Source organism: Streptomyces sp. NPDC023481, assembly GCF_055560195.1.
The window spans coordinates 453,313-503,607 of the sequence record NZ_JBVHJE010000004.1 but is presented as its reverse complement, the minus strand read 5'-3'; the positions used below and the strand labels follow the sequence as shown (position 1 = coordinate 503,607).

General features: G+C 74.7%; 39 protein-coding genes and 1 pseudogene (1 of these 40 only partly in view). 12 read left to right on the top strand and 28 right to left on the bottom strand.

What is annotated here, in order from left to right; genetic code table 11:
- From ACZ3ZD_RS12370 to ACZ3ZD_RS12340, 7 genes are all read right to left on the bottom strand, one after another.
- On the bottom strand, positions 1 to 4,586 hold a 4,586-nt coding region (locus tag ACZ3ZD_RS12370), incomplete at its 3' end, for a beta-ketoacyl synthase N-terminal-like domain-containing protein (protein ID WP_467395787.1).
- A 357-nt stretch (positions 4,587 to 4,943) separates the two neighbouring features.
- Positions 4,944 to 6,137 carry a cytochrome P450 gene (locus ACZ3ZD_RS12365; protein ID WP_467395785.1) on the bottom strand — a complete coding sequence of 398 codons (1,194 nt, stop codon included), beginning with the start codon at positions 6,135 to 6,137 and terminating at the stop codon, positions 4,944 to 4,946.
- A gap of 115 nt (positions 6,138 to 6,252) precedes the next feature.
- Complete coding sequence (locus tag ACZ3ZD_RS12360) at positions 6,253 to 6,888, bottom strand: FMN-dependent NADH-azoreductase (RefSeq protein WP_467395784.1); 636 nt, start codon at positions 6,886 to 6,888, stop codon at positions 6,253 to 6,255.
- A 234-nt stretch (positions 6,889 to 7,122) separates the two neighbouring features.
- Positions 7,123 to 8,379, bottom strand: a complete 1,257-nt coding sequence (locus ACZ3ZD_RS12355; protein WP_467395782.1) for a helix-turn-helix transcriptional regulator — start codon at positions 8,377 to 8,379, stop codon at positions 7,123 to 7,125.
- Between the two features lie 802 nt (positions 8,380 to 9,181).
- Positions 9,182 to 10,027 carry a LytR/AlgR family response regulator transcription factor gene (locus tag ACZ3ZD_RS12350; protein WP_467395780.1) on the bottom strand — a complete coding sequence of 282 codons (846 nt, stop codon included), beginning with the start codon at positions 10,025 to 10,027 and terminating at the stop codon, positions 9,182 to 9,184.
- 149 nt (positions 10,028 to 10,176) lie between these two features.
- Positions 10,177 to 10,884, bottom strand: a complete 708-nt coding sequence (locus ACZ3ZD_RS12345; protein WP_467395838.1) for a B3/B4 domain-containing protein — start codon at positions 10,882 to 10,884, stop codon at positions 10,177 to 10,179.
- A gap of 430 nt (positions 10,885 to 11,314) precedes the next feature.
- Positions 11,315 to 12,151: an EamA family transporter gene (locus tag ACZ3ZD_RS12340; RefSeq protein ID WP_467395778.1), complete on the bottom strand. Its 837-nt coding sequence runs from the start codon at positions 12,149 to 12,151 to the stop codon at positions 11,315 to 11,317.
- A gap of 125 nt (positions 12,152 to 12,276) precedes the next feature.
- On the opposite strand from ACZ3ZD_RS12340, the gene ACZ3ZD_RS12335 reads away from it, so the two are divergent.
- Positions 12,277 to 12,852 carry a helix-turn-helix domain-containing protein gene (locus tag ACZ3ZD_RS12335; protein WP_467395776.1) on the top strand — a complete coding sequence of 192 codons (576 nt, stop codon included), beginning with the start codon at positions 12,277 to 12,279 and terminating at the stop codon, positions 12,850 to 12,852.
- A 147-nt stretch (positions 12,853 to 12,999) separates the two neighbouring features.
- On the opposite strand, the gene ACZ3ZD_RS12330 is transcribed toward ACZ3ZD_RS12335, so the two are convergent.
- The 6 genes from ACZ3ZD_RS12330 to ACZ3ZD_RS12305 form a co-directional block, all read right to left on the bottom strand.
- Positions 13,000 to 15,369 (bottom strand): glycoside hydrolase family 65 protein, encoded by a 2,370-nt coding sequence (locus tag ACZ3ZD_RS12330; RefSeq protein WP_467395774.1) that lies wholly within the window; start codon positions 15,367 to 15,369, stop codon positions 13,000 to 13,002.
- Between the two features lie 2 nt (positions 15,370 to 15,371).
- Complete coding sequence (locus ACZ3ZD_RS12325) at positions 15,372 to 17,486, bottom strand: xanthine dehydrogenase family protein molybdopterin-binding subunit (RefSeq protein ID WP_467395772.1); 2,115 nt, start codon at positions 17,484 to 17,486, stop codon at positions 15,372 to 15,374.
- Between the two features lie 29 nt (positions 17,487 to 17,515).
- Positions 17,516 to 18,511: an FAD binding domain-containing protein gene (locus ACZ3ZD_RS12320; protein WP_467395771.1), complete on the bottom strand. Its 996-nt coding sequence runs from the start codon at positions 18,509 to 18,511 to the stop codon at positions 17,516 to 17,518.
- Positions 18,512 to 19,039: a 2Fe-2S iron-sulfur cluster-binding protein gene (locus tag ACZ3ZD_RS12315; RefSeq protein WP_467395769.1), complete on the bottom strand. Its 528-nt coding sequence runs from the start codon at positions 19,037 to 19,039 to the stop codon at positions 18,512 to 18,514.
- 65 nt (positions 19,040 to 19,104) lie between these two features.
- A complete protein-coding gene (locus ACZ3ZD_RS12310; RefSeq protein WP_467395767.1) occupies positions 19,105 to 19,266 on the bottom strand; it encodes a hypothetical protein in 162 nt (53 codons plus the stop codon).
- 48 nt (positions 19,267 to 19,314) lie between these two features.
- On the bottom strand, positions 19,315 to 21,204 hold the full coding sequence (locus tag ACZ3ZD_RS12305; protein WP_467395836.1) for an ABC transporter ATP-binding protein: 1,890 nt from the start codon (positions 21,202 to 21,204) through the stop codon (positions 19,315 to 19,317).
- A 96-nt stretch (positions 21,205 to 21,300) separates the two neighbouring features.
- Here ACZ3ZD_RS12305 and ACZ3ZD_RS12300 point away from each other — a divergent pair.
- Positions 21,301 to 22,159: pseudogene (locus tag ACZ3ZD_RS12300) on the top strand (lysylphosphatidylglycerol synthase domain-containing protein).
- Between the two features lie 46 nt (positions 22,160 to 22,205).
- Positions 22,206 to 22,970 carry a crotonase/enoyl-CoA hydratase family protein gene (locus ACZ3ZD_RS12295; RefSeq protein WP_467395765.1) on the top strand — a complete coding sequence of 255 codons (765 nt, stop codon included), beginning with the start codon at positions 22,206 to 22,208 and terminating at the stop codon, positions 22,968 to 22,970.
- A 26-nt stretch (positions 22,971 to 22,996) separates the two neighbouring features.
- Here the strand turns inward: ACZ3ZD_RS12295 and ACZ3ZD_RS12290 are convergent, their stop codons facing one another.
- Genes ACZ3ZD_RS12290 through ACZ3ZD_RS12275 form a run of 4 tightly spaced genes read right to left on the bottom strand, consistent with a single transcriptional unit; the run spans position 22,997 to position 27,298 of the window.
- Positions 22,997 to 24,217 carry an FAD-dependent oxidoreductase gene (locus ACZ3ZD_RS12290; protein ID WP_467395763.1) on the bottom strand — a complete coding sequence of 407 codons (1,221 nt, stop codon included), beginning with the start codon at positions 24,215 to 24,217 and terminating at the stop codon, positions 22,997 to 22,999.
- Positions 24,214 to 25,614, bottom strand: coding sequence for an FAD-dependent oxidoreductase (locus ACZ3ZD_RS12285; RefSeq protein WP_467395762.1), 1,401 nt, complete (start codon positions 25,612 to 25,614; stop codon positions 24,214 to 24,216). The genes ACZ3ZD_RS12290 and ACZ3ZD_RS12285 overlap by 4 nt, the downstream gene beginning before the upstream one ends.
- A complete protein-coding gene (locus ACZ3ZD_RS12280) occupies positions 25,611 to 25,871 on the bottom strand; it encodes a hypothetical protein (RefSeq protein WP_467395760.1) in 261 nt (86 codons plus the stop codon). The genes ACZ3ZD_RS12285 and ACZ3ZD_RS12280 overlap by 4 nt, the downstream gene beginning before the upstream one ends.
- Positions 25,868 to 27,298 carry an FGGY family carbohydrate kinase gene (locus ACZ3ZD_RS12275; protein ID WP_467395758.1) on the bottom strand — a complete coding sequence of 477 codons (1,431 nt, stop codon included), beginning with the start codon at positions 27,296 to 27,298 and terminating at the stop codon, positions 25,868 to 25,870. The genes ACZ3ZD_RS12280 and ACZ3ZD_RS12275 overlap by 4 nt, the downstream gene beginning before the upstream one ends.
- Before the next feature lie 248 nt (positions 27,299 to 27,546).
- Between ACZ3ZD_RS12275 and ACZ3ZD_RS12270 the strand changes: the two genes are divergently transcribed.
- The 7 genes from ACZ3ZD_RS12270 (at position 27,547) to ACZ3ZD_RS12240 (ending at position 36,231) form a co-directional block, all read left to right on the top strand.
- Entirely contained in the window at positions 27,547 to 28,530 is a 984-nt protein-coding gene (locus ACZ3ZD_RS12270; protein WP_467395756.1) for a hypothetical protein, read from the top strand.
- Between the two features lie 147 nt (positions 28,531 to 28,677).
- A complete protein-coding gene (locus ACZ3ZD_RS12265) occupies positions 28,678 to 30,222 on the top strand; it encodes an amino acid permease (RefSeq protein WP_467395754.1) in 1,545 nt (514 codons plus the stop codon).
- A gap of 186 nt (positions 30,223 to 30,408) precedes the next feature.
- The gene (locus ACZ3ZD_RS12260; protein WP_467395753.1) at positions 30,409 to 31,500 is read left to right on the top strand and encodes a mechanosensitive ion channel family protein; all 1,092 of its coding nucleotides are present in this window, start codon (positions 30,409 to 30,411) and stop codon (positions 31,498 to 31,500) included.
- Positions 31,501 to 31,604: 104 nt separating this feature from the next.
- Positions 31,605 to 32,429, top strand: a complete 825-nt coding sequence (locus ACZ3ZD_RS12255) for a restriction endonuclease (protein WP_467395751.1) — start codon at positions 31,605 to 31,607, stop codon at positions 32,427 to 32,429.
- Positions 32,430 to 32,602: 173 nt separating this feature from the next.
- Positions 32,603 to 33,031 carry a DUF4186 domain-containing protein gene (locus ACZ3ZD_RS12250; RefSeq protein ID WP_467395749.1) on the top strand — a complete coding sequence of 143 codons (429 nt, stop codon included), beginning with the start codon at positions 32,603 to 32,605 and terminating at the stop codon, positions 33,029 to 33,031.
- 37 nt (positions 33,032 to 33,068) lie between these two features.
- Positions 33,069 to 35,288: an NADP-dependent isocitrate dehydrogenase gene (locus ACZ3ZD_RS12245; protein WP_467395747.1), complete on the top strand. Its 2,220-nt coding sequence runs from the start codon at positions 33,069 to 33,071 to the stop codon at positions 35,286 to 35,288.
- A gap of 130 nt (positions 35,289 to 35,418) precedes the next feature.
- Positions 35,419 to 36,231, top strand: a complete 813-nt coding sequence (locus ACZ3ZD_RS12240) for an N-formylglutamate amidohydrolase (protein ID WP_467395834.1) — start codon at positions 35,419 to 35,421, stop codon at positions 36,229 to 36,231.
- On the opposite strand, the gene ACZ3ZD_RS12235 is transcribed toward ACZ3ZD_RS12240, so the two are convergent.
- The 3 genes from ACZ3ZD_RS12235 to ACZ3ZD_RS12225 are packed head-to-tail and all read right to left on the bottom strand — an operon-like array spanning position 36,228 to position 38,784.
- Positions 36,228 to 36,728, bottom strand: coding sequence for a hypothetical protein (locus ACZ3ZD_RS12235; protein ID WP_467395745.1), 501 nt, complete (start codon positions 36,726 to 36,728; stop codon positions 36,228 to 36,230). The two genes, ACZ3ZD_RS12240 and ACZ3ZD_RS12235, sit on opposite strands and share 4 nt — an antisense overlap.
- Positions 36,725 to 37,363: an RNA polymerase sigma factor gene (locus tag ACZ3ZD_RS12230; RefSeq protein ID WP_467395743.1), complete on the bottom strand. Its 639-nt coding sequence runs from the start codon at positions 37,361 to 37,363 to the stop codon at positions 36,725 to 36,727. Before ACZ3ZD_RS12230 ends, ACZ3ZD_RS12235 begins: the two co-directional genes overlap by 4 nt.
- Positions 37,360 to 38,784, bottom strand: coding sequence for a S8/S53 family peptidase (locus ACZ3ZD_RS12225; protein ID WP_467395741.1), 1,425 nt, complete (start codon positions 38,782 to 38,784; stop codon positions 37,360 to 37,362). Before ACZ3ZD_RS12225 ends, ACZ3ZD_RS12230 begins: the two co-directional genes overlap by 4 nt.
- A gap of 85 nt (positions 38,785 to 38,869) precedes the next feature.
- On the opposite strand from ACZ3ZD_RS12225, the gene ACZ3ZD_RS12220 reads away from it, so the two are divergent.
- A complete protein-coding gene (locus ACZ3ZD_RS12220; RefSeq protein WP_467395739.1) occupies positions 38,870 to 41,473 on the top strand; it encodes a CHAT domain-containing protein in 2,604 nt (867 codons plus the stop codon).
- Between the two features lie 78 nt (positions 41,474 to 41,551).
- Here ACZ3ZD_RS12220 and ACZ3ZD_RS12215 read toward each other — a convergent pair whose 3' ends face one another.
- Positions 41,552 to 43,270, bottom strand: a complete 1,719-nt coding sequence (locus tag ACZ3ZD_RS12215; RefSeq protein ID WP_467395737.1) for a LuxR family transcriptional regulator AbsR2 — start codon at positions 43,268 to 43,270, stop codon at positions 41,552 to 41,554.
- A gap of 94 nt (positions 43,271 to 43,364) precedes the next feature.
- On the opposite strand from ACZ3ZD_RS12215, the gene absR1 reads away from it, so the two are divergent.
- Positions 43,365 to 44,450 carry a beta-glucuronidase AbsR1 gene (gene absR1 / locus ACZ3ZD_RS12210; protein ID WP_467395735.1) on the top strand — a complete coding sequence of 362 codons (1,086 nt, stop codon included), beginning with the start codon at positions 43,365 to 43,367 and terminating at the stop codon, positions 44,448 to 44,450.
- A gap of 189 nt (positions 44,451 to 44,639) precedes the next feature.
- On the opposite strand, the gene ACZ3ZD_RS12205 is transcribed toward absR1, so the two are convergent.
- The 7 genes from ACZ3ZD_RS12205 to ACZ3ZD_RS12175 form a co-directional block, all read right to left on the bottom strand.
- Entirely contained in the window at positions 44,640 to 46,016 is a 1,377-nt protein-coding gene (locus ACZ3ZD_RS12205) for an NtaA/DmoA family FMN-dependent monooxygenase (protein ID WP_467395732.1), read from the bottom strand.
- A 25-nt stretch (positions 46,017 to 46,041) separates the two neighbouring features.
- On the bottom strand, positions 46,042 to 47,244 hold the full coding sequence (locus ACZ3ZD_RS12200) for an LLM class flavin-dependent oxidoreductase (protein WP_467395731.1): 1,203 nt from the start codon (positions 47,242 to 47,244) through the stop codon (positions 46,042 to 46,044).
- A 130-nt stretch (positions 47,245 to 47,374) separates the two neighbouring features.
- Complete coding sequence (locus tag ACZ3ZD_RS12195; protein WP_467395832.1) at positions 47,375 to 47,488, bottom strand: putative leader peptide; 114 nt, start codon at positions 47,486 to 47,488, stop codon at positions 47,375 to 47,377.
- 14 nt (positions 47,489 to 47,502) lie between these two features.
- Positions 47,503 to 48,321 carry a GNAT family N-acetyltransferase gene (locus tag ACZ3ZD_RS12190; RefSeq protein ID WP_467395729.1) on the bottom strand — a complete coding sequence of 273 codons (819 nt, stop codon included), beginning with the start codon at positions 48,319 to 48,321 and terminating at the stop codon, positions 47,503 to 47,505.
- A gap of 55 nt (positions 48,322 to 48,376) precedes the next feature.
- Positions 48,377 to 49,396 carry an ABC transporter substrate-binding protein gene (locus ACZ3ZD_RS12185; protein WP_467395727.1) on the bottom strand — a complete coding sequence of 340 codons (1,020 nt, stop codon included), beginning with the start codon at positions 49,394 to 49,396 and terminating at the stop codon, positions 48,377 to 48,379.
- Positions 49,397 to 49,465: 69 nt separating this feature from the next.
- Positions 49,466 to 50,257 (bottom strand): amino acid ABC transporter ATP-binding protein, encoded by a 792-nt coding sequence (locus tag ACZ3ZD_RS12180; RefSeq protein WP_467395725.1) that lies wholly within the window; start codon positions 50,255 to 50,257, stop codon positions 49,466 to 49,468.
- Positions 50,254 to 50,295 carry the 3' end of an amino acid ABC transporter permease gene (locus ACZ3ZD_RS12175; protein ID WP_467395723.1) on the bottom strand. It continues 942 nt past the right edge of the window, so 42 of the gene's 984 nt are visible here — the last part of the coding sequence; its start codon lies beyond the right edge, outside the window; its stop codon occupies positions 50,254 to 50,256. The genes ACZ3ZD_RS12180 and ACZ3ZD_RS12175 overlap by 4 nt, the downstream gene beginning before the upstream one ends.

The window sequence follows — 50,295 nt, the reverse complement described above, 5'->3', positions numbered from 1 at the left end:
CGCGCCGCCTGGGCCGACAGCGAGCCCGGCGACGCCGCCGACACCACCAGCGGCACCACACCGTCGTACTCCTCGGACGCGGTGACCGGCTCCTCCGGCACCTGTTCCAGGATCACGTGGGCGTTGGTGCCGCTCAGACCGAAGGAGGAGACGCCGGCGCGGCGCGGGCGGCCGGTGTCGGGCCAGCCCCGGGACTCCGTGAGCAGTTCGACGGCGCCCACGGACCAGTCGACCTGGGAGGAGGGGGCGTCGACGTGGAGGGTGGCGGGCAGGGCGCCGTACCGCATCGCCTGCACCATCTTGATGACACCGGCGACCCCGGCGGCCGCCTGCGTGTGTCCGATGTTGGACTTCACCGAGCCCAGCCACAGCGGCCGTTCGCGGTCGCGGCCGTAGGTGGCCAGCAGGGCCTGCGCCTCGATCGGGTCGCCGAGGACCGTGCCCGTGCCGTGGCCCTCGACCGCGTCCACGTCCGCCGGGGTCAGCCCGGCGTCGGACAGCGCCTTGCGGATGACCCGCTGTTGGGAGGGGCCGCTCGGGGCGGTGAGGCCGTTGGAGGCGCCGTCCTGGTTCACCGCGCTGCCCCGGACGACCGCCAGCACCCGGTGGCCGTGGCGCCGGGCGTCGGACAGGCGTTCCAGGACGAGTACGCCCGCGCCCTCGGCCCAGCCGGTGCCGTCGGCCGCGTCGGCGTACGACTTGCAGCGGCCGTCGGCGGCCAGCGCCCGCTGCCGGGAGAACTCCACGAACGTGCCCGGGGTGGCCATGACGGTGGCGCCGCCGGCCAGGGCCATCGAGCACTCGCCGCGCCGCAGCGCCTGCGCGGCCAGATGGAGTGCGACCAGGGAGGAGGAGCAGGCGGTGTCCACGGTCACCGCGGGGCCTTCGAGGCCGAAGACGTAGGAGATCCGCCCGGAGGCCACGCTGGAGGCGGTGCCCGTGGTGACGAAACCTTCGAGTTCCGCGGGAAGCCGGCCTCCGGTGCCGTAGCCCTGTCCCATGACTCCGGCGAAGACGCCGACGTCCGTGCCCTTCAGCGCATGGGGGTCGACGCCCGCGCGCTCCAGGGCCTCCCAGGAGGTTTCGAGGAGCAGTCGCTGCTGCGGGTCCATGGCCAGCGCCTCGCGGGGCGCGATGCCGAAGAAGCCGGCGTCGAAGCGGCCCGCGTCCGGCAGGAATCCGCCCTGGTCGACGTAGGAGGTGCCGGGCTTCTCCGGGTCCGGGTCGAACAGGCCGTCGAGGTCCCAGCCCCGGTCGGTCGGGAACACCGAGACGGCGTCACGGCCCGCTGCCAGCAACTGCCACAGCTCGTCCGGTGTGTTGACACCGCCGGGGAGTCGGCAGGCCATGCCGACGATGGCGATGGGCTCCTGCGGGTCCGTGTCGACGGCCCGTTCGGGGACGGCGTCGGTGCCGGTCAGGCCGAGGACGGCGTGGCGCAGGTGGGCGGCCAGTTCCCGTGGGGTCGGGTGGTCGAAGGTCACGGTCGTGGGCAGGCGCAGCCCGGTGTGCTCGGTCAGCCGGTCGCGCAGGGCGACGACGGCGACCGAGGTCAGGCCCAGGTCGCGGAAGGCGCGGTCGGCCGGCAGGTGGGCCGGGCCCGGGCCGGGCAGGACGGCGGCGGCCTGTTCGCCGACCAGCCGTTCGAGCAGCGCCAGTTGGGCGCGTACGTCCAGGTCGGCGAGGCGGGCGCGCAGGGCGGCGGTGACGGTGGCGTCGGGGCGTGCCTGCCGGGCCGGTGGTTCGGCCAGGGCGCGGAGGAGCGCGGGGACCGGCCGGGAGGGGCCGGGCAGGGCCGGGCGGGGGGCGAAGAGGGCCGGGGCCCGGTCGGCGAGGAGCACGTCGAACGCGGCAAGCAGGTCGGGTAGTCGGGGCTCGTCTTCTTCGGGGGCCCAGGTCAGGGTGGCGGCGGCCTGACCGCGCAGTCGGCGGCCGTGGGTGACGGCCTCGGTGAGGGCGCCGCGCACCGCCCGGTCCGGGTCGCCGGGCGCGCCCAGGGTCGCGGAGCCGTCGGTGACGGTGATGAACACGCCGGTGTCACCGAGGAGTTCGGTCAGGGAGCGGGCCAGTTCCGGGTCGTCGGCGGTGTGCACCACGGCGCCGATCGGATGGGCGTCGGCCAGGGCGGGCGCGTCGGCGGCGACGCTGCGGGGCGCTGTGCCGGGGGGCCAGGCGTCCGGGTCGGTGCGGTCGGTCGTACCGGGCGCGTGGACGAGGACCAGGCGGGTGGCCCCGTGCACGTCGGCGAGGTGGTGGGCGAGCGCGGCGCCGGCGGGCGTGTCCGTGCCGGTGACGACGACGGTTCCGGTCCCGGTGAAGGCGGCGGCGGGGCGGGGCCGGCCGTCCACGGGAGTGCGCAGCAACCGGGGCACCAGCAGTTGGCCGTGCCGGACCGCGAGTTGGGGTTCACCGGAGGCGACGGCGGCGAGCAGGGGCTGCGGGTCCGGGCCGTCGGTGTCGAGGTCGACGACGGTCAGGTCCTGGTGTCCGTCCGCCTGGAGCGACCGTACGACCGCCCACAGCGCGGCACCGGCGGGTTCGGGCGCGGTGTCACCGGCGGGTGTGGCGTGCCGGGTGAGGACCACCAGCGGTCCGGGCGCGTGCCCGCCGGTCATCTGCTCGGTGAGGAGGCGGGTCGGGGCGAGGGGGTCGGCGGAAGCGGGCGGCGGCATCAGGACGGTGAGCCCGGGGGCCGTAGCGGCGGCCGACGCCAGGTCGGGGTGAGGCTCGGCCGGCACCCCGACGGCACGCAGCGCGGCGACGAGCCCGCCGGCGCCCTCACCGGCCACGGCCCACACGCGCGGTCCGGCACCGTCACCCGCAGCCGCACCGGCCCGCATGTCGGAGCGGGCATCCTCACCGGCCACGGCCCGCGCACCCGGTCCGGCACCGTCACCCGCCACGGCCCGCGCAGCCGGGCGGGCAGCAGCCTCCTCTCCCCCACCCTCCCCCGCCGCCCCGGGCGCGGCGGCCGCGCCCGTGCCGCCCGCTGCCGGGACCCACGCGGACGTCAGCACAGCGTCCTGGTGCCCGTCCGCCGTATGGCGCGGCCAGTACGGCTGGGCCGCGAGCAGGCGGCGGACGATCTTGCCGGAGGCCGTGCGCGGGACGGTGGCGACCTCGTGGATCCGCTCGGGGATCTTGTAGGCGGAGAGCCGGGCGCGGCAGTGGGCGAGGACGGCGGTGACGTCGAGGCCGTCCGGTCCGGGGACCAGCCAGGCCACCGGCACCTCGCCCAGGCTGTCGTGGGCCGCCCCGGCCACACCGGCGTCGGCGACGCCGGGTGCGCTGCGCAGGACCGCCTCGACCTCGTCGGGGTGGATGTTCTCGCCGCCGCGGATGATCAGGTCCTTGAGCCGGCCGCAGACGGTGAAGTAGCCGGCCTCGTCCCGGCGGGCCAGGTCTCCGGTGCGGAACCAGCCGTCGAGCAGCGCGGCCCGGGTCTCCTCGGGGCTGTTGTGGTAGCCGACCATGACGTTGGGGCCGCTGACCCAGACCTCGCCCTCCTGCCCGGCGGGCACGTCGCGTCCGGTGCCGGGGTCCACGATCCGGACGTCGACGCCGGGTACGGGCAGTCCGCAGGAGCCGTCGACGCGGGCGCCGTCGGGCGGGTTCATGGTGATCGCGCCGCAGGTCTCGGTGGAGCCGTAGGCGTCGACCAGCGGGACGCCGAAGGTCTCCTCGAAGGAGCGGCGCAGCTCGGAGCCGGTGACGGCGCCGCCGACGAGTCCGATGCGCAGGTCGGGCAGGGACAGGCCGGTGCGGCGGGCGGTGGCGACGAGGTGGTGGTAGGTGGTGGGGACGCCGGCGAGGAAGGTGGCGCGCTCGGTGCGCAGCAGGTCGAGGACGTCGTCGGCGGAACTGCCGTCCGTGAGGCGGGCGGTGGCGCCGACGGAGGTCACGGACAGCACGCAGGCGATGTGGGAGAGGCTGTGGAACAGCGGCAGCGGCCACAGCACCCGGTCGTCCGGGCGCAGGTCCGGGATGGGGACGTAGCTGGCGGCGACCGACCAGAGGCAGTTGCGCTGGGTGGACAGCACGCCCTTGGGCCGCCCGGTGGTGCCGGAGGTGTAGAACATCCAGGCCACCTCGTCCAGGCCGAGGTCGTCGGGGGCGGGGGTGGCGGGGTCGGTGGTCGCGAGATCGTCGTAGGCATGGGCGCCCGGCGGCACGTCGGTGGTGCCGGCCACCAGGACGGTGGTGTCCGGGGCGGTGTCCGACACCACCTGAAGAAACGTCACTGCACTGCTTGCCCCGGCGAGGACGAACCGCGCCCCGCTGTCGGCCAGGAGGTACTCCAGTTCGGCGGCCGCGGACCGCGGGTTCACCGGTACGCCGACGCCGCCGGCCCGTACGACCGCCAGATACCCCTCCACCATGGCGACGGAGTTGCCGAGGCAGAGCGCCACTCGGTCACCGCGGCGCAGCCCGAGGCGGACGAGGTGTCCGGCGAGCCGCCGCGTGCGCGCTTCGAGACCGGCGTAGGTGACCGCGCGCCGGCCGTCGGCGAAGGCGACCTTCTCCGGGATGCGGAGAGCGTGCTCGTGCAGCGTGACCGCAAGCGGTGTGACCAGGTCGGAACGCAACGCTCGACTCCTTCCACAGGGCGGCAGCGGGTACCGGGAGCAGCAGGTCGGGGTGGTCTCCGGGGACGGACGGCCGTACGGCGCTGTACGGCCGGCCGTCGTCCGGAACGACGGAAGCAGACATCCCTGCGCCGGCGGGGCGGTGCCCGCGGCGGTCAGGCGCCCGGAAGGGGCGGGAGCGGCCGGTCCCGCCGCCGGGGCGGGCGGGGGCCGTTCCCACCGCCGCGGACGGCCGGGGGGCCGCCCGGGGCGGGCGGAGCGGGCGGTCGGGGCCGGCCCGCGCGGGCTCGCGCGGAGGACCCGCCGTACCGCCGGTGTGGCCGGAGGGGCGGACGTACGGTCAGGGCACCGGGAGGCTCACCAGGTGACCGGGAGGCTCTTCAGGCCGAACACGGACCCGCGGGTGCGCAGCGGGACTTCGTCGGCCGGCGTGGCCGCCCGCAGGTCGGGGAAGGCCCGCAGCAACGCGCGCAGGCCGGTGCGGAGTTCGAGGCGGGCCAGGTTCTGGCCGACGCACTGGTGGATGCCGTGGCCGAACGCCAGGTGTCCGGCGGTGTCCCGGTCGAGGTCGAGGTGGGCGGGGCAGCCGTACTTGGCGGGGTCGCGGTTGGCGGCCGGCAGGGACACCGTGACGGTCTCCCCCTTCTTCACCAGCTGCCCGTCCAGTTCGACGTCCTCCAGCGCGGTGCGGAAGATCTCGTACTGGTTGACGGTGACATAGCGCAGGATCTCCTCCACCGCCGCGTCGACGCGGGACGGGTCGGCGCGCAGCGCGGCGAGTTGCTCGGGGTGGTGGAGCAGCGCCATGACGCCGACGGTGAGAGCGCTCTCGGTGGTCTCGTAGCCCGCGAAGAGCAACAGGGCGACGATGTTGCCGAGTTCCTCGTCGGTCAGCTCGCCGGCGGCCAGCAGCCGGCTGATGATGTCGTCGCCGGGCTGCTCGCGCTTGCGGGCGATGGTCTCCCCGATGAGCGCGCCGACCTGCTGGAAGACCGCCATCGACTCCTCGGCGTCGCCGTCGGGGTCGTGGGTGATGGCGGGCGCGTCGGCGTACCGGTCGCGCTCCTCGTAGGGCAGGCCGACCAGGTCGGACAGGATCCGCAGCACGAACGGCTTGGCGAAGGCGGTGAGCAGGTCGGCGGGGGCGCCGTGTTCGCGCATGGCCTCGATCTGCTCGACGGCCACCGACTCGACGTGCGGGGCGAGTTCGGCGATGCGCCGCACGGTGAACTCGCGTGCCAGCATCCGGCGGAACCGGGTGTGGTCGGGCGGGTCCATGTGGATGAACATGCCGGGCATCGCCGGGAACTGCGGTACGGGGGCACCGTACTTGGTGACGGGGAAGTGCCCGATCTCCAGGCTGTGGCTGAACCGGGGGTCGCTCAGCACCTCCCGGACGATCCGGTGGCTGGTGGCGAACCAGCCGATGTGGCCGTCCGGGTAGGCCATCCGCGCGAGCGGGCGTTCCTCCCGCAGCTTGTCGAAGATCGCGGGAGGGTCGAAGTGATGGGTGCGTGACCAGACGTCTTCGTAGGACAGCATCTCGCTCATGAAGCACCTTCCCCACAGTGTGTGCGAACGTATCCGTCCGGGAAAACCCGCACCCGCGCCCTGGGTGCGCCCGCCCGCGTCGGTGGTGCCGTCGGACCCTCTCGCAGGGCCCGGGTCAGACGGCCAGCTTGCGCAGGGTCTCGCGGGCGTCGGCGAGGGACTTCTCGCCCAGCGGCTTCAGCTGCTCCATGGCGGGCACGATCGCCGCGAAGGTCAGCTCGGCGTGGACGAACCTGAGGTTGTCGGCGAGGCCGATGGCGCTCAGCACGGCCCGCAGGTACGGCTCCTGGTAGTCCCAGCCCTCGCGCGGGGTGCCGGGGGCGTAGGAGCCGCCGCGTGCGGTGACGACGATGACGTTCTTGCCGCTCAGCGCGCCGGACTCGGCTCCCGGGGGCACCATGTGGGCCGGGGTGACCAGCCGGTCGATCCAGGCCTTGATGGAGGAGGGGATCGTGTAGTTGTACATCGGGACGCCGAGGACGATCGTGGTCGCCTCGCGGACCTCGGCGTGCAGCGCCTCGGTGAGGGCCTGGTCCTCGGGGCCGACGCCGTGCAGGTCGCCGGTCGGGTCGAAGAGCCACTCCCGGACCTCGTGCGTGATGTGCGGGATCGGTTCCGCGCCGAGGTCGCGGTAGGTGTAGCCGGCGTCCGGGTGGTTCTGCCGCCACTGGGTGACGAACTCGGCGGTGAGCCGGCGCGTCACGGACTCGCCGGAGCGGATGCTCGCGTCGATGTGCAGAAGATGGGTCATCGCATGACTCCTGGCCAGTCGGTACGGCTGTTGGGCAACCCGCCCGGTCCCACCCGGCCGGCGCACGCCGGCGGGACGGCACAACACGGTGAGGAAAGGCTCTACTTGCTGGAGGCTACGCGGGGGGACCGCGCCGGCGGCATCCCTCAGGTTGGTAGGGCAGGTGGGTGGGGCGGGGTGGTGGTCGCGGCGCGAAGCCGTCACCTGCGCCGACGGTCCCGCGCCGGCCGCCGGCTACCCGGCCTGCCGGGCGGCGACGGCGGGGCGGCCCACGAACTCGGGCCCCGACTCGCGGGGATGGTCGCCGCGTTCCTCCACCAGGATCCGGTTCCAGGAGCGGGCCAGTTCCACCCGGGAGGTCACGTCGAGCTTGCGGAAGATCTTCTTCAGGTGGAACGCCACCGTGTGCGGGGAGATGTAGAGCTGGCTGCCCACCCTGCCGTTGGTGAGCCCCTGGCTGACCAGTTCGGCCACCGCGAACTCGGTGTCGGTGAGCCGGCTGACCCGCGTCCGGCTCCGGGCGGTCCGGCCGCCGTGGTCGTCGAGTTCGCGCAGTCTGCTCTGCACCCGCGCGAGGTCCCGGGACGCCCCGGCGCCCAGGTAGGCGTCCGCCGAGCGGCGCAACAGGCCCACCGCCCGGTCGCGTTCCGCGACGCGCGTGGAGCGCACCCGGCTCGCGTCCTCCAGCGCGGACGCGCGCGCCCAGGGGTCCAGGTGCCGCTCCGAGGCGGCCTCCAGGGCGTCCGCGTCGCGGGCGTACAGCCCCGTGGCGTGCTCGGCGGCCGCCTGTACGCTGCGGAAGCTGCGGTTCATCAGGGCGAGCCGGCCCATCGTGCGGACGGTGCGCTCGGCGAGGTCGGCGTCGCCGAGGCGCTGGCCGGCCCGGACCAGCCAGGGGGCCGCCGCCGGCTGGGAGACCAGCAGGTCGCGGATGAGCACCTCGTCGTGGACGATGCCCTTCAGCAGGTGCGCGACGCTCTCCATGCCGTCGCGCGCCTCCAGGGCCTGGGCGGCGGCCCACACGCACTGTCCCGGCATGAGGTTCTCCTGCCCGAGCAGCGCCGCGTCCCGCAGCCGGTTGGCGTAGAGGAGGCCGGTCGTCAGGTCCAGGCAGCGCACGGAGCACAGGGCCATGACCACGTGACCCCGTGGGGGGAGTCCGCGGTTCCCGGCCTGGGCGGCGAGCCGGAGTCCGGCTTCGGCCGCCGCCGTGGCCTCGGTCAGCCTGCCCCCGGCGAGATGGATCTCCGCCTCGCACAGCCGCAGCGCGGCCTGCGCCTCGGGGCGGTGCGGTCCGTGGTCGCAGGGGCGCGCGCCGGGCTCCGGACAGGGCTCCGCGCAGGGCCCCTCGGCGGCGAGGAGGCGTTCGGCCGGTCCCAGGCCGCGGACACGGGTCAGCAGCGTGGCGTACCAGATGCGCGCCTCCAGCGGCGCCTCGCGGACGGGGCGGTCCGCCCCGGCCGGCTGCGACGCGGCGGCGGCTAACTCCATGCTTTTGCCAAGTCGTCCGTCGAGCCAGAAGAGCGCTGATTGTGCGACGGAACGGCCTGGCTCGGAAGAAGATTGCAGAAGAGTTTGCTCGGTGATGACTGAATATCGCGGGGGCACTACAAACCTCTGACGTGTAATCGGGTGGCGTTCTGAACTCGTGGGGTGTCGCTCTGACCCGTGGACCGTTTCCTCCGGAATCGCACGCACGCTGCTCCCGTCGTCCCGCCCGTCGCGCATGCGGTCCGGCCGCTGCCGGATGCCGGTGGTGACCTGCCCTTTGGCACGACTGCGCGCCTCACCGCTCGTGCGGCCTGGCACAGCCCGATGTGTTGAAGGACATCAACTACCCCCCTGGCCTGTGACCCGGTTGTCCGTGTTGCCTACACCTGTGGTGAAACGCAGTCGTGCACGAACGTCACAAGGCTGGCGGGAAATTACGCTCCCGCCACCTACTCGTCGATCCCTTCGCACAACGATACGTATTCGTTCGGTGAAGCACCACGAATCGCTGTGACGCTGCCGTTAACGCTCCTCGACGACTGACCCCGGGCGCGCACGGCCACAGCCCGCGTTCACCATTCCCCCACACAAGTACCGTCGCTGCCCGCGCGGCAAGGCGGCTCGCCGCCCGGCGCGTCCCGGGGACTAGCCCTGCCCCTTCCGGCGGCTTCGTGAACGTGACCAACGCCACGGAGAACAGGGGCGGTTGGCCCGGTGGCGGTGCGTGCGAGTTCGGCCACCGTGGCCGAAGGACGCCGCCGGTGCCGCGGTCGCACCCCGTCCGTCGGCCGAGCGGGGCCGCTCAGCGCACCCGGCCGGCCGCGCGGCCGGCCAGCAGGTCCCGCAGTTCCCGGGCGTTGCGCCGGCTCACGGCGAGCACCCGGTCGCCGATGCGGACGGTCAGGTTACCGCCGTCGACCCGGAGTTCCTCGATCCGGCCGAGGGCGACGAGCCGGCTGCGGTGGATGCGCACGAAGCCGCGCGAGCGCCACTGCTCCTCCAGGGTGGACAGCGGGATCCGCACCAGATGGCTGCCCCGGCCGGTGTGCAGCCGTGCGTAGTCGCCCTGCGCCTCCACGTCGGTGATGTCGGCGAGGGGCACGAACCGGGTCACCCCGCCCAGCTCCACGGGCACCTGGTCGCCGAGGGCCGGTGCGGCCGGCCCGGGCGCCGCGGGGGCCGCCGGGCGGGGGCCCTGCCCGGCCCGGACCAGTTCGGCGACCCGCCGTACCGCCTCGGCGAAGCGCTCCTTGCGGAGCGGCTTGAGCAGGTAGTCGACGGCCTTGAGGTCGAAGGCGCGCACGGCGAAGTCCTCGTACGCGGTGACGAAGACGATCAGCGGCGGGGCAGCCGACGCGCCCAGCAGCCGGGCCAGTTCGAGTCCGCTCAGGCCGGGCATGCCGATGTCGAGGAAGACGACGTCGAACGCCTCGGCACCGCGCACCCCGCCGGAGCCGTAAGACCCGCCCGGGCCACCGGAGTCCGCCGCCCGCACCCCGCCCAGCCGGCGCAGCGCCTCGTCGGCCGTGAGGGCGGGGACGACGGCACCGACCCGGGGGTCCTCCCCCAGCAGGTACACCAGCTCCGCGAGCGCGGGTTCCTCGTCGTCCACGGCCAGGACGCGCAAGGGCACGTCGGTCACCCCCATGTCCGGCAGCTCCCTCCGCTCTCGGCCGCTCCCCCATGGTGGTCCGGCAGGCCGGGCGGCGTCGAGATCACCGAGGACGGTGTGTCCGTGCCGTGACCCGGCCGCGAGGTCGGTGGGCTCGCCGTCCGAAGGGCGCTTCGGGGTGGCGTTCAGACGGTGGCGTGGGGCTGTGACGGGCTGAGGTAGCTCACGGCTGTGTGCCCGGCGTGCGGGGTGAGCAGTGCGTCGAGCTCTTCGGCCGCGGTCTCGAGGAGGTGGCCGTCGCGCGTGGCCCGGACGGTTTCGAGGAGGAAGGCGACGCGGGTGGAGTCCTCGGTGACGCGGGTGCGGTTTGCGTCGCGGTGGTTCCAGTGGCGGGTCAGGACGTCGGTGGTGTCGACGTAGACGATCTCGCCGGGTGCGGGGTGTTCGACGGTGCCGGGTGCGCCGAGCGGGGTGAAGGACTCCGTGCCGTCCGCCGGGCGGATCTCGACGTCGCCGGTGACGTGATCCAGGTCGAAGGCGCCGGCGGGCAGGGCGTGCCGGACGGAGACGGCGTTGTAGGAGTCGACGGCGGGGTTGATGCGGGGCAGGGCGCCCTTCTTGGTGAGGCGGCGGCCGAGCGCGTCGACGCTGGGGCGGACGCGCCGGGGGTTGGTGCCGAAGGAACGGTAGACGCTGTGCCAGGCGTCGACGCGCGGGTCGGTCTCGTCGGCGGGGCGCCAGGTGCCGTCGGCGAGTCGCCGTTCGAGTTCCTCGACGGCGGCGGCGGTGCCGGGCCAGGGTGCGCGGCCGCGCAGGCCGGTTGCGGTGACGACGGCGATGAGGGTGTCGGGGAAGGCGTCCGCGACGGCGGGGGTGAGGTGGAAGCCGGTCATGGGGGTCTCCGTTGCTGCGTGCGGGCCGGTTCGGGGTTTCCAGGGGCCGGTGCGGTCCAGGCGGCGGCGCTGCTGCCGCGCGGTGGGCAGGTCGAGGCCCTGACCGCGGTGCGTGAGGTGGTCGACGCCCGCGGTGCGGTGTTGGACGGGCTTGTGGTCGTCGTACGTGAACCTCGCCCGCACCTCGGTGAGGTCCGGGCGCAGGCCGCCTTCCGGGCGGGGTGGGGGCGGGCCGGGTGGACGAGGAGGGTGTCGCCGTCGGCGGTGAAACGGGTGGGCACGGTGATCGGCGGCCGGCCGGGGGGCCGTTGACGCCGAGGATGCCGACGTCGTGTCCGTCGAGATCCAGGTCCGCCATCCTGTGTCGTCCAGGGCGGCATCCCAGGGCTGGATGAACAGGTGCGGGTTGCCTCCCGGAGGGCGCGGGCGGTCAGGCGAGGGCGAGCAGGCCGACGGCGACGGCCGCGGTGCCCAGGCCGATCAGCTGGCCGCGGTGGATGCGCTCGGCGAGGACGCCGCGGGCGAGCAGGACGGTGCCGGCCGGGTACAGGGCGGTGATCACGGCGACGACGGCCAGGTCGCCGCTGCGGGCGGCGAGCAGGAACAGCAGGTTGGCCACCGAGTCCAGCACGCCGGCCGTCGCCGAGCCCGCGTACGCGGGCTTCTCGGGGCCGAGCCGGCGGTGCATGAGCCCGGCGGCGGCCAGGGTGACGGCGGAGGAGACGGCGCGGCCGACGATGAGCGGGCCCACGCCGCTGCCGGAGGGGGCCTGGTGCAGGAAGACGAGCTGGAGGGCGATGGCGGCTCCGGCCCCGAGGGCGAGGAGCAGCGCGGTGCGCGACGGGCGGGCCGACTTCGCGCCGTGTCCGGCGCTGACCAGCACGACCGCCGCCAGCGCCAGCGGCAGGCCGGTCAGGCCCTGCCACCCCAGGTCCTCGCCCTGCACCAGGCCGACGCCGACCGGCAGCATCGCCGAGACCACCGCGGTGACCGGGGACAGGACGTTCATGGGGCCGATCGCGAGCGTGCGGTAGAGCAGGGCGAACGCGGCCGCCGACGCCACACCGGACGCGGCGCCCCACGCGAGGGTGGCGGGGGCGAAGGAGGCGCCGAGGACGGGCCACAGCAGCAGCTCGACGGTGAGCGAGGCGGGGGCGGCGATCATGACGGTGCGCAGGACGTGGGCCCTGCGGGCGCCGAGGCCGCCCAGGAAGTCTGCGCATCCGTAGGCCAAGGAGCTGCTCAGGGCCAGCAGCAGAGCGATCACGGGCGATTCCTTACCTATCCCGTACTATCAATGGAACGACTACACCGTACAGCGCATCGACCGACACGGGTACAACAGAATGACCGTGAGACACATTTCACTGAACCGCCCGGGAGGGTGAAGCGATGACGGAGACCGAGGCGGCCCTGCGGACGCTGGCGCAGAACGTCCGGGCGGCCCGCACGCGTGCCGGACTGTCCCTGGACGAACTCGGCCGCCGGGCCAAGGTCAGCAAGGGTGCGCTGGTGGGACTGGAGAAGGCCCAGGGCAATCCGAACTTCGCCACGCTGGTCCGTCTCGCCGACACCCTCGGCGTCTCCGTCTCGGCGCTGCTGGAAGGGCGCGGCGGGGAAAGCGTCCGGGTGGTGAGCGCCGACGGCGTCATGCCCCTGTGGAAGGGCGAGCGCGGCGGCGAGGCCCGGCTCATGCTGACCACCGCCGGCCCGGCGGCCACCGAGGTCTGGCGCTGGACGCTGGAGCCCGGCGAGGAGTACCCCAGCCACCCGCACCAGGCGGGCGTGACCGAGACCGTCAGCGTCACCGTCGGCCGGATGACGCTCGTCGTCGACGGCACCGAGCACGCCGTCGAAGCCGGCCAGACCGCCGCGTTCGAGGCCCACGTCCCCCACACCTACCGCGGTGCGGGCACCGAGACCTGCCACCTGATCATGACCGTCCACCTGCCGCCCGGCCCGGCGTGACCCCCTGCCGCACCCGCGCCCGACGGGACCACGGTGACCCGGGCGCGGGTGAGGCCGTAGCGGTCGGCACCCGGCTCCCCCCGCAGCCCCGACCACCGCCGACCCGAAGGAGCCCACCCCCGGCCACGGCCCCCGAGGGGTGCGGGCTCAGTCGGGGAGGACCAGGCGGGCCGTCTCGCCCGGGCCGACCGGGACCACCCGGTCGTGCAGGCGGATGTCGATGGGCGACTGGTCGGACTCCGGTACGGCGATCTCCAGCAGACCGCTGCGCAGTTTCAGCCGTACGCCCCAGTGGCCGTGGTAGCGGAGGGCGAAGCCGTAGGAGGACAGCTCGGGCAGCGGGACGGGGTCGAGGGACAGGCCGCCGGCGCGGGTCTCCAGGCCGGTCAGGCCGCGTTGCACGAGGTCGAGGGTGCCGGCCATGGCGCCGAGGTGGATACCCTCGCCGGTGGTGCCGCCCTGGAGGTCGGCGATGTCGCCGCGCAGCGCCTCCTGGACGAAGGTCCAGGCATCGGCGCGGCGGGCGCGGGCCAGGATCCAGCCGTGGACCAGGCCGCTCAGGGTCGAGCCGTGGCTGGTGCGGTGCAGGTAGTGGTCGACGGTGGCGAGCCAGCCGCGCTCGTCCAGGTGACAGCCCAACTGCTGGAAGAGGGAGCGGAGTTCGGGCGGTGAGAAGAGGTAGCCGAGCATCAGCACGTCGGCCTGCTTGGACGCCTTGTAGCGGTTGACGGTGTCGCCCTCCGCCTCCAGGATCCGGTCCAGCCGCCGGATGTCGTGGTACCGCCCGCGGTAGCCGTCCCAGTCCAGTTCGGCGAGGTCGCCGTAGCCGTCGAACTGGCTGATCACCCCGTCGTGGAAGGGGATGTGCAGCCCGCGGGAGAGCTCGCTCCAGCGGGCGGGTTCGTCCGCGGCCAGCCCGATGTGCTCGGTGAGTTCCCGTCGGCGCGGCTCGGGCAGACCGTCCAGCAGCTCCAGGGCGCGGGTGAGCACCCAGGCGGCGGTGACGTTGGTGTACGTGTTGTCGTCCAGGCCGGGCCCGTCCGCGCCGGGGTAGGCGTCGTGGTACTCGTCGGGGCCGACCACCCCCCGGATGCGGTACCGGCCGAGGTGGTCGTCCCAGTCGGCCGACCGCGCCCAGAAGCGGGCGATCTGCAGGAGCATCTCGGCGCCCTCGCCGTGCCGGAACTCGCTGTCGCCGGTGGCCTCGCAGTACTGCCAGATGTTGTAGGCCACGGCGGAGCCGACGTGGTGCTGGAGCCGGGAGTGGTCCGGCAGCCAGCGGCCCGAGCGCGGGTTGAGGTGCAGCTGCTGGGTCTCCTCGCGGCCGTCGCTGCCGCTCTGCCACGGGTACAGGGCGCCGCACCGGCCCAGCTCGCGGGCCGCGCGGCAGGCCGCGTCCAGGCGGCGGTGGCGGTAGCGCAGCAGGGCGCGGGAGACCTCGGGCAGGTGGAGGTTGAGGTAGGGCAGGACGAAGAGTTCGTCCCAGAAGACGTGTCCGCGGTAGGCCTCGCCGTGCAGTCCGCGGGCGGGCACGCCGACGTCCAGGTCCGCGGTGTGCGGGGAGAGGGTCTGCAGCACGTGGAACAGGTGCAGGCGCAGGATGCTGCCGGCCTCGCCGGGCACGTCGAGCGCGGTGCGCCGCCACAGCTGCTCCCACGCCTGGCGGTGCGACTCGCGCAGTTCGTCGAAGCCGGGCGCGGCACCGACGCGGTCGACGGCCGCGCGCAGCGGGTCGCTGATCGCCGGGTCGTGGGAGGTGTGCAGGGCGACGGTCTTGTCGACGGTGGCGGTCCGGCCGGGCGGCAGCCGCAACCGCAGCCGCTGTACCGCGCGGTGGGCCTCGTTGGCGTGGGTGACCGGGGCCCGGACGGTCAGCCGGGCGGCCAGTCCGAAGCCGGTGTCGGAGGTGCGGGTACGGCAGCGCAGCCAGACCGTGCCGGGGGCCGCGGTGCCCACGGTGACGTGGCTGAGGTGCCGGCCGTCCAGTTCCCGGTAGCGGGCGACCCCGGAGTTGGTGACGCCGCCGTCCAGCGCGGCCTCGACGTCCAGTTCGACGGTGCGGCCCTCGGCGGTGAACTCGGTGCGCAGCGCGGCGAGATGGGGGTCGGCGAGGTGGACCAGACGTTCCTGGCGGACCACGAGGCTCGCGTCGGCGCCGAGCGGGTAGCGGGTACGGCGTTCCAGCAGGCCGGGGTCGAGGACGAGCATCTGGTGGTGTTCGGCGACGGGGATGGTGTCCGGGGTGAGCCAGTCCCCGCCGGCCGGCCGGAACCGCAGCGGCAGCCAGTTGGGCAGGTTGACCATGTCCTCGTTCTCGACGCGGCGCCCGGCGATCTCGGAGGTGAGCCGGTTGTAGCAGCCGGCCGCGTAGGTGCCGGGGTAGTGGACGTCGTCGGCGGTGCACTCGGGCAGGGCGCCGCGCGTGGCGAAGTAGCCGTTCCCCAGGGTGCACAGCGATTCCCGCAGGCGTTCCTCCGCGGGCCGATAGCCCTCGTACTCCCAGGTGGGGCCGTCCACCGTCACCCCTCGGACAGCAGGCCGGCCAGGATCCGGTCGGGAGTGAGGGGGAGTTCGCGGAAGCGGATGCCGGTGGCGTGGTGGACGGCGTTGCCGATGGCGGCCGCGGTGCCGACGATGCCGATCTCGCCGATGCCCTTGCTGCCCATGGGGTTGAGGTGGGGGTCGTCCTCGTCGATCCAGTGTGCCTCGACGTCGCCGATGTCGGCGTGCACGGGCACGTGGTAGGAGGCGAGGTCGGCCTCGGGGAAGTCGCCGAACACCGGGTCCAGGGTGCTGTGTTCGGTGAGGGCCATGCCGAGGCCCATGATCATGCCGCCGATGAACTGGGAACGCCCGGTGCGGGCGTTGAGGATCCGTCCGGCGGCGAAGACGCCGAGCAGCCGGCGTACCCGCAGCTCGCCGGTGACGGTGTCGACGGCGGCCTCGGCGAAGTGCGCGCCGAACGCGTGCCGCGCCCAGGGGCTGTCGGCATCGGCCTTCCCGGTGGTGTCCGCGCGGGTCTCGATCCCCTCGGCGGGCAGGGGCCCGGGGTGCGCGGCCAGCCGGGCCGCGAGTGCGGTGCAGGCCTCGTGGACGGCCCAGCCCCAGGAGGCGGTGCCCATGGAGCCGCCGGCCAGCGGGGCCGGGGGCAGGTCGCTGTGGCCGACCTCGGTGCGCACCCGGTCCAGGGGCACGCCGAGGGCGTCGGCGGCGACCTGGGCGAGGACGGTACGGGCCCCGGTGCCGATGTCGGCGGCGTTGACGCGGACGAGGAAGGTGCCGTCGGGCCGGGCGAGGGCGGCGGCGGTGGACGGGGACGCCTGGGCGGGGTAGGTGGCGGCGGCGACGCCGGTGCCGAGCAGGAAGGGGCCCTCGCGGCGGACGCCGGGGCGCGGGTCGCGGCCGGCCCAGCCGAAGCGTCGGGCGCCCTCGCGCAGGCAGTCCACGAGGTGGCGGCTGCTGAACGGGTCGCCGCTGCCGGGCTCGCGGTCCGGTTCGTTGCGGACGCGCAGCTCCACCGGGTCCAGGCCGAGCACGTCGGCGAGTTCGTCGACGGCGGACTCCAGGGCGTACATGCCGGGTGCCTCGCCGGGTGCGCGCATCCAGGACGGGCTGGGCATGTCGAGCGGGACCACCCGGTGCGCGCTGAGCAGGGCGGGGGTGGCGTACATGACGCGGGAGGGGACGGCGGCGTATTCCACGAACTCCTTCACCCGGGAGGTGGGGCTGGTGGTCTCGTGCAGCAGCGCGGTGAGCCGGCCGTCCCGGCCGGCGCCGAGCCGCAGCCGTTGCACCGTGGGGGCCCGGTGACCGACGACGGTCGGCAGGTGCCGGCGGGGGTAGGCGAGGGTGACGGGCCGGCCGGTGTGCCGGGCGGCCATGGCGGCGAGGACGACGTCCGGGCGCGGGGTGCCCTTGGAGCCGAAGCCGCCGCCGACGTGTTCGGCGACGACGGTGATCCGTTCCTCGGGCAGCCGGAACAGCCCGGCGAGCACGGACCGCGCGGTCGTACCGCCCTGGCTGGAGGTGTACACGGTGAGCCGGTCGCCGTCCCAGTGGGCGGTGGTGGCGTGCGGCTCCATGGGGTGGTTGTGCAGGGGCGGCACCCGGTAGGTGACGTCGACGCGGACCTCGGCCCGGGCGAAGGCGGCCTCGGGGTCGCCGTGCTCGACCCGGCCGGGCTCGCCGCCGGCCTCCTGCGGTGGGTAGCCGTCCCGGTGGGTCTCGGTGAATCCGGCGTCGTGGGACGCGATGTCGTAGGTGACCCGGACGGCCCGGGCGGCGGCGCGGGCGGCCTCGAGGGTCTCGGCGACGGCCAGGGCGACGCACCAGCCGCGGTGCGGCACGTCCGGGCTCTGCAGCACGGCGAGGGTGTGGTCGTCGGGCTCGGCGAGCCGGGGCGCGTTGCCGGGGGTGAGGACGGCGAGGACGCCGGGCAGGGCGAGAGCGGCCGAGGTGTCGACGGCGCGGACCCGGCCGCGGGCCACCACGGCGGGCACGGGCCAGGCGTGGGCGCGGCCGGGCAGAGGGTACTCGGCGGCGTAGCGGGCGGCGCCGGTGACCTTCTGGCGTCCCTCGCGCCGCTCGGCGGGGGCGCCCAGGGCGGTGCCGGTCGTACCGGTCGTGCCGGTCATGGGGGTCCTCCTGCTTCTGCGGGGGCGGCTCAGGCCGGGGCGGGCGCCGGGGCGAGACGGTTCAGGACGTCCATGGCGAGGTTGTGGGCGAGGGGCACCTTGTAGGCGTTGTCGCGCAGCGGCTCGGCGTGGGCGAGTTCGAGGCTCACGGCGCCCTCGAAGGCGGCGGGGGTGGCGGGGGCGCCCAGCAGGGCCAGCTCTGTGTGCCGGGCCCGCCAGGGCCGGTGGGCGAGCCCGCCGAAGGCGATGCCCACCTGGTCGACGACGCCGTCCGTGACCCGCAGCAGGACGGCCACGGAGGCGAGTGCGAAGGCGTACGACGCCCGGTCCCGGGCCTTGCGGTAGGCGGACGGGACGCCGGCGGTGGCGGCCGGGAGGACGATGCCGGTGATCAGTTCGCCGGGACGGATCCAGGTGTCCCGCTCGGGGTGCTCGCCGGGCAGCCGGTGGAAGTCGGCCACGGGCAGGCGCCGGGGGCCGTCGGTGCCGTACAGCTCGATTCCGGCGTCCAGGGCGGCGAGGGCGACGGACATGTCGGAGGGGTTCGTGGCGATGCAGTGCGCGGAGTGGCCGAGGACGGCGTGGTCGCGGTGGACTCCGTCCCGGGCGCCGCAGCCGGTGCCCGGCTCCCGTTTGTTGCAGGGTTTGTCCAGGTCCTGGAAGTAGGGGCAGCGGGTGCGCTGGAGCAGGTTGCCGCCGGTGGTGGCGGCGTTGCGCAGTTGCGCGGAGGCGCCGGCGAGGAGGGCCTGGGACAGGGCGGGCCAGCGTTCGCGGACCCGCGGGTCGGCGGCCAGGTCGCTGTTGCGGACGGTGGCGCCGACCCGGAGGGAGCCGTCGGGCAGCTCCTCGATGCCGCCCAGGGGGAGCCGGCCGACGTCGATGAGGGCGGTGGGCCGTTCCACGCCGAGTTTCATCAGGTCGACCAGGTTGGTGCCGCCGGCGAGGTAGCGGGCGCCGGGGTGGGCGGCGTACGCCTCGACGGCCTCCTGGACGCTGCGGGGCCTGACGTATCCGAGGCCGTCCACTCAGATCACGTCCTCGATGGCCTCGACGATGCGCGGGTAGGCGCCGCAGCGGCACAGGTTGCCGCTCATCCGCTCGCGGATCTCGGTCCGGTCCAGCGGTACGGGCCGGCCGGCGGGGGTGTCGGGGCCGGTGACGTGGGAGGGGTGGCCGGCGGCGGCCTCGGCGAGCATGCCCACGGCGGAGCAGAGCTGGCCGGGGGTGCAGTAGCCGCACTGGAAGGCGTCGCGGTCCAGGAAGGCCTGTTGCAGCGGGTGCGGCTCCTCGCCGTCGCCGCCCAGGCCCTCGACGGTGGTGATCTCGCTGCCGTCGAGGGTCACGGCGAGCAGCAGACAGCTGGTGAGGCGGCGGCCGTCGACCAGCACGGTGCAGGCACCGCACTGGCCGTGGTCGCAGCCCTTCTTGGAGCCGGTGAGGTCGAGGTCCTCGCGCAGCAGGTCGAGCAGGACGCGCCGGTGGTCGACGCGCAGGGTGTGGGGTTTGCCGTTGACCCGGAGTGTGACATCGGAGTGGTGGGATGTGCTGGTCATGGCGGGGAGTGACCTTCCGGACGGTCGGTGCTGCCGTGCAGACCGCGTATCCAGGTCACGCCGGGTCACACGTGCCGGAGGGCATCGCCTGGGGTCCGGTAGCCGAGGAGGCCGGCGCCGTCGGCCGTCGCGTGGGAGGGTCCTCCGGTGCTGTTGACGACGTGGCCGATGGTGCCGGTGCCGACCGGGGAGACGGTGAAGCGCCGGGCGGCGGTGCCGTCGTCCATCGTCCGAGAACGTCGAGCGGCCGGGCGGGAACCCGGACGCACACCCCGTCAGACCACCGGCGCCGTCGCGTCCGTGACGCCACGGCGGCGGGTGGACTGGGCGTGGTGGAGTTCCGCGTAGCGGCCCTTCGCCGCCAAGAGGTCCTCGTGTGTGCCTCGTTCCACGATGTGGCCGGACTCCACGACCAGGATCTGGTCGGCGGTGCGGATCGTGGACAGGCGGTGGGCGATGATCACGGCGGTGCGGCCGGACAGGGCCTCGGTGAGGGCCTCCTGGACGGCCGCCTCGGAGGTGTTGTCCAGGTGGGCGGTGGCCTCGTCCAGGATGACCACGCGCTGGCGGGCGAGCAGCAGCCGGGCGATGGTCATGCGCTGGCGCTCGCCGCCGGAGAGCCGGTAGCCGCGCTCGCCGACGACCGTGTCCAGGCCGTCGGGCAGGGACCGTACGACCTCGGCGAGGCGGGCGCGGCCGAGGGCGTCCCACAGCTCGTCGTCCCCCGCGTCCGGCCGGGCGAGCAGCAGGTTGGCGCGGACGGTGTCGTGGAAGAGGTGGCCGTCCTGGGTGACCATGCCGAGGGTTGCCCGCAGGGACGCGGCGGTCAGGTCCCGTACGTCGACCCCGCCGATGCGCACCGCGCCCGAGTCGACGTCGTACAGGCGCGGCAGCAGCTGGGCGACGGTCGACTTGCCGGCGCCGGAGGAGCCGACCAGCGCGACGGTCTGTCCGGGCTCGGCGCGGAAGGAGATCCCGTGGAGCACCTCCGCGCCGCCGCGGGTGTCGAGCGCGGCGACCTCCTCCAGGGACGCGAGGGAGACCTGGTCGGCGGACGGGTACGAGAAGCGGACGTCCTCGAACTCGACGGCGACCGGTCCCTCGGGGACCTCTCGGGCGTCCGGCTTCTCCGCGATGAGCGGCTTCAGGTCCAGCACCTCGAAGACCCGCTCGAAGCTGACCAGGGCGCTCATCACCTCCACCCGGGCCCCGGCGAGCGCGGTCAGCGGGGCGTACAGCCGGGTCAGCAGCAGGGCTAGGGAGACCACCGCCCCGGGCTCCAGGGTGCCGCGCAGCGCGAACCAGCCGCCGAGGCCGTAGACGAGGGCCAGGGCGAGCGCGGAGACGAGGGTGAGGGAGGTGATGAAGACCGACTGGGCCGTGGCCGTGCGCACCCCGATGTCCCGGACCCGCGCGGCCCGCGCCGCGAACTGCACGGACTCCTCCTCCGGGCGCCCGAACAGCTTGACCAGGGTGGCGCCGGGCGCGGAGAACCGTTCCGTCATCCGGGTGCCCATGGCCGCGTTCAGCGCCGCCGCCTCCCGCTGCATCAGCGCCATCCGGCGGCCCATGCGGCGCGCGGGCAGCACGAACACCGGCAGCAGCACCAGCGCGAGCAGGGTGATCTGCCAGGACAGGGTGAGCATGACCGCCAGCGTGAGCAGCAGGGTGACGAGGTTGCTGACGACGCCGGAGAGGGTGTTGGCGAAGGCCCGCTGGGCGCCGATGACGTCGTTGTTGAGACGGCTGACCAGCGCGCCCGTACGCGTACGTGTGAAGAACGCGACAGGCATGCGCTGCACATGATCGAACACAGCCGTCCGGAGGTCGAGGATGAGTCCCTCCCCGAGCGTCGCCGACAGCCGGCGGCCGAGGATGCCGAGCCCCGCCTCCGCGAGCGCGACGAGCGCGATGAGCAGGGCGAGCCTGACCACCGTGCCGGAGTCGTGCCGCGCCACGATCGCGTCGACGACACGGCCGGCGAGCACGGGCGTCGCCACGGCGAGCAGGGCCGTCACCACTCCGAGCAGGACGAAGCGGACGATGCCGGCACGGTGCGGGCGGGCGAAGGCGGCGATGCGGCGCAGCGTGGCGCGGGCGAAGGGGCGGCGTTCGGACTGCGCGTTCATCACGCTGTGCAGTTGCGTCCAGGCCGTGGTTTCCATGCTCATGGGAGAGAAGGTAGGACCTCAAGCGTCGTTGAGGTCAATGTCCCGGGTTCTTCACCCGCTGTTCGGGCGGCCCGGACACCCTGTGCGGATGTGACCGCCGTTCCGTACTCCCGGGGGCGACTCCCCCGGCGCGTCCCCGTCCGCCAGGCACTGTGCCTGGTGCCGCTCGCGCTCGTCGCCGTGGCCGCCGCCCGGCACCGCTCGGTGCTCGCCGAGGGCTTCGGGCACCTGCGGACCGCCTCCTGGCCGTGGCTGCTCGCGGCGGCCGCGGCCACCTGCCTGTCCTGGGTGGCCGCCGCCCTCACCCGGCAGGCCTGCGCTTCATGACGGTGTGCGGGGTGCCCCTGGCCCGTTCCTCGGCGGCGCTCGCCCTGTACCTGCTGGCCGAGAGCGTGGGCCGGCTCGGTCTGCTGGCCGCACTGCTGCTGGCGTTCCCGGACGCGCTGCGGCCCGGCGCCCTGCTGCCGCACGGCGCGGGGCTCCCGCTGCTGCTGGGCGCCGCGGGCCTGCTGCTGGTCGCGGGGGCCGCCCTGGCGTGCGTACGACCGTTGCGCACGCGTGTGTGCGCGTTCGCGCGGGACGCCCTCGGCGAGGCGCGGTCGGTGCACGCCCGGCCGGTCCGCGCGCTGGCGCTGTGGGACGGCTCGCCGGCCTTCCCCGCGCTCCAGGCGGCCGGGCCGGCCGCGGTCGGGCAGGCGCTGCGGCCGCCGGTGCCGGCGCGCACATGGCGCCGGCCCACCTGGCCGCGACGGTCGCGGTGGCCCCGGTGCCCCCGCCCGGCGGGCTGGGCTCCGTGGAGGCGGCGCTGATCGTGGCGCTGGTCGCGGTGGGCGGTCCGGCGGCGGTGGCCACGGCGGTGGTGCCGGCCTACCGGATCATCACGGTGTGGCTGCCGCTGCTGCCGGGCGCGCTGACGCTGGGGGCACTGGTGCGGCTGAAGGTCATCTGAGGCACAGTGGGGCCTTCGAACCGCCCGCCGAGAAGGAGCACCCATCGTGCCGGTCCGCGTGGAACGCGAGGAGTACGTCACCACGGTCGTCCTGTCCCGGCCGGCGGCCCGCAACGCGGTGGACGGTCCCACGGCCGCGGAACTCGCCGCCGCCTTCCGTGCGTTCGAGGCGGACGACGCGGCCCGGGTGGCGGTGCTGTGGGGTGAGGGCGGCACCTTCTGCGCGGGCGCGGACCTGAAGGCGATCGGCACCGGGCGCGGCAACCGGGTCGCGGAGGACGGCGACGGGCCGATGGGGCCGACCCGGATGCGGCTGTCCAAGCCGGTGATCGCTGCGGTGTCCGGGCACGCGGTCGCGGGCGGCCTCGAACTCGCCCTGTGGTGCGACCTCAGGGTGGCGGAGGAGGACGCGGTGTTCGGGGTGTTCTGCCGGCGCTGGGGCGTACCGCTGATCGACGGCGGCACGGTACGGCTGCCCCGGCTGATCGGCACCGGCCGGGCCCTGGACCTGATCCTGACCGGCCGTCCGGTGCCGGCCCGTGAGGCCTGGGAGATGGGGCTCGTGAACCGCCTGGTCCCGGCCGGACGCGCCCGCGCCGAGGCCGAGGCCCTCGCGGCGGCCATCGCCCGCTTCCCGCAGGCCTGTCTGCGCGCCGACCGCGCCTCGGTCCTGGACCAGGAGGGCCTGGACGAGCGGACGGCGATGCTCGGCGAACTCCGGCACGGCAGGGGCGTGCTGGCCGAGAGCGCGGAGGGAGCCGCCCGGTTCGCCTCGGGTGCCGGCCGGCACGGCGCGTTCGACACGCCCTGAGCCGCCGTCCCCGGCATGGGGAACGCTCAGCCGGCGCTCACCCGTACCGGCCCCCCGTCCGGGTCGACGCGGTCGTGCCAGCGGGCGGTGAGGGTCAGGGTGCGGTCGGGCAGCGCGGTGCCGAGCGTGGGCCGCCCGCGATGGAGGAGGCGGCCGTCCTGGTGGACGGACAGGACCGGCCGGGGCAGCGGGACGCCGGTGCGCAGGATGTGGCGGTCGGGTGCGGTGCCCGGGGTGACGAGGTTCGGCGCGATCCAGCGCAGCGGCGCCTCGACGGTCACCGGGACGCCCGGGTCCGGCCAGGGCGCGCCCGCCAGGAAGTCCAGGACGGCGCCGGCGGCGCGGGCGCCCTCGCGGGCCGCGGTGCCGGCGGGCTCCACGGCGTGCAGCAGGTTGCCGGCGGCGAACACACCGGGGCGGGAGGTGTGCGGGCCGGCGCCGACGGCGGGGCCACGGGTGCCGGGGTCCAGGGTGAGGCCGCCGCGCCGGGCCAGTTCGTGCTCGGGCACGAAGTCGCCGGTGAACACCACGATGTCGCAGGGCAGTACGGCGGTACGGCCGTCGAGGTGGCGGACGCGGACGCCGGACAGCCGTCCCCGGCCGAGGAGTTCGGTGATCGTGGTGCCGGTCGCCAGCGGGATGCCGTGGCCCAGCCGGGCGACCCGGGCGCGGGCCCGGCCGGTCTGGGCGCGCGGGTGCCCGGTGACCAGGGCGACGACCTCGGCGCCCGCCGCGCGGACGGTGGCCGCCGCCGCGTAGGAGACGTCCGTCGCGCCGCAGATGACCGCACGGGTGCCGATGTGCTGCCCGAACAGGTGGACGGCCTGCTGGAGTTCGCCGGTGGTGTAGACACCGGCGGGGCGGGTGCCGGGCACCAGGCGTGCGGCGCGCGGGCGTTCGCGGGCGCCGGTGGCGAGGACGACCGCCCGTGCCTCGATCGTCTCCGGTCCGCCGGGCCCCACGGTGGTGAGGGCGGGGCCCGACGGCGCCCAGTCCAGTGCCGTCACCCCGGTGCGGAGCGTGGCGCCGGCCCGTTCGGCGGCCTCCGTGAGCAGACCGGCGTAGCCCGGGCCGGTGAGCGGGCGGGTCCAGGTGCCGAAGCCGCCGTGCGCGCAGTGCCGGGGCACCCCGCCGGGCCGCGCCTCCCGCTCCAGCACCTCCACGCGTCCGGCGCCGGCGGCGGCCAGCCGTGCGGCGGCGGCGAGCCCGGCGGGGCCGGCGCCGACGACGAGCACGTCGACTGTCATGCCGGGCCCCTCTCGAACAGGTCGCGGACGGCGGCCCCGCAGTAGAACCCCTGGCAGCGGCCGGCCCGGGCGCGGGTGCGGCGGCGCAGGCCCTCCAGGCTGCGGGGCGGGACCGTACTGGCGAGGGCGTCGCGGATCTCCCCGCGGGAGACCCGCTCGCAGTGGCAGACGAGGGTGCCGTACTCGGGGTCGGCGGCGATGAGGTCGGCGCGCTGGTAGGGGCGCGGGAAGGCCTCGCCGAGGTTGGGCATGGCCGGCGGCTCCGGCTCCCGGACCGGTCCGAGGTCGAGGCCCGTCTCGGCCAGCAGGCCGGTGACGTGGGCGGCGATGGCCAGGGACGCGGTCAGGCCGGTGGAGCGGATACCGCCGACGGTGACGTACGCCTGCCCGGGGTGGGCGGTGATCCGGTAGTCCTCGTGGCCGGTGGCCGCGCGCAGCCCGGCGTAGACGGCGGTGACCTCCTCCTGCGGCAGGGCGGGCAGGATGCGCCGGCCCTGTTCCCGTAGCGCGGCCGTCCCGTCGGCGGTGGAGCCGGTGGCCAGTCTGTCGTGCAGGTCCTCCGCGGTGGGGCCGAGCAGGACGTTGCCGTAGACGGTGGGGGCGACCAGGACGCCCTTGCCGAGGGCGGTCGGCACGGGCAGCAGGATGTGCCGGACGAGGGGGCGGGCGAGCTTGTCGTACACCAGGAGCTGGCCGCGGCGCGGGGTGACGGTGAAGTCCGCGTGGCCGAGGGCGCGGTCCAGGGTGTCGGCGTGCAGCCCGGCCGCGTTGACCAGGTGGCGGGCGCGCAGGGTGCCCCGGTCGGTGGTCAGCAGGTGCCCGTCGACCCGGTGCACCGCGCGGACGGGTGTGTTCAGGTGCAGGTCGACTCCGGCGCGCACGGCCTCGGTGGCGTAGGCGAGGGTCGTCGTCCAGGGGCAGATGATGCTCTCGCCGGGGATGTGCAGGGCGCCGAGCGCGCCCGGGCCGAGGTGCGGCTCACGGGCGTACAGCTCCTCGGGGCCCAGCAGGACGGTGTCGGGGTACGCGTTGCGCTCGGCCTTGCCGGCCAGCCGGGGCAGCGCGGCGAGCTGCTCCTCGTCCCAGGCGACCAGCAGCGCGCCGACCCGTTCGACGGGGATGCCGGTCGCGGCCGCGTAGGCGCCGAGCCGCGCGTAGCCCTCGCGGACCAGCCGGGCCTCCAGGGTGCCGGGGGTGGCGTCGAAACCGGTGTGCAGGATCGCGGTGTTGGCTTTGGAGGTGCCCTGGCCGACGTCGTCCTGGGCTTCGAGCAGGGCGACGCGCAGGCAGGGGTGGCGGGCCAGTTCGCGGGCGATGGCGCAGCCCACGACACCGGCGCCGACGACCGCCACGTCGTACGCCGTCGGAGGCAGCGGACCGGCCGCGGTGACCGTCACGAGCCGACGAGGCCCGCGACGGCACCACGGAACCCCGCACGGCGCTCGGCGGCCCGATCCGCGCCGATCCTGGGCCCGTACACCGCGGCCGGCTCCCAGCCGGGCAGGACGTCCTCGACGCCCGACCCGGGGTGCGCGGCGCGCAGGCAGGGGTGGCGGGCCGGTTCGCGGGCGATGGCGCAGCCCACGACACCGGCGCCGACGACCGCCACGTCGTACGCCGTCGGAGGCAGCGGACCGGCCGCGGTGACCGTCACGAGCCGACGAGGCCCGCGACGGCACCACGGAACCCCGCACGGCGCTCGGCGGCCCGATCCGCGCCGATCCGGGGCTCGTACACCGCGGCGGGCTCCCAGCCGGGCAGGACGTCCTCGACGCTCAGCCCGGGGTGTGCGCCGAGCCGGGCGAGGGTGGCGGCGCCGAGCGCGGTGGCGTCGGGCAGCGCGGACACCTCCACGGGGCGTTGCAGCAGGTCGGCCTGGGTCTGCATGAGGAGCGCGGAGCGGGTGAGGCCGCCGTCGACGCGGAGCGTGTCCAGCGGCGCGGCCAGGTCGGCTGCGGCCGCGTCGGCGAGTTCCGCGACCTGGGCGGCGATGCCCTCGCACAGGGCGCGGACCAGGTGCCCCGGGGTGGTGTCGAGCCCGAGGCCGGTGAGCGAGCCGCGTACGTCGCCGCGCCACCAGGGGGCGGCGAGTCCGGCGAGGGCCGGTACGAAGGTGACCCCGCCGCTGTCGGGGACGCTCCCGCCGACCGGATCGAGGTCGGCGGCCGAGGAGATGACACCGAGCCCGGTGAGCCAGCGGACGGCGGAGGCGGCCGTGTACACCTGGCCGTCCAGGCAGTAGCCGGTGTGTCCGTCGAGCCGCCAGGCCACGCAGCTGACCAGGCCCGAGTCGCCGCGCCGGGGCCGGTCGCCGGTGTGCGCGAGCAGGAACGCGCCGGTGCCGTAGGTGCACTTGGCGGCGCCGGGACCGGTGACACGCTGGGCGAGCAGCGCCGCCTGCTGGTCGACGATCAACCCGGTGAGCGGGATCTCGCGGCCGAACGCCCGGGTGGTACCGACCGGTTGGGCGGCGTCGGTCACCTCGGGCAGGCGTTCGCCGGCCAGGCCGTACAGGTCGAGGGCGCGCGGCGACCACTCGGCGCGGTCCAGGTCGAGCAGTTGGGTACGGCCGGCGGTGGCCGCGTCGGTGGCGAAGGCGCCGGTGAGGCGGTGGACCAGCCAGGCGTCGGAGGTGGTGACGACGCCCTCGCGGGTGAGGTGGCGGCGGATCCAGGCCATCTTCGGCGCGGCGAAGTACGGGTCGAGGGGCAGCCCGGTCAGCTCCCGCAACTCGTCGGCATGTTCGGCGAGTTCGGCACACACGCTCTCGGCGCGCCGGTCCTGCCAGACCAGGGCGTCGGTCAGCGGGCGGCCGGTGGCCGGATCCCAGGCGAGGACGGTCTCACCCTGGTTGGCGAGACCGAACGCGACGACGTCCTCACCGGCCTCGGCGAGCGCCCGCCGGCCGGCGTCCACCACCGAGTCGTACAGCCGCTCCGGGTCCACCTCGACCAGGCCGCCGGGCAGATGGCGGGGGCGCACCTCGGCGAAGGCGGCGCCGAGGATCCCGCGTTCGGGGCACACCACGAGCGCCTTGGTGCCGGACGTGCCCTGGTCGACGGCCAGCACCGGCCCGGTCATCGCGCGTCCTCCGCTCCGGCCGTGAAGATCACGCCGCCAGCCTGCCGTCGCCCCGGCCCCGGCGTCAAGGCCTGCCCTCCAGGTCAACTTGGCTTACCGGTTGGTTGACTTGGTAACAATGGTACGGCGGAACCTCCGCCTCTATAGTGACCGCCGACCAGACGAGGCATCTCATCACCGCCCAGGGGAGGGCTGTTGCAACGTCACCCCGCCACCTCGCCCGTGCGCCAGTGGCCGCGGGTCCGCTGATGGCCAGAGACGCAGCCCGCCCCTCCTACGATCCCGCCGGCCCCGACCACGCGCTGCGCGCCGCCCTGCAGGAGATGCGCACCGGCCGCTGGATGGCCATGCGCACCCTGCTCGCGGAGACCACGCAGTGGGGACAGTGGACGCGGCGGACCCAGGTCCTCGCGGCGGCCGCGGCCGGCACCGACGTGGTGCGGGCCTGGCTCGCCGAGGAGCCGGACAGCGCCCACGCGGTGGTGATGCACGCCCGGGTCGGCGTGGAGCGCGCCCTGCGGGCCCGGCGCGAACGGCACCGCCGTACCCACGAGTTGTGGATCGAGGCGTGGGACGCGGCCCAGTCGGCCACCCAGGCCGCCCCGCGGGACCCGGTGCCCTGGGTGTGCCTGCTGGCGCTGGCCCAGCTCGATCCGGAGCAGCGCTGGGAGGAGCACCGGGCCGCCGCGCCGGAGCCGATGCTGCCGCCCGGCCCGTGGGGGCTGCTGGCCGAGGCCGGCGGGCGCGACCCGTTCAACCGCGAGGCCCACCACCGGATGCTGCAGTTCCTGTACGTGCGCGGCGGTTCGGGCCGGCTCGCGGAGGCCGCCGGGTACGCGCAGTGGGCCGCCGGACAGGCCCCGCCGGGTTCCGCGCTGCACCTGCTGCCGCTGTACGTCCGGGTCGAGCGCTACCGCCGGGACAGCGGGCACGACGCGGCGCTGGACCTGCACTGGGTGGTGGAGGAGGCGGCCCGTGAGGCGCGGCACGCCCTGGACGCCTGGTTCGAGCGGACAGCGCCCGCCGAGCGCACGCTGCCGGACCTCAACCACCTGGCCCACGCCCTGTGGGGCTCCCTCCAGTTCCCGGAGGCGGCCCGGGTGTTCGATGCGATCGGCCCGTACTTCACGCCCCCGCCGTGGATGTACCGCACCCCGGACCGGGACCGGGCCGTGGAGATCTTCGTGCAGGCCCGGGACCGCTGCCGGGCCGCGGACGGCCCCCGCCCCTGAACGCACCACCGCGCCACCCCCGACGCACCACCGACCGAAGGCACTCCCGCTCCACCGCTGAACGTCCTCCGCACCACCCCTGAACGTCCTCCGCACCACCCCTGAACGTCCCCGTTCGACACCTGTTCACCTCCGGAGGTCCCCCGCGTGTCCCCCACCCCCGATCCCACGCCCGCCCCCGTGCCCTCGCCGGGTCTGCCGCAGCAGGACGAGGAGCAGCGGCTGCGTGAACTCGGCTACCGGCCCGTGCTGGCCCGCCGCATGGGCGGCTTCGGCAACTTCGCGATCAGCTTCTCGGTGATCTCGATCCTGTCCGGCTGCATGACCCTGTACGGCTTCGGCATGAACACCGGCGGCCCCGCCGTGATGCTGTGGGGCTGGGCGGGCGTCGGCCTGTTCGTGCTGTGCGTCGGGCTCGCGCTCGCCGAGGTCACCAGCGCGTACCCGACCTCGGGGGCGCTGTACTACATGGCCGACCGGCTCGGCGGCCGGCGCTGGGGCTGGTACACGGGCTGGCTGAACCTGCTCGGGCTGCTCGGCGCGATCGCCGGCATCGACTACGGCGCCGCCCTGTTCACCGGCGCGTTCGCCAACCTCCAGTGGGGCTTCGAGCCGACGCCCGGCCGGACCATGCTCGTCTTCTGCGCCATTCTGCTGCTGCACGCCGTGCTGAACCTGTTCGGCGTGCGCCTGGTCAGCGTCCTCAACTCGGTCAGCGTGTGGTGGCACCTGGCGGGCGTCGCGCTGATCGTGGGCGCGCTGGCGATCGTCCCCGACCACCACCAGTCGCCGTCGTTCGTGTTCACCAGGTTCGTCAACGAGACCGGCTGGGACAACCCGCTGTACGTGGCCGCGATCGGCCTGCTCCTCGCGCAGTACACCTTCTCCGGCTACGACGCCTCGGCGCACCTGTCCGAGGAGACCTCGCACGCCTCCGTGGCCGCGTCCCGGGGCATCGTCCGCGCCATCTGGGTGTCCTGGCTCGCGGGTTTCGCGCTGCTGGCCGGTCTGACCTTCGCCATCCAGGACTACGACGCCACGCGCACGACCGGCACCGGGGTGCCGCCCGCCCAGATCCTGCTCGACGGCCTCGGCACCGACGGTGCCAGCGCGCTGCTCCTCGTGGTGATCATCGCCCAGCTGTTCTGCGGGAACGCCGAGGTCGCCGCGGCCAGCCGGATGGTGTTCGCGTTCAGCCGGGACGGTGCGCTGCCCGGCTCGCACCTCTGGCGCAAGGTGAGCGGCCGTACCCAGACCCCGGTCGCCGCCGTCTGGCTGTCGGTCGTCGTGGCCGGCTTCCTCGCCCTGCCGTCGCTGTACTCGGCGACGGCGTACAACGCGGTGACCGCCATCAACGTCATCGGGATCACCCCGGCCTACGCGATCCCGGTGTACCTGAGGCTGCGCGCGGGCGACCGGTTCCAGCGGGGGCCGTGGCACCTGGGCCGCTGGAGCAGGCCGGTCGGCTGGATCGCGGTCGGCTGGGTGGCGTGCGTGACCGTCCTGTTCTGTCTGCCGCAGGCGTCGCCGGTCACGGTCGACACGATGAACTACGCCTCCGTCGCCCTCGCCGTGGTCCTGGTCCTCGCCAGCGTCTGGTGGTACGTCGCCCGCAGGTCGTACGGCACGCCCACCACCGCGGCGTACGGCAGCGACCGCGACCAGGCGGAACTCGCGGAGGGCATCGTCTGAGGCTGTCCGAGGACCGCCGGTCCCGGTGCGAACCGGTGTGCCGGATACGGCAGGATGAACGAGCGCGCCGGCCAGCCGAGTTCCACCGGCCGGCGCGGTCGCACATCCCGGACATCGAGCAGGTGACAACGTGACGAGACTTCACAACCGGCCTCCCGCGGCGGCTTCGCGCCCCGGAGGTGACCGGTGAACCGCGCGCTGACCCTGGACGACCTCGTCCTCGCCGGCATCGCCCTGGGGGCGGGCCTGGTACTCGCCTTCGCGTCGCGCACCCTGTTGCGCTGGCTCGCGAAACACGCCAAGCGCACCCGCTGGAGCGGTGACGACGTCATCGTGGACGCGCTGCGCTCGGTCGTGCCCTGGGCTGCGATCGCGGGCGGGGCGGCGGCGGCCACGGCCGTCCTGCCGTGCACCAGGACCGTCCAGCACCACGTGTACCAGGTGCTCCAGGTCTGGGTGATCGTCGTGGTGACGTTCTCCGCGGCCCGGGTGATCGCCGGCCTGGTCCGTACGGTCACCCAGTCCCGCTCGGGGGTCGCGGGCTCGGCGACCATCTTCGTCAACATCACCCGGATCCTGGTCCTCGCCATCGGCTTCCTGGTGGTGCTGCAGACCCTCGGCATCTCCATAGCGCCCCTGCTGACCGCCCTGGGTGTCGGCGGACTGGCGGTCGCCCTGGCCCTCCAGGACACGCTCGCCAACCTCTTCGCGGGCATCCACATCCTCGCCTCCAAGACCGTCCAGCCGGGCGACTACATCCGGCTGAGCAGCGGCGAGGAGGGCTACGTCGTCGACATCAACTGGCGCCAGACGACGGTACGCCAGCTCTCCAACAACCTGGTGGTCATCCCCAACGGCCAGCTCGCCAAGGCCAACATGACCAACTTCACCCGCCCCGAGCAGCAGTTGACCGTGCTGGTGCAGGTGGGGGTGGGCTACGACGCCGACCTGGAGCACGTGGAGCGGGTGACCGCGGAGGTGGTCGCGCAGACCATGGCGGACGTCGCCGGCGCGGTGCCCGACCACGAACCCGCGATCCGCTTCCACACCTTCGGCGACTCCCGGATCGGCTTCACGGTGATCCTCGGCGTGGGCGAGTTCAGCGACCAGTACCGGATCAAGCACGAGTTCATCAAGCGCCTGCACCGCCGCTACCGCGCGGAGGGCATCCGTATCCCGGCGCCCACCCGCACGGTGTCCCTCCAGCCGGGCTCGGCGGTCATCCCGCACCAGCGCACCGGGGAGAACGTCACCGACGGGGCGGCCGTGGCGGACTGAGCCCCGCCGGCCGGGCCATACCGGCCGGGCCGTTCCTGGGAGCGGGCGTGGATCTTGGGCATGCGTAGCCAGAAGATCTTCGTCGCTGTGAGGAGGAAGCCGGCATGACCGTACCCGTGCGCCAGTTCCGAGGGGTGGAGCGCCGTGGGCGCTTCGATCTGCGCAGCACCGCGATGTTCTTCGTGCTGCTGGCGATCATCCTGTGCGTCCTCGCGTTCCTGGCGCGCACGGCGGCGGGCATGCTCGAACGCCGCCCGCTGTGGGCCGCCGTCCTGGTGGTGCTCGCCGTGGCCGCCGCGCTCAGGCTGCGCGACGGGCGGCGCCGGCTGTCCGCCGGCCGGTACGCGCGCCGGGCCGCCCGGGCGCTGGAGGAGGCCGCCGACAGGGCCTCCGGAAGTCTCGCCGCCGCCCCGGTGGCCGAGCCCGCCGCCCCGGTGGCCGAGCCCGCCACCCTGGTGGCCGAGCCCGCCACCCTGGTGGCCGAGCCCGCCATCTCGGTGGCCGAGCCCGCCGCCGCGCCCGTCCCCGTGCCGGACTTCGCCGCGCTCGACCCCGACGGTTTCGAGCAGGCGATAGCCGAACTGTGCGCCCTCGGCGACTGCCGCGAGGTGGAGGTGGTGGGAGGGGCCGGCGACCTCGGCGCGGACGTCGTCGCCCTCACCCCGGACGGGCGCCGTCTGGTCATCCAGTGCAAGCAGTACTGCGACGACAACAAGGTCGGCTCCCAGGACATGCAGCGCTTCGGCGGAACCTGCTTCACCATCCACGAGGCCGACATCGCCGCGGTCGTCACCACGAGCGACTTCACGACACCGGCCCTGGAGTACGCCCACCAGTGCGGCATCACCTGCGTCAACGGCACCGCCCTGCGCTCCTGGCAGGAGGGCACCGGCCCCACCCCCTGGGACCTCCCCGACCTCACAGACTGAGCGCCGCGCCGGCCTCCGGCCCGGGGGGACGCGGAGACCTCCCGCCCGGACCGGCGCGCGGGTCCTCGCGGCCGGGCCGGTGCGGAGGGGCTTCCGGCCGGGCCGGTGCGGGGGCCGTTCAGGCCCACGGCTGTCCGCGGTCGACGTCCGGGGGCGGGATATCCTCGCAGGAGATGGACTCCTCCCCCGCTCCCCGTTCGCTCGACCAGCTGCTGGACGCTCTCGCCCGGCAGCCGTTCCGGGCGAAGTTCCACCTGCGGGGGCGGGACCGGGCGACCGCTCGGTTGAAGGGCCCGGCGACCCTGCGGTGGCACGCGTACGACCTGGTCGCGAAGCGGCTGGCGCCGGCCGAGCCGTACAAGGACGGCAAGCAGACGCCGTACCGCGGGCATCCGGTGTTCGTGGCCCAGCACGCGACCGCGACCTGCTGCCGGAGCTGCCTCCTGCGCTGGCACGGGATCCCGAAGGGCCGGACACTGACCCGGGACGAACACGTGTACGTGGTGAACGTGATCTGCCACTGGATCGCGCGCGAGATGGCGGGCGACGCTTTTTCCGGCCAGGACCCCTGTCGAACCGACCCCGATCACGAGATATCTTGATGTCGAGCAATGTTGCAGACGTGGAGCGGAGCACCCGGTGACTGACTCGACCATCATCTACACCTACACAGACGAGGCCCCGGCCCTGGCGACGCATTCGTTCCTGCCGGTGATCCAGGCGTACGCCTCGCAGGCCGGTGTGCCCGTGGAGACGCGTGACATCTCGCTGGCCGGGCGCATCATCGCCGTCTTCCCGGAGTACCTGAACGAGGACCAGCGCATCCCCGACGCGCTGAGCGAGCTGGGCGAGCTGGCCAAGACCCCGGCGGCCAACATCATCAAGCTGCCGAACATCTCGGCGTCCATCCCGCAGCTCAAGGCCGCCGTCGCCGAGCTGCAGGCCAAGGGCTACGCGCTGCCGGACTACCCGGACGACCCGAAGACCGACGAGGAGCGCGAGATCCGCGCCCGCTACGACAGGATCAAGGGCTCCGCCGTCAACCCGGTGCTGCGCGAGGGCAACTCCGACCGCCGCGCCCCCGCCTCGGTGAAGAACTACGCCAAGACCCACCCGCACCGCATGGGCGCCTGGACCCCCGAGTCCAAGACCAACGTGGCGACCATGGGCGAGCACGACTTCCGCTCCACCGAGAAGTCCGTCGTGATCTCCGAGGCCGGCACCCTGAAGATCGAGCTGGTCGGCGAGGACGGCACCACCACCGTCCTGAAGGACTCCGTACCGGTCCGCGACGGCGAGGTCGTCGACGCCTCCGTGCTGCACGTCGCCGAGCTGGAGCGGTTCCTCGCCGCGCAGGTCGCCCGCGCCAAGCAGGAGGGCGTCCTGTTCTCCGTGCACCTGAAGGCCACGATGATGAAGGTCTCCGACCCGATCATCTTCGGTCACGTGGTGCGCGCCTTCTTCCCGAAGACGTTCGCGAAGTACGGCGAGACCCTCAAGGCGGCCGGCCTCTCCCCGAACGACGGCCTCGGCGGCATCCTCAAGGGCCTGGAGAACCTGCCCGAGGGCGCCGAGATCAAGGCCTCCTTCGACGCCGAGATCGCCGACGGCCCCGAGCTGGCCATGGTCGACTCCGACAAGGGCATCACCAACCTGCACGTGCCCTCCGACGTCATCATCGACGCCTCGATGCCGGCGATGATCCGCACCTCCGGCCACATGTGGGGCCCGGACGGCCAGGAGCACGACGCCCTCGCCGTGATCCCGGACTCCTCCTACGCCGGTGTCTACCAGGCCGTCATCGACGACTGCCGGGCCAACGGCGCCTACGACCCGTCCACCATGGGCTCGGTCCCGAACGTCGGCCTGATGGCGCAGAAGGCCGAGGAGTACGGCTCCCACGACAAGACCTTCGAGCTCCCGGCCGCCGGCACGGTCCGGGTGACCGACCACAACGGCAACGTGCTGATCGAGCAGCCGGTCGCGCAGGGCGACATCTTCCGCGCCTGCCAGACCAAGGACGACCCGATCCGCGACTGGGTCAAGCTGGCCGTCACCCGCGCCCGCGCCACCGGCGACCCGGCGGTGTTCTGGCTGGACGAGACGCGCGCCCACGACGCGCAGCTGATCGCCAAGGTCCGGCAGTACCTGCCCGAGCACGACACCGAGGGCCTGGACATCCGCATCCTGTCCCCGGTCGAGGCCACCAAGCTGTCGGTGGAGCGCATCCGCCGGGGTGAGAACACCATCTCGGTCACCGGCAACGTGCTGCGCGACTACCTGACCGACCTCTTCCCCATCCTGGAGCTGGGCACCAGCGCCAAGATGCTGTCGGTCGTCCCGCTGATGGCGGGCGGCGGCCTGTTCGAGACGGGCGCCGGCGGTTCCGCGCCGAAGCACGTCCAGCAGCTGGTCAAGGAGAACTACCTGCGCTGGGACTCCCTCGGTGAGTTCTTCGCCCTGGTGCCGTCCTTCGAGCAGTACGCGACGGCCACCGGCAACACCCGCGCCAAGGTCCTCGCCGACACCCTGGACCGCGCCACGGCGACCTTCCTCAACGAGGACAAGTCCCCGACCCGTCGCGTCGGCGGCATCGACAACCGCGGCAGCCACTTCTACCTGTCCCTGTACTGGGCGCAGGAGCTGGCCCGGCAGACCGACGACGCCGACCTGGCCAAGGCCTTCGCGCCGCTGGCCGAGACCCTCGCCGCGAACGAGGCGAAGATCGTGGACGAGCTGAACGCCGTTCAGGGCTCTCCGGCCGACATCGGCGGCTACTACCAGGTCGACAAGGCCAAGGCGGACGCGGCCATGCGCCCGTCGGCCACCTGGAACGAGGCCCTGGCGTCCCTGAGCTGACACCCGCGACGCCCGTATGATCGTACGTCTGTACGAGCCCACGTCCTGACGATCGCGCCCCGGCCGGCACCGCCCGGCCGGGGCGCGGTCGTACCGGCCACGCGTCGCACACCCCGCCGCCGACCTCGCCCTGGAGCAGCCCGTGACCTCCTTCGACCTCCTGCCCGGCGACGCGGACTCCCCCGTGCTGCTGCACGTGCCGCACTCGGCGCGGGCGATACCCGGGGACGTGCGCGCCGGGATCGTGCTGGACGACGGGGAGCTGGAGCGGGAACTGGACCGGATCACGGACGCGTACACCGCCGAGATCGCCGAGCGGGCCGCCGAACGGACCGGGGTGCGGCCCTGGCGGTTCGTGAACCGGCTGTCGCGGCTGGTGGTGGACCCGGAGCGGTTCCCGGACGAGCGGGAGGAGATGGCGGCCGTCGGCATGGGCGCCGTGTACACGCGGACCACGCACCGGGGCGTGCTGCGGCCCGCGGACACCGACCCGGAGCCGCTGCTCGCCCGCTTCTTCCGGCCGTACGCCGCAGCCATGACGGAGGCGGTGGCCGGCCGGCTGGCCGCGACCGGGCGGGCCGTGATCATCGACGTGCACTCGTATCCGAGCGCGCCGCTGCCCTACGAGCTGCACGGCGCCGGGCCGCGCCCGCCGGTGTGCCTGGGCACGGACGCCTTCCACACCCCGCCGGAGCTGACCGAGGCCGCCCGCGAGGCGTTCGCCGGCTGCGGTGGGACGGGGCTGGACAGCCCGTTCGCCGGGACGTACGTGCCGCTGGACTTCTACGGCACCGACGCCCGCGTCGGCGCCCTGATGGTGGAGATCCGCCGGGACACCTACATGAGCGAGCCGGGCGGCCCCGCCGGACCGGGCCTGGACCGGCTCGCCACCGCCCTGGCCGCCCTCGTCGACGCCGTAGGGGCCATGGCCTGGCCGGGTTAGGCCCGCAGCCACTGCGTGACGATCACCTCCGTGTCGGTGCGCAACCGCAGGGCGAAGGGGCCGGACGGCGGGGTGGTGCCGGTGAACCGGCCGAGGGCGTCCGCGGTGAGCGAGCCCTGGGTGGTCACCGGGCCGCCGAGGACCTCGATCCGGGCCGGCTGCGGCGGCAGTACCTGACCGATCAGACCGTCCTCGGTGACCTCCACGTCGACGCTCACCTCGCCCGCGCGGAAGGTCAGCATCCGCGGCGCGTCCGTGACGCCCCTGACCGGCAGCGCGTCCACGAGCGAGTCGAAGGTCAGGTCGGCGAGCCGGGCGTCGAGGTCGTGCAGCGCGAACGCGTCCAGGGCCGCCTGCACCAGCTCGGCCGGCACCGGGTCCAGGACGGCGGCCGCCTGACGCAGCTCCTCCTCCAGCAGGGCGTCCGCGAACTCGTCCGGCGCGTCCCCGAACCCGTCCGGCGCGTCAGCGAACTCGTCCTCGTCGTCGCCGTTCACACCGCACCCCGTGCGTTCATCCGGGCCCGCAGCCGGCGCAGGCAGCGCTGGCGCAGCGGACCGATGCTGCCGACCGCGATGCCGAGCGCGGCCGAGATCTCCGCGTAGCCGGGCGGCGGCGAGGCCATCAGCACGCGCAGCAACTGCCGGCAGCGCTCGCCCAGTCCGTCCAGCTCCTGCCACAGCCGGCGGACCCGCTCGGCCCGGTCCGCCGCGTCCTCCGAGTCGATCAGCGACTCCTCCGGCGTGCGCTCCTCGCTGGCCCGGTCCAGCACCCGGGGATCGTCGGTCAGGGTGAGCCGGGCCAGTCCCTTGAGCACCTTCAGGCACTCGTGCCGGGCCGTACTGGCCAGCCAGGCACCGGCCTTCTCGGGTTCCCGGATACGGCCCAGGTACTGGGCGAAGCGGAACCACGTGGTCTGGAAGACCTCGTGTCCGTCGGCGTCCGACAGCCGGTGCGCGCGCACCACCGACCACACCAGCGGACTCATCCCTTCCACCAGCGCCTTCCAGGCCGCGGCGTCCCCGTCGACGGCGGACTGGACCAACGCGCCGACCTCTGCTCGGTCCACGGCTCCACCCCTTGTGTACGGCCTGTCATCGTACGCCGCGGAGCGGAGGGTTCCGGACCTCATGCGGGCACGGCCTGGGCCGCGACCGGGGCGGGGCGCCAGGTGGGCGGCCGAAGCGCCGGGACCCGCGCCCCGCGCACCTCGGCCCGCTCGGTGGTGGCCGCCAGCAGCCGGGCGGCGGCCACCCGCGGGTCGCGCTCCCGGTACGCCGACATGCGGGCGGCGACGAGTCCGGCGGCCACCGGGGTGGCGAAGGAGGTACCGCTCCACTGGGCGAGGCCGTCGAACATCACCTGGTCCGGCTTGCCCCCGGTGCTCTCCCGGCCCTCGCTGAGCACGCCGGTGTGGCGCGGGAACCGGCAGGTGCAGGCGTATGCGGCGCCGAACCGGCAGGCGTCGTAGGTGGAGTGCTGGTAGACGTACGGCACGGGTGCGGTGAAGCCGGTGAGGGCGCTGGTGAGGCGCTCGCCGGGGGCGTGGACGCGCACCCAGGGCCCGTGGTTGGTGAAGCAGGCCCCGGCCTCGCCGTCCGCGCGCAGGGCGCCGACCGACAGGACGCAGTCGGCGTACTCGGGCAGGGCGGCGTAGGCGGCGGGCCAGAACGGGGAGTCGCTGCCGTTGTTGCCGGCGGCGGCGACCAGCAGCGTGCGCTGGTCGCGCAGCTCCCGCAGGAAACCCTCCAGACCGATCAGTCCGTCGGCGTCGTCGCTCGGGGTGCCCGCGGAGAGGCTGATGATGTCCGGCCAGCCGTCCCGGTCGACGGCCTCGAACAGCAGCGCCCCGAACTCCGACTCCAGCACGGCACCGGCGGCGTTGAGGGTGGCGCGCACGGTGATGTCGGTGTCGGGCGCGACGGCGGCGAGGATACCGGCGATGAACGTGCCGTGGCCGACGTACTGGCGCAGCACGCCGTCACCGTCGGTCTCGGCCGGCTGGGCGTCGCCCATGGTGTGCGCGAGCGGCGGGTAGGCGCGGTGGTCGTGGACCAGGCCGGTGTCGACCACGAGCACGCCGACCGCGGTGGCGGGGTCGTAACGTCCCTCGGCGGGGCCCGGGTTGGCGGACTCGGTGCGCGCCACGGGCACCGGCTCGTCGCCGGGGCAGGCGTTGACGGCGATGTGCACCACATGGTTGCGGCCGGCCAGCCGGCGGCCCCGGCGGGCCCCGGCCTCGCGCACCGCGCGCAGCGCGTGCGGCACGGTGTCCTCGCCGCCGGCCGGGTCGCCGACCCGGATCCGGGTGACGCCGGTACGACCGGCCGGCGGCCCGGCGCGGCGCACGTGGTCGGGGACGAGGCCCGGGGTCTCGGTGAAGTGGGTGCGCACGGCGTCCTCGACGAACCGGGCCTCCTCGCCGTCCCGGACCAGCAGGACGCCCTTCTCGTAAAGGAATCCGGCCGAGTCGTCCGACCCCAGGGTCAGTGGTACGTCCGGCAGCGAGCGCTGGATGTGCGCGAACTGCTCGTGGAAGCGGTGTGGTGCCATGTGGTGTCCTCCCCCTCAAGACGGTGTCCGACAGTGAGAGTCGCGGGGTCACCGTCTGATACAGCGGGCCACTACCATGCGGGACGTGACAGCGGGAAGCGAGTCGGTTCTCGAACTGCTGCCCTTGGTGTTCGCCGATCCGGGCGAGGCCCGGGCACGCGCCGAACACGTGCTGCGCGCCGCTCCGTCACCGGTCCACGCCAGCGTCGCCCACCAGGTCCTCGGTATCTGGCAGCGGGACTTCGGCGATCTGCGGATCGCGCTACGGCATCTGCGGCGGGCCCGGGACCTGGCCGCGCGCGCCGAGTCGGCCGACCGGGAGGCCGATGTGCTGGCCACGCTGGGGGTCGCACTGGTGCACGCGGGGCGCACACGGCAGGGGCTCGCGTCCTTCGAGCGGGGGGTCGCCCGGGGCAGCGGTCACACCCGGGCCCGGGTGCTGTACCGGCGGGCCTACGTGTGGTGGGTGCTGGGGCGTCACCGGGAGGCCCTGGAGGACGTACGGCGGGCCCTGCCCGTCCTGCGGCAGGCCGCCGACGACATCTGGACCGCGCGGGCGCTGACCCTGCGGGCCACCGTGCATCTGGCGCTGGGCGCGGTGGACCGGGCCGTCGCGGACTTCACGGCGGCGGAGCGGCTGTGGGACACCACCGGCCAGGAGCACGACAAGGCGGACGCGGTGGAGAGCCGGGGGCTCGCCGCGTTCCGGTCCGGGGACGTCCCGGTGGCGCTGCGGCTGCTGGACGAGGCCGAGGAGCGCTACGCCAGGCTGGGCACGCCCACGTACAACCTGTCGATCCGGCGCTGCGAGGTGCTGATGGCGGCGGGGCTGGCCCCGGAGGCGCTGGCCGAGGCGGACGCGGCGATCGCGCTGCTCGATCGGATCGGCGGGCAGTCCACCCGCAAGGCCGAGCTGCTGCTCGCCGCCTCGTGGGCCGCCCGGTCGGCGGGGGACGCACACACGGCCACGGCACGCGCCGCCGTCGCCGTACGGCTGTTCGCGGCGCAGCGCCGGGCCTGGTGGGAGACGCACGCCCGGCTGGTGCTGCTGGAGGCGCGGGTGGCGGCCGGGCGGCGGTCGGGGCGGATGGTCGCGGACGCGGCGGCGGTCGCCGGGCGGCTGGCCGCCTTCGGGTCGCCCGCCGCGCCGGAGGCGTCGCTGCTCGCGGGCCGGATCGCGCTGGCGCTCGGCTGGACGGCGGACGCGGAACGGCACCTGTCGGTGGCCGCGCGCAGCCGGCACGGCGGGCCGGCGACGGCCCGGATGACGGGCTGGGTGGCGCAGGCGCTGCGGGCGCGGGCGGCCGGTTCCCGGCGCGGGGTGCTGGAGGCGTGCCGGCGCGGCCTGGACGTGCTGGACGACCACCGGATGACGCTGGGCGCCTCGGAGTTGCGCGCCCACGCGACCGCGCAGGGTGCCGAACTGGCCGCACTGGCCCAGGAGGTGAGCCTCGCGCAGGGTGGTGCGCGCCGGCTGCTGGGGTGGAGCGAGCGGTGGCGGGCGACGGTGCTGTCCGCGCCGCCGACCCGGCCGCCCGACGATCCGGCGCTGCTGAGCGGGCTGACCGCCTACCGGGAGATCGCGGCCCGTGCGGAGGGCGCGCGGATGGCGGGCCGCCCGGTGCCGGCGCTGGAGCGCGAACAGCGGCGCCTGGAACGGGAGATCCGCTCGCGCACCCGGCACATGGGCGGGGCCGCCGCCGGTGCGGGCGACCGGCTCGACGTGGGCCGGCTGCTGGACCGGCTGGGCGACGGCCGGCTGGTCGAACTGGCCGTGGTGGACGGCCGGGTGCACGTCCTGCTGTGCGGGCAGGGCCGGGTACGGCGGTTCGCCGCGGGCTCGCTGGCGGAGGCGGTGGCCGAGGCCGAGCATGTGCAGGCGGCCCTGCGACGGCTCGCGCACCCCGGGGGCGAGGCCCGGCTGCCGGTCGTCGAGGCCGCCGGCCGGCGCCTCCAGGAGCTGCTGCTGGCCGGTGCGGTGCCGTGCCTCGGCCCGGGCCCGGTGGTGGTCGTACCGCCGGGCGCGCTGCACCGGGTGCCCTGGGCGCTGCTGCCCGCGCTGCGGGAGCGGGTGCTGAGCGTGTCGCCGTCGGCGGCCAGTTGGCTGCGCGCCCGGGAGACGGCGCCGCCGGCGGAGAGCCGGCCGGTGCTGGTGCGCGGCCCCGGCCTGGCGACGGGCGGCGCGGAGGTGTCCGAGCTGGCGGACCGGTACGGCACGGCGACGGTCCTGGAGGGCGAGGCCGCGCAGGTGCCGCGGGTGCTGGCGGAACTCGACGGCGCGGGCCTCGCCCACCTCGCGGCGCACGGCACGTTCCGCGCCGACAGTCCACTGTTCTCCGCGCTCCGGATGGCCGACGGCCCGCTGATCGTCCACGACTTCGAGCGCCTGGCCCGCAGCCCGTACCGGATCATCCTCTCCAGCTGCGACACCGCCCGCCTCGCCTCGGTCGGCGCCGACGAACTCCTCGGACTGGTCACGGCGTTGCTGCCGCTGGGCACGGCCGGGGTGGTGGCGAGCAGCGCGCCGGTCAACGACGCGGCGGTGGTGCCGCTGATGCTGGCACTGCACAAGGGCCTCGACGCGGGCCTGTCCCTGGCCGAAGCCCTGCGCGACGCCCGCACGACCCTCCCCGCCGACCCGGTCCACCAGGCCACGGGCTGGGCCTTCGCCGCGTTCGGCGCGGCATGACCGACGCCCCCCGGCGCTCCATGGCCGCCTCCCACCTCCTCGCACGGCCGGCGTGAGCGAGGGGATTCCCGCGTCCGCTCAGGCCGTCTCCCGGGTCTCCACCAGCCAGGGCAGCGCGTCGCGGTCCCCCGTGCCGAGTCGGGTGTACGCGCTGTACAGGTGGTTCCCCACCGTCCGCACGGACAGCGTCAGCCGCTCGGCGATCTCCCGGTTGCTCAGCCCCGCCGCGGCCAAGGTGACGATCTGCCGTTGCCGGGCGGTGAGTTCGCCGAGGACCAGTCCGGCCAGCGCGGGCGTGCGCGCTCCCTGGCAGCGCCGGGCCAGGGCGACGGCCCGGGTACGGGACAGCCGCGCGGCCCGTGGGTCCCGGTGCGCCCGTGCCGCCTGGGCGTGCGCCTCGGCCGCGTACAGCAGGAACCCCCGCTCGGCCAGCGCCTGCGCGGCCCGGTCCAGCGCGGCCCCGTCCCCGCGCGCGAGCGCGTCCGCGTGGCGGGCGAACACGCTCCCGGCCGGCAACCGCTCCACCGCCCGCCCGGGTTCGCCGAGGCGTACGGCGTCGTAGCGCGCGTGGACGGGGTCCGGGTCGGTCCCCTCGCCCGACCGGCCGTCGGCGAGGGCGAGTTCGTCCAGGCATCCGCGGTGGGACGCGTTCTCCCGCAGCCCTTCGCGGGCCCAGGCCGCCGCCTCCCGCAGCTCGCCCCGCAGGCGGGCGAACCGGGCGCGGACCGCGGCGTACCCGGCGGGCAGCGGGTCACCCTCCGCCACCAGCCACTCCCCCACCGGCGTGGGCACCGGCCGGACGTCGTACCGCTCCATCCGGCACGCCAGCGTGCGCTGTTCGGCTGCCAGCGCGGGGCCGTACGCGAAGGGCGGGCGGCCGAGCCGCCGGGCCCGCAGCCGGCCAGCCGTGGCACGCAGCGCGGGGCCGTGCAGGGGGTGGGCGAGGGTGACGGCGCCCCGCTCGTCGACGCCGACCAGGCCGTCCGCCTCCAGGTGTTCGAGCGCGGCCAGGTCCAGCTCGTCCGCCGGCAGCGGCAGGGGTTCGGCGAACGCGAGGCGTTCCAGGGCGTCCCGCTCGCCGGGCCCGGGCCGCTCCAGGGCGGGGGCGAGCCGCTCGCGGAGCGCCGGGGTGACCGGCAGGGCGCCCCGCCAGGCCCGCTCGCCGGTGTCCGGCACGGGCGTCAGCCGGCCGGAGCCGGCGAGCGCGGTCACCAGGTCGCGCAGCAGCCGCAGGTCCCCCTGGCAGGCCTGGTGCAGCCGGCGCACGGTGAGCGGTTCCAGGCCGGCACCGGCCAGCAGCCGGGCGGTGTCCTCGGGGGGCAGCGGGTCGAGGGGCAGCCGGGGCAGCAGTTCCCCGGTCCACAGCCGGGAGACCGCCGCGGGCGCGGGCGGGCCGTCCGCCGCGGCCACGACCAGGCGGGTGCGGCCCCGCACGGCCAGCTGGTGGACCAGGGCGGCGGAGGTCTCGTCCAGCAACTGGGCGTCGTCCACGACGAGGAGGCGTACGCCGGACAGCGCGCGGACCGCGCGGTGCAGCGAGACGGTGTCGGGGAGCAGGTGCGCGAACGCGGCGAGGGGCAGGTCCCGGGCCTCGGGCGTGCCGGTCACCCGGGCGTGGTCGGCGCCCCGCACCGCCTCGGTGATCAGCCGGGTCTTGCCGCGGCCCGCCGGGCCGGTCACCACGATGCCGGTCCGTCCGGCGGACAACGCGCCGCGCACCAGCTCCAGTTCGTCCACCCGGCCGGTGAACGGCCACGGCAGCCGGAGGGTCTTCGCATCCTGTTCGTAGGTCGTCACATCATCCTGAGCGCGCCTACTCAGGTTTGATACAGGGTGACTTGAGTAGCCCCCGACTCAGGCGCCCGGGCGGGGCGGGCGGCACGCTGGCCGCATGACCCGACGCCTCTGCTCGCTTCCGCGGCAGCCGGCCCCGGCGTTCGCCCCGGGGCTGACGGCCGAGCGGCTGGGCGCGCTGCTCGCGGGGCGGCGGATGTGGGCCGGCGGCACGGTGCTGCACTACTGCTTCCTGGACGCCCCTGCCGACGCCTCGGTCATCCCGGTCCCCGGGACCGGGGAGCTGCGCCGGGTGCCGTGGGCGGGCGGCGAGGAACAGCGGGACGTGGTCCGGGCGTGCTTCGACGAGTGGCGGGACCTCGGCATCGGCGTCGGCTTCGCCGAGGTCGGTGACCGCGGTGAGGCGGAGCTGCGGATCGGGTTCCAGGCCGGTGCCGGGTCCTGGTCGGCGGTGGGCCGGGACGCCCTGTCGGTGGGCCGGGCCGAGCGCACCATGAACTTCGGCTGGGACGTGACCGCGCCCGCGGAGCGCGGGACGGTCCTGCACCAGATCGGGCACGCGCTCGGCATGGTGCACGAGCACCAGAGTCCGTTCGCCGGGCTGCACTGGGACGACGAGGCCGTGTACGCCGAACTGGCGGGCCCGCCGAACTTCTTCAGCCGGGAGACGACGTACCGCAACGTGCTGGGCCGGCTGGACGCCTGCGAGGCGGGCGGCCCGGTGTGGGACCCGCGGTCGGTGATGACGCTGCCGTTCGGGCCGGGGCTGGTGCTGGAGCCGGAGCGGTACCGCGCGGGCCTGCGTCCGCCCGGCACACCGTCGCCGGCGGACAGGGAGTTCGTGCTGCGCTGGTATCCGCCCGCCGGTTCCGCCGGGCCGGCCGCGCTGGTGCCGTTCCGGTCGGCTCCGCTCGGTCTGGGGCCGGGCGGGCAGGCCGACTTCACCGTCGCGCCGCCGCAGACCCGCGCGTACACCGTGGGCACCTTCGGCGACGCCGACACCGTTCTGGTGGTCTTCGAGGAACGCGACGGGGAACCGCGCTTCCTCGCGGGCCACGACGACGGCGGCACACCGGGCAACGCCGCCGTCCGCGTCCGGCTCGTCAAGGGCCGCCGCTACGTCGTCCGGGTCCGCCTGTACTCCGCGTGGGGGTCGGGGGACACGGCGGTCATGTGCTGGTGACGGCACACGGACGACGGCGGGCCACGGACCGGCGCCGGGGGAAGGGGTATGGACGTCACCCACGGGGGAGGTGACGTCCATACCCGCACCGGCCAGCTGCCCACCTCCGGCGGGCGGCCCGGGTCCTTCGCCCACCCCGCCGGCCTGCCGTCGTGGAGGGGCACGCGCCGCTGCGCGCGGCGAGGGGCCTCACGACGCGGCCCGGTCGGCCGGGGCGGCCGCGTCGGGGTGGGCGAGGCCGAGGTGGTCGCGCAGGGTGGTGCCCTCGTAGTCGGCGCGGAAGACGCCCTGTTCCTGGAGGATCGGGACGACCTTGTCGGCGAACGGGTCGAGTCCGCCGGGGGTGATGTGCGGGACGAGGATGAAACCGTCGGAGGCGTCGGCCTGCACGAAGTCGTTGATGGTCCGCGCGACGGTGGCCGGGGAGCCGACGAACGTCTGCCGGTTGCCGGTGTTGATGACCAGGTCGCGGATGGACCACTTGTTGGCCTCGGCGAGCTGCCGCCACTCGCGGGCGATGGCGACCGGGTCCCGGTACATCCGCACCTGGGCGCGGCCCCGGGAGATGTGCTCCTCGGCGACGACCGGGTCGACGTCGGGCAGCGGGCCCTCCGGGTCGTATCCCGACAGGTCACGGTTCCAGACGAACTCCAGGTGCTTGATGGCGGTGGCGCCGCTGACCTGCTGCCGGCGGACCTCGCGGGCGAGTTCGGCGGCCTCCTGGTCGGTGTCGCCGAGGACGAAGGTCGCGGCGGGCAGGATGAGCAGCTGGTCGGGGCGGCGGCCGTACCTGGCGAGGCGGGACTTGACGTCCGTGTAGAAGGCCTGGCCCTCCTTCAGCGTGGAGTACCGGCTGAAGATGGCGTCCGCGTCGGAGGCGGCGAACTCGCGGCCCTCCTCGGAGTCGCCGGCCTGGAAGACGACGGGACGGCCCTGCGGGGAGCGCGGGACGTTGAACCGGCCGTGGATGTCGAAGTGCTGCCCCCGGTGCACGAAGGCGCCGGCCCTGGCGTCCCGGAGGAAGGTGCCGGTGGCCTGGTCGGCGAGGATCTCGTCGCCGTGCCAGGAGTCGAACAGCTCGTGGGCGGTGGCGAGGAACTCCTTGGCGCGGGAGTAGCGCTCCTCCTGCGGCAGGAAGCCGCCGCGCCGGAAGTTCTCGCCGGTGAAGGCGTCCCAGGAGGTGACCACGTTCCACGCGGACCGGCCGTCGGAGAGGTGGTCGAGGCTGGCGAACTGGCGGGCCACCTCGTACGGCTCGTTGAACGTGGAGTTGATGGTGCCGGTCAGGCCGAGCCGGTCGGTGACGGCGGCCAGCGCGGCCAGCACGGTGAAGGTGTCGGGGCGGCCGACCACGTCGAGGTCGTAGATCCGGCCGCCCTGTTCGCGCAGCCTCAGTCCCTCGGCGAGGAACAGGAAGTCGAACTTGGCGCGTTCGGCGGTCCGCGCGAAGTGCGCGAAGGAGCTGAACTCGATGTGGCTGCCGGCGGCCGGGTCGCTCCACACGGTGGTGTTGTTGACCCCGGGGAAGTGGGCGGCCAGGTGGATCTGCTTCAGCGGCTTGCTCATGGCGTACGGTCGTCCTCTCCGGCGTTCAGACTGCTGCGTAGCGGTTGGCGGGGCGGCCGAGGCCGAGGAGGCCGCGCAGGGTGCCGGCCTCGTAGGCGTCCCGGAAGCGCCGGCGGCGCTGCAGCTCGGGCACCAGGTCCCGGGTGATCCGGGGCAGGTCGTGGCCGGCGACCGCGGGCCGCAGCCGGAAGCCGCTCAGTCCGCTGTCCGCCCACTCCTCCAGCAGGTCGGCCAGTTGGGCGGCCGTGCCGGTGAAGATCCGGGCGTCGCTGGTGTACGGCTCCCCCGCGAGCGTGTCGAGACGGTCGCGGCGGGCCTCCGCCTCGGCCCGGCTGTCGTCCAGCAGGACGACGAGGTCGCCGAAGACGTGCAGGGTGCGGTCGGCGCGGCCCGCCGCCTGCTGTTCGGCGCAAATCTCGGCGACGATCGCCCGGGCGTCGTCCGCGTCCCGGGGGGTGACGTAGCCGACGTCGGCCTGGCGGGCCAGCAGCCGGTACGGGACCGTCCGGTGGGCGAGCGCGGTGACCGGCGGCTGGCCCTGCGGCGGGCGGGGGGTGATGGAGGGGCCCTTGACGCTGAAGAAGCGGCCCTCGAAGTCGATGTAGTGCAGCTTGTCCCGGTCGACGAAGCGGCCGGTCGCCGCGTCCCGGATCTCGGCGTCGTCCTCCCAGCTGTCCCAGAGCCGGCGGACCACCTCCACGTAGTCGCCGGCCTCCTCGAACAGTTCCGTGATCAGCTCCGGGGCCTCGGGGGCGTCGAAGCCGTCGATCCGGGGGATGGTGCGCCGGCCGAAGTGCGCGGCTTCGTCGGGGCGGAAGGTGGTCCGCACGCGCAGGCCCGCGCGTCCGGTGCTGACGTAGTCGAGGGTGGCGATCGCCTTGGAGATGTGGAACGGCTCCGTGTGTGTGGCCACCACGGTCGGGACCAGGCCTATGTGGCGGGTGAGCGGGGCGACCCGGGAGGCGATGAGGACCGCGTCGAGCCGGCCGCGGACCTGGTCGGTGCGCTCGTCGGGCGCGAGGAGCCGGGAGGACTGCGGGCCGAGGTCGTCCTCCAGGGTGACGAAGTCGAGCAGGCCGCGTTCGGCCTCGGTGATCAGGTCGGCCCAGTAGCGGGCGGTGAACAGCTCCCGGGGGCGGGCGACGGGCTCGCGCCAGGACGCGGGGTGCCAGCCGGTGCCGTCCAGGGCGACGGCGAGGTGCAGGGGGGCGGGGGAGGCTGAGGACACGTCGGTGCCTTCCTTGATGTCCGTACGAGAACACCGGCTCGCGGTGCCGGCGGCGGCCGGGGCGGGCGGCGGCGGCCACGGGCGAGCGCGGCAGGGCAGGACCCGGGCCGGGAAGCGGGCCGGGGAGGGGTCAGCGGCGACAGAGCGCGGCGGACACGCGCTGGAGGTCTATGTGCGGCCGGGAGTGCAGACGGACGGAGCGGTACGGGTGCGGGGCGTGCGGCGGGCGTGCCTGCGGGGGCACTCGGGTCACGGCCGTCACCTCCCTCCGTCGGCCGCGGCGGGCCGGATCGGCGTCCGCGCGGCGGTTCTCGTCACGACGTCCAACGCCCGGCCGGCGCCGCTTGTTCCCGGGCTGCGCAGCTGCACGATGCGGTGGCGGCGGCGCAGCGTGAACCCGAGGGACTCGTACAGCCGGATCGCGGGTGTGTTGTCAGCGGCGGCGTGCAGGAACGGGGTGTCCCCGCGGTCCCGGATGCCCGCCGCGACCGCGCGCACCAGCCGGGTCGCCAGTCCCCGACCGCGGTGGGCGGGGTCGGTGCACACGGCGCTGATCTCGGTCCAGCCGGGCAGCCGCAGCCTCTCCCCCGCCATGGCGACCAGTGAGCCGTGGTGCCGGATGCCGAGGTAGGTGCCCATCTCGACGGTCCGCTCCAGGAACGGGCCCGGCCGGGCGCGGGCGACCAGGCCGAGGATCTCGGGGACGTCGTCCGGGCCCAGGCGCACCGCCTCCGGCGCCGGTTCGGCCCGCAGCGCGGTGTCGACGAGCTGGACACCCTCGCCCTCGCCGAGCGGCTCCCAGCCGTCGGGGAGCCGCTCGACGGGCTTGACCCGTACGGTGGCCGCGGGCCCGACGAGCGTGTGCAGGTCGGCCCAGGCCGCCGGGTCGGCCGGGTCGGCGAGCGCCGCGAAGGCGTACGTCTCCGGCAGGTAGCGGGCCGCCCGGCCGTACCGGTCGGCGAGGTGGGCGTGCGGGCCGTCGAGGGCGGCCCAGACGGCGTTGTCGAGGGCGGGGGCACCGGGCAGGCCGGGCAGGAGCGGGACTTGGCCGCCGCGGACGTCGGTCGGGTGGGCCACGGAAGCGGAGTCCTCTCTGCGGGTGCGGGGCGCTGACCGGTCGGGTGACGGGTAGTCAGGAATTGGTGACGGGCAGCCCGGGCGGGTTGACCTCGGACTTCGCCACGGACTCGTTGGAGAGGTTGTAGGCGGCCAGCCAGGTGGTGTACTGCCCGTGTCCGATAAGGTAGTTGATGGCCTCGGCGAGCGGCCGGGCCAGCCCGGTGTCCTTCTTGGCGGTGGCCGCGATCAGCCCCTGGAGCGTCGCGCCGGCCCCGGAGAAGGTGCCCGCGTTGCGGGTCGGGTCGGGAGTGTGCGCGGTCTGCCGGGCCCGGTAGGCGATGGTGGGGTTGGGCCCGAAGTAGGCGTCGATCTTCCCGCTGTTCAGCGCCAGGTTGATGGCGTTCTGGTCCGGGAAGTACTTGACGGTGAGCTTCTTGCCCTCCTTGGCCAGCTTGTCCTTCCACTCCAGGAGGATCTTCTCCTGGTTGGTGCCGGCGCCCACGCTGACCGTCTTCCCGGCGAGGTTCTCGTAATCGCCGTTGAAGTCCCAGGAGTTCTTCTTCAGCACCTCGAAGGCCAGGTTGTCCTTGCGGTAGGAGGCGAACTCGTACTTCCTCTTTCGCTCCTCGGTGACGGTGACGTTGGAGAAGGCCACGTCGACCTTGCCGCTGTCGACGCCGACGAACAGGTTCTCCCAGGTGGAGTTGCGGATCTCGGGCTTGAGGCCGAGCACCGCGGCCACCAGGCGGCCGAGGTCGGGTTCGGAGCCGGTGAGGGTCTTCTGGTCGCTGCCCACGAAGTCCAGCGGCGCGGTCCCCGAGGGCAGGCCTCCGACACCGATGACGAGCGTGCCTCTCTTGCGGACGGCCGCGGGCAGGTGGGCGCGGATGGACTTCACCTCGGAGACCTTCAGCGCGGTCTCCCTGGCGGCGCCGTTGGACAGCCGGCCCACGGTCACCGTGCCGGCCGTGTCGGTGGTGGTGGCCGCGTCGCTGTCCCCTCCGCAGGCGGCGAGCCCGCCGGCCAGGGAGAGGGTCACGGCCGCCGCGGTGAGGCCGTGTATCAGGCTGCGTCGGGAGAACTGGCTGGGCATGGCTGTCCTTGTCGTTCGGAAGGCTGGTGCAACAGACTCGGAGGGAGGTGTACGGCAACGGGTACGCGGTCAGAGCACGTTGGCGAGGAAGTCCCGGGTCCGCTCGTGCCGGGGCTGGTCCAAGACCTGGCCGGGCGGCCCCTGTTCGACGATCCGGCCGGCGTCGAGGAAGACGACCCGGTCGGCGACCTCGCGGGCGAAGCCGATCTCGTGGGTGACGATGAGCAGGGTGGTGCCGCTGGTGGCCAGGTCCTTGATGACGGCCAGCACCTCGCCGACGAGTTCGGGGTCGAGCGCCGAGGTCGGCTCGTCGAAGAGGATGATCCCGGGCCGCAGGGCGAGGGCGCGGGCGATGGCGACGCGCTGCTGCTGGCCGCCGGACAACTGCCGCGGGTAGGCGTCCGTCTTGTCGCCGAGGCCCACGCGGTCGAGCAGTTCGCGGGCGAGTTCCCGGGCCGCCGTCCGGGCCAGCCTGCCGGTGGCGGCGGGGGCGGCGGCGACGTTGTCGAGGACGGTCAGGTGCGGGAAGAGGTGGAAGCTCTGGAAGACGAAGCCGATCCGGCTCCGCTGGGCGAGGATGGCCCGCTCGCTCAGTTCCCTCAGCCGTTCCCCGTGCCGCTTCACCCCGATCAGCTCGCCGCCCACGCTGACGTGGCCGATCTCGGGCTTCTCCAGGTGGTTGACGACTCTGAGCAGCGTCGACTTGCCGGAGCCGGACGGCCCGATGATCACCGTGACCTCGCCGGGACGGACGGTCAGGTCGATGCCGTCGAGGACGCGGTGGGCGCCGTACCACTTGTGGACGCCGTGGATGTCGAGCGCGGCGGGTGCGGGCTTCGTGAGGGTCGGTGCGGTGGTCATACGGCGGCCTCCCTGCGCAGCCGGTCGCGGAGCCCGGC

Excerpts from the sequence above, each read along its gene's own strand:
- ACZ3ZD_RS12305 (WP_467395836.1), bottom strand. The coding sequence starts at position 21,204 with ATGGAAACCACGGCCTGGACGCAACTGCACAGCGTGATGAACGCGCAG.
- ACZ3ZD_RS12185 (WP_467395727.1), bottom strand. The coding sequence starts at position 49,396 with ATGCCCAGCCAGTTCTCCCGACGCAGCCTGATACACGGCCTCACCGCG.
- ACZ3ZD_RS12180 (WP_467395725.1), bottom strand. The coding sequence starts at position 50,257 with ATGACCACCGCACCGACCCTCACGAAGCCCGCACCCGCCGCGCTCGAC.
- ACZ3ZD_RS12325 (WP_467395772.1), bottom strand. The coding sequence starts at position 17,486 with ATGACCGGCACGACCGGTACGACCGGCACCGCCCTGGGCGCCCCCGCC.
- ACZ3ZD_RS12255 (WP_467395751.1), top strand. The coding sequence starts at position 31,605 with ATGACCGTACCCGTGCGCCAGTTCCGAGGGGTGGAGCGCCGTGGGCGC.
- ACZ3ZD_RS12345 (WP_467395838.1), bottom strand. The coding sequence starts at position 10,884 with ATGACCGGCTTCCACCTCACCCCCGCCGTCGCGGACGCCTTCCCCGAC.
- ACZ3ZD_RS12360 (WP_467395784.1), bottom strand. The coding sequence starts at position 6,888 with ATGACCCATCTTCTGCACATCGACGCGAGCATCCGCTCCGGCGAGTCC.
- ACZ3ZD_RS12275 (WP_467395758.1), bottom strand. The coding sequence starts at position 27,298 with ATGACCGGGCCGGTGCTGGCCGTCGACCAGGGCACGTCCGGCACCAAG.
- ACZ3ZD_RS12230 (WP_467395743.1), bottom strand. The coding sequence starts at position 37,363 with ATGAGGTCCGGAACCCTCCGCTCCGCGGCGTACGATGACAGGCCGTAC.
- ACZ3ZD_RS12270 (WP_467395756.1), top strand. The coding sequence starts at position 27,547 with ATGGCCAGAGACGCAGCCCGCCCCTCCTACGATCCCGCCGGCCCCGAC.
- absR1 (WP_467395735.1), top strand. The coding sequence starts at position 43,365 with ATGACCCGACGCCTCTGCTCGCTTCCGCGGCAGCCGGCCCCGGCGTTC.
- ACZ3ZD_RS12315 (WP_467395769.1), bottom strand. The coding sequence starts at position 19,039 with ATGACCAGCACATCCCACCACTCCGATGTCACACTCCGGGTCAACGGC.
- ACZ3ZD_RS12350 (WP_467395780.1), bottom strand. The coding sequence starts at position 10,027 with ATGGGGGTGACCGACGTGCCCTTGCGCGTCCTGGCCGTGGACGACGAG.
- ACZ3ZD_RS12355 (WP_467395782.1), bottom strand. The coding sequence starts at position 8,379 with ATGGAGTTAGCCGCCGCCGCGTCGCAGCCGGCCGGGGCGGACCGCCCC.
- ACZ3ZD_RS12310 (WP_467395767.1), bottom strand. The coding sequence starts at position 19,266 with ATGGACGACGGCACCGCCGCCCGGCGCTTCACCGTCTCCCCGGTCGGC.
- ACZ3ZD_RS12290 (WP_467395763.1), bottom strand. The coding sequence starts at position 24,217 with ATGACAGTCGACGTGCTCGTCGTCGGCGCCGGCCCCGCCGGGCTCGCC.
- ACZ3ZD_RS12335 (WP_467395776.1), top strand. The coding sequence starts at position 12,277 with ATGACGGAGACCGAGGCGGCCCTGCGGACGCTGGCGCAGAACGTCCGG.
- ACZ3ZD_RS12225 (WP_467395741.1), bottom strand. The coding sequence starts at position 38,784 with ATGGCACCACACCGCTTCCACGAGCAGTTCGCGCACATCCAGCGCTCG.
- ACZ3ZD_RS12205 (WP_467395732.1), bottom strand. The coding sequence starts at position 46,016 with ATGAGCAAGCCGCTGAAGCAGATCCACCTGGCCGCCCACTTCCCCGGG.
- ACZ3ZD_RS12365 (WP_467395785.1), bottom strand. The coding sequence starts at position 6,137 with ATGAGCGAGATGCTGTCCTACGAAGACGTCTGGTCACGCACCCATCAC.
- ACZ3ZD_RS12250 (WP_467395749.1), top strand. The coding sequence starts at position 32,603 with ATGGACTCCTCCCCCGCTCCCCGTTCGCTCGACCAGCTGCTGGACGCT.